The 57671-nt window shown below is 44.2% G+C and carries 56 protein-coding genes and 1 riboswitch (2 of these 57 cut by a window edge); of the genes, 44 read left to right on the top strand and 12 right to left on the bottom strand.

Annotated elements, in window-relative coordinates; all coding sequences use genetic code 11:
• Both NSQ66_RS29550 and NSQ66_RS29545 read left to right on the top strand, forming a co-directional pair.
• Positions 1-1233, top strand: the end of a protein-coding gene (locus NSQ66_RS29550; RefSeq protein WP_339279508.1) for an AAA family ATPase. The gene continues 3849 nt to the left of window position 1, outside the view; 1233 of the gene's 5082 nt are visible here — the last part of the coding sequence; its start codon lies beyond the left edge, outside the window; its stop codon occupies positions 1231-1233.
• Complete coding sequence (locus NSQ66_RS29545; protein WP_036682266.1) at positions 1230-1883, top strand: response regulator transcription factor; 654 nt, start codon at positions 1230-1232, stop codon at positions 1881-1883. The genes NSQ66_RS29550 and NSQ66_RS29545 overlap by 4 nt, the downstream gene beginning before the upstream one ends.
• 12 nt (positions 1884-1895) lie before the next feature.
• Here NSQ66_RS29545 and NSQ66_RS29540 read toward each other — a convergent pair whose 3' ends face one another.
• Both NSQ66_RS29540 and NSQ66_RS29535 read right to left on the bottom strand, forming a co-directional pair.
• A complete protein-coding gene (locus NSQ66_RS29540) occupies positions 1896-2306 on the bottom strand; it encodes a DUF2752 domain-containing protein (protein WP_036682265.1) in 411 nt (136 codons plus the stop codon).
• Positions 2287-2625, bottom strand: coding sequence for a DUF4234 domain-containing protein (locus tag NSQ66_RS29535; protein ID WP_051491231.1), 339 nt, complete (start codon positions 2623-2625; stop codon positions 2287-2289). The genes NSQ66_RS29540 and NSQ66_RS29535 overlap by 20 nt, the downstream gene beginning before the upstream one ends.
• Positions 2626-2846: 221 nt before the next feature.
• Here NSQ66_RS29535 and NSQ66_RS29530 point away from each other — a divergent pair, with 221 nt between their 5' ends.
• Positions 2847-3188, top strand: a complete 342-nt coding sequence (locus tag NSQ66_RS29530) for a zinc ribbon domain-containing protein YjdM (RefSeq protein ID WP_036682263.1) — start codon at positions 2847-2849, stop codon at positions 3186-3188.
• 55 nt (positions 3189-3243) lie between these two features.
• Here NSQ66_RS29530 and NSQ66_RS29525 read toward each other — a convergent pair whose 3' ends face one another.
• Positions 3244-4908, bottom strand: coding sequence for a diguanylate cyclase (locus NSQ66_RS29525; RefSeq protein WP_076140617.1), 1665 nt, complete (start codon positions 4906-4908; stop codon positions 3244-3246).
• 284 nt (positions 4909-5192) lie between these two features.
• On the opposite strand from NSQ66_RS29525, the gene NSQ66_RS29520 reads away from it, so the two are divergent.
• The 9 genes from NSQ66_RS29520 (at position 5193) to hmpA (ending at position 13354) form a co-directional block, all read left to right on the top strand.
• Positions 5193-6251 carry an LLM class flavin-dependent oxidoreductase gene (locus NSQ66_RS29520; RefSeq protein ID WP_076124143.1) on the top strand — a complete coding sequence of 353 codons (1059 nt, stop codon included), beginning with the start codon at positions 5193-5195 and terminating at the stop codon, positions 6249-6251.
• Positions 6252-6306: 55 nt separating this feature from the next.
• Entirely contained in the window at positions 6307-6771 is a 465-nt protein-coding gene (locus NSQ66_RS29515) for a RidA family protein (protein ID WP_076140618.1), read from the top strand.
• 176 nt (positions 6772-6947) lie between these two features.
• Entirely contained in the window at positions 6948-7982 is a 1035-nt protein-coding gene (locus NSQ66_RS29510; RefSeq protein ID WP_076140620.1) for a stalk domain-containing protein, read from the top strand.
• A gap of 386 nt (positions 7983-8368) precedes the next feature.
• Positions 8369-8773 carry a pentapeptide repeat-containing protein gene (locus NSQ66_RS29505; protein ID WP_141118434.1) on the top strand — a complete coding sequence of 135 codons (405 nt, stop codon included), beginning with the start codon at positions 8369-8371 and terminating at the stop codon, positions 8771-8773.
• A 112-nt stretch (positions 8774-8885) separates the two neighbouring features.
• Positions 8886-9584, top strand: coding sequence for a response regulator transcription factor (locus tag NSQ66_RS29500; protein WP_076140624.1), 699 nt, complete (start codon positions 8886-8888; stop codon positions 9582-9584).
• A gap of 108 nt (positions 9585-9692) precedes the next feature.
• A complete protein-coding gene (locus NSQ66_RS29495) occupies positions 9693-10544 on the top strand; it encodes a M15 family metallopeptidase (protein WP_076105096.1) in 852 nt (283 codons plus the stop codon).
• Positions 10544-11065: a VanZ family protein gene (locus NSQ66_RS29490; protein WP_076140625.1), complete on the top strand. Its 522-nt coding sequence runs from the start codon at positions 10544-10546 to the stop codon at positions 11063-11065. The genes NSQ66_RS29495 and NSQ66_RS29490 overlap by 1 nt, the downstream gene beginning before the upstream one ends.
• A 38-nt stretch (positions 11066-11103) precedes the next feature.
• Positions 11104-11940 carry a YitT family protein gene (locus NSQ66_RS29485; protein ID WP_036682251.1) on the top strand — a complete coding sequence of 279 codons (837 nt, stop codon included), beginning with the start codon at positions 11104-11106 and terminating at the stop codon, positions 11938-11940.
• 208 nt (positions 11941-12148) lie between these two features.
• Positions 12149-13354: an NO-inducible flavohemoprotein gene (gene hmpA / locus NSQ66_RS29480; RefSeq protein ID WP_076140627.1), complete on the top strand. Its 1206-nt coding sequence runs from the start codon at positions 12149-12151 to the stop codon at positions 13352-13354.
• Positions 13355-13417: 63 nt separating this feature from the next.
• On the opposite strand, the gene NSQ66_RS29475 is transcribed toward hmpA, so the two are convergent.
• Together NSQ66_RS29475 and NSQ66_RS29470 are read right to left on the bottom strand one after the other, a co-directional pair.
• Positions 13418-14524 (bottom strand): DUF4163 domain-containing protein, encoded by a 1107-nt coding sequence (locus NSQ66_RS29475; protein ID WP_076132759.1) that lies wholly within the window; start codon positions 14522-14524, stop codon positions 13418-13420.
• Between the two features lie 185 nt (positions 14525-14709).
• Entirely contained in the window at positions 14710-15558 is an 849-nt protein-coding gene (locus NSQ66_RS29470) for a metallophosphoesterase (RefSeq protein ID WP_036682246.1), read from the bottom strand.
• Positions 15559-15665: 107 nt separating this feature from the next.
• On the opposite strand from NSQ66_RS29470, the gene NSQ66_RS29465 reads away from it, so the two are divergent.
• From NSQ66_RS29465 to NSQ66_RS29455, 3 genes are all read left to right on the top strand, one after another.
• Entirely contained in the window at positions 15666-16487 is an 822-nt protein-coding gene (locus tag NSQ66_RS29465) for a methyl-accepting chemotaxis protein (RefSeq protein WP_036682244.1), read from the top strand.
• An 80-nt stretch (positions 16488-16567) separates the two neighbouring features.
• Positions 16568-16846 carry a hypothetical protein gene (locus NSQ66_RS29460; protein WP_076140629.1) on the top strand — a complete coding sequence of 93 codons (279 nt, stop codon included), beginning with the start codon at positions 16568-16570 and terminating at the stop codon, positions 16844-16846.
• Between the two features lie 139 nt (positions 16847-16985).
• Positions 16986-18107, top strand: coding sequence for a nitric oxide synthase oxygenase (locus tag NSQ66_RS29455; protein ID WP_076140631.1), 1122 nt, complete (start codon positions 16986-16988; stop codon positions 18105-18107).
• Between the two features lie 121 nt (positions 18108-18228).
• On the opposite strand, the gene NSQ66_RS29450 is transcribed toward NSQ66_RS29455, so the two are convergent.
• Positions 18229-18870 (bottom strand): helix-turn-helix domain-containing protein, encoded by a 642-nt coding sequence (locus NSQ66_RS29450; RefSeq protein ID WP_036682238.1) that lies wholly within the window; start codon positions 18868-18870, stop codon positions 18229-18231.
• A gap of 187 nt (positions 18871-19057) precedes the next feature.
• Between NSQ66_RS29450 and NSQ66_RS29445 the strand changes: the two genes are divergently transcribed.
• Positions 19058-19810 (top strand): SDR family NAD(P)-dependent oxidoreductase, encoded by a 753-nt coding sequence (locus NSQ66_RS29445; protein WP_038573803.1) that lies wholly within the window; start codon positions 19058-19060, stop codon positions 19808-19810.
• Positions 19811-19973: 163 nt separating this feature from the next.
• Complete coding sequence (locus NSQ66_RS29440; protein WP_038573800.1) at positions 19974-21389, top strand: hypothetical protein; 1416 nt, start codon at positions 19974-19976, stop codon at positions 21387-21389.
• A gap of 67 nt (positions 21390-21456) precedes the next feature.
• On the opposite strand, the gene NSQ66_RS29435 is transcribed toward NSQ66_RS29440, so the two are convergent.
• Positions 21457-22947 (bottom strand): peptide MFS transporter, encoded by a 1491-nt coding sequence (locus tag NSQ66_RS29435; protein WP_038573797.1) that lies wholly within the window; start codon positions 22945-22947, stop codon positions 21457-21459.
• Positions 22948-23202: 255 nt separating this feature from the next.
• Here NSQ66_RS29435 and NSQ66_RS29430 point away from each other — a divergent pair, with 255 nt between their 5' ends.
• From NSQ66_RS29430 to NSQ66_RS29415, 4 genes are all read left to right on the top strand, one after another.
• Positions 23203-23559, top strand: a complete 357-nt coding sequence (locus NSQ66_RS29430; RefSeq protein ID WP_036682230.1) for a nucleotide excision repair endonuclease — start codon at positions 23203-23205, stop codon at positions 23557-23559.
• A 134-nt stretch (positions 23560-23693) separates the two neighbouring features.
• On the top strand, positions 23694-24359 hold the full coding sequence (locus NSQ66_RS29425; RefSeq protein ID WP_170914151.1) for a glycosyltransferase: 666 nt from the start codon (positions 23694-23696) through the stop codon (positions 24357-24359).
• 175 nt (positions 24360-24534) lie between these two features.
• A complete protein-coding gene (locus NSQ66_RS29420) occupies positions 24535-25257 on the top strand; it encodes a hypothetical protein (RefSeq protein WP_036682228.1) in 723 nt (240 codons plus the stop codon).
• A 5-nt stretch (positions 25258-25262) separates the two neighbouring features.
• On the top strand, positions 25263-26516 hold the full coding sequence (locus tag NSQ66_RS29415; protein ID WP_076099743.1) for a polysaccharide deacetylase family protein: 1254 nt from the start codon (positions 25263-25265) through the stop codon (positions 26514-26516).
• Positions 26517-26532: 16 nt separating this feature from the next.
• On the opposite strand, the gene NSQ66_RS29410 is transcribed toward NSQ66_RS29415, so the two are convergent.
• The gene (locus tag NSQ66_RS29410) at positions 26533-27591 is read right to left on the bottom strand and encodes an endonuclease/exonuclease/phosphatase family protein (protein WP_076140633.1); all 1059 of its coding nucleotides are present in this window, start codon (positions 27589-27591) and stop codon (positions 26533-26535) included.
• A 155-nt stretch (positions 27592-27746) separates the two neighbouring features.
• On the opposite strand from NSQ66_RS29410, the gene rlmN reads away from it, so the two are divergent.
• The 4 genes from rlmN (at position 27747) to NSQ66_RS29390 (ending at position 30859) form a co-directional block, all read left to right on the top strand.
• Positions 27747-28817, top strand: coding sequence for a 23S rRNA (adenine(2503)-C(2))-methyltransferase RlmN (gene rlmN / locus NSQ66_RS29405; RefSeq protein WP_036682223.1), 1071 nt, complete (start codon positions 27747-27749; stop codon positions 28815-28817).
• A 79-nt stretch (positions 28818-28896) separates the two neighbouring features.
• On the top strand, positions 28897-29184 hold the full coding sequence (locus tag NSQ66_RS29400; protein WP_076140634.1) for a DUF6509 family protein: 288 nt from the start codon (positions 28897-28899) through the stop codon (positions 29182-29184).
• 109 nt (positions 29185-29293) lie between these two features.
• Positions 29294-29773 carry a transcription elongation factor GreA gene (gene greA, locus NSQ66_RS29395; protein ID WP_036682220.1) on the top strand — a complete coding sequence of 160 codons (480 nt, stop codon included), beginning with the start codon at positions 29294-29296 and terminating at the stop codon, positions 29771-29773.
• A 156-nt stretch (positions 29774-29929) separates the two neighbouring features.
• Positions 29930-30859 carry an AEC family transporter gene (locus tag NSQ66_RS29390; protein WP_076140636.1) on the top strand — a complete coding sequence of 310 codons (930 nt, stop codon included), beginning with the start codon at positions 29930-29932 and terminating at the stop codon, positions 30857-30859.
• 4 nt (positions 30860-30863) lie between these two features.
• Here NSQ66_RS29390 and NSQ66_RS29385 read toward each other — a convergent pair whose 3' ends face one another.
• From NSQ66_RS29385 to NSQ66_RS29370, 4 genes are all read right to left on the bottom strand, one after another.
• Positions 30864-31706 (bottom strand): aldo/keto reductase, encoded by an 843-nt coding sequence (locus NSQ66_RS29385; RefSeq protein WP_076105089.1) that lies wholly within the window; start codon positions 31704-31706, stop codon positions 30864-30866.
• 58 nt (positions 31707-31764) lie between these two features.
• Positions 31765-32973, bottom strand: coding sequence for an MFS transporter (locus tag NSQ66_RS29380; RefSeq protein ID WP_038573785.1), 1209 nt, complete (start codon positions 32971-32973; stop codon positions 31765-31767).
• Between the two features lie 210 nt (positions 32974-33183).
• Positions 33184-33696 carry a hypothetical protein gene (locus NSQ66_RS29375; protein ID WP_244886541.1) on the bottom strand — a complete coding sequence of 171 codons (513 nt, stop codon included), beginning with the start codon at positions 33694-33696 and terminating at the stop codon, positions 33184-33186.
• Between the two features lie 158 nt (positions 33697-33854).
• Positions 33855-34823, bottom strand: a complete 969-nt coding sequence (locus NSQ66_RS29370; RefSeq protein WP_076140638.1) for a Gfo/Idh/MocA family oxidoreductase — start codon at positions 34821-34823, stop codon at positions 33855-33857.
• Between the two features lie 199 nt (positions 34824-35022).
• Between NSQ66_RS29370 and NSQ66_RS29365 the strand changes: the two genes are divergently transcribed.
• The 19 genes from NSQ66_RS29365 to NSQ66_RS29275 form a co-directional block, all read left to right on the top strand.
• Entirely contained in the window at positions 35023-35970 is a 948-nt protein-coding gene (locus tag NSQ66_RS29365) for a sugar-binding transcriptional regulator (protein ID WP_036682209.1), read from the top strand.
• 160 nt (positions 35971-36130) lie between these two features.
• Positions 36131-36234, top strand: a riboswitch (purine riboswitch).
• Between the two features lie 168 nt (positions 36235-36402).
• The gene (locus tag NSQ66_RS29360; RefSeq protein WP_076140820.1) at positions 36403-37017 is read left to right on the top strand and encodes a xanthine phosphoribosyltransferase; all 615 of its coding nucleotides are present in this window, start codon (positions 36403-36405) and stop codon (positions 37015-37017) included.
• Positions 37011-38330: a nucleobase:cation symporter-2 family protein gene (locus tag NSQ66_RS29355; protein ID WP_076140640.1), complete on the top strand. Its 1320-nt coding sequence runs from the start codon at positions 37011-37013 to the stop codon at positions 38328-38330. The genes NSQ66_RS29360 and NSQ66_RS29355 overlap by 7 nt, the downstream gene beginning before the upstream one ends.
• 211 nt (positions 38331-38541) lie before the next feature.
• Complete coding sequence (locus tag NSQ66_RS29350; RefSeq protein ID WP_038573777.1) at positions 38542-39840, top strand: SLC13 family permease; 1299 nt, start codon at positions 38542-38544, stop codon at positions 39838-39840.
• A 33-nt stretch (positions 39841-39873) separates the two neighbouring features.
• The gene (locus NSQ66_RS29345) at positions 39874-41025 is read left to right on the top strand and encodes a glycerate kinase (protein ID WP_076140642.1); all 1152 of its coding nucleotides are present in this window, start codon (positions 39874-39876) and stop codon (positions 41023-41025) included.
• A 109-nt stretch (positions 41026-41134) separates the two neighbouring features.
• Positions 41135-42169, top strand: coding sequence for a sugar diacid recognition domain-containing protein (locus NSQ66_RS29340; RefSeq protein ID WP_076105081.1), 1035 nt, complete (start codon positions 41135-41137; stop codon positions 42167-42169).
• 92 nt (positions 42170-42261) lie between these two features.
• On the top strand, positions 42262-43617 hold the full coding sequence (locus NSQ66_RS29335) for an MFS transporter (protein WP_249267650.1): 1356 nt from the start codon (positions 42262-42264) through the stop codon (positions 43615-43617).
• A gap of 79 nt (positions 43618-43696) precedes the next feature.
• Positions 43697-43903 carry a hypothetical protein gene (locus NSQ66_RS29330; protein WP_232061479.1) on the top strand — a complete coding sequence of 69 codons (207 nt, stop codon included), beginning with the start codon at positions 43697-43699 and terminating at the stop codon, positions 43901-43903.
• Between the two features lie 28 nt (positions 43904-43931).
• The gene (locus tag NSQ66_RS29325) at positions 43932-44621 is read left to right on the top strand and encodes a hypothetical protein (RefSeq protein WP_036682194.1); all 690 of its coding nucleotides are present in this window, start codon (positions 43932-43934) and stop codon (positions 44619-44621) included.
• Positions 44618-45820 (top strand): glutathionylspermidine synthase family protein, encoded by a 1203-nt coding sequence (locus NSQ66_RS29320; RefSeq protein ID WP_036682191.1) that lies wholly within the window; start codon positions 44618-44620, stop codon positions 45818-45820. The genes NSQ66_RS29325 and NSQ66_RS29320 overlap by 4 nt, the downstream gene beginning before the upstream one ends.
• Before the next feature lie 69 nt (positions 45821-45889).
• The gene (locus NSQ66_RS29315) at positions 45890-46483 is read left to right on the top strand and encodes a hypothetical protein (RefSeq protein WP_232061559.1); all 594 of its coding nucleotides are present in this window, start codon (positions 45890-45892) and stop codon (positions 46481-46483) included.
• Positions 46480-46872, top strand: a complete 393-nt coding sequence (locus tag NSQ66_RS29310; protein ID WP_038573772.1) for a DUF350 domain-containing protein — start codon at positions 46480-46482, stop codon at positions 46870-46872. Before NSQ66_RS29315 ends, NSQ66_RS29310 begins: the two co-directional genes overlap by 4 nt.
• A gap of 117 nt (positions 46873-46989) precedes the next feature.
• Positions 46990-47973: an ion channel gene (locus NSQ66_RS29305; RefSeq protein ID WP_339192539.1), complete on the top strand. Its 984-nt coding sequence runs from the start codon at positions 46990-46992 to the stop codon at positions 47971-47973.
• 136 nt (positions 47974-48109) lie between these two features.
• Complete coding sequence (locus tag NSQ66_RS29300) at positions 48110-50155, top strand: catalase (RefSeq protein WP_036682183.1); 2046 nt, start codon at positions 48110-48112, stop codon at positions 50153-50155.
• A 169-nt stretch (positions 50156-50324) separates the two neighbouring features.
• Entirely contained in the window at positions 50325-51479 is a 1155-nt protein-coding gene (locus NSQ66_RS29295) for a glycosyl hydrolase family 8 (protein ID WP_249267651.1), read from the top strand.
• Positions 51480-51510: 31 nt separating this feature from the next.
• Positions 51511-53064, top strand: coding sequence for a hypothetical protein (locus NSQ66_RS29290; RefSeq protein ID WP_076140644.1), 1554 nt, complete (start codon positions 51511-51513; stop codon positions 53062-53064).
• Positions 53061-54611: a hypothetical protein gene (locus tag NSQ66_RS29285; RefSeq protein WP_076140646.1), complete on the top strand. Its 1551-nt coding sequence runs from the start codon at positions 53061-53063 to the stop codon at positions 54609-54611. The genes NSQ66_RS29290 and NSQ66_RS29285 overlap by 4 nt, the downstream gene beginning before the upstream one ends.
• Before the next feature lie 28 nt (positions 54612-54639).
• Positions 54640-55890, top strand: coding sequence for a glycosyltransferase family 2 protein (locus NSQ66_RS29280; protein ID WP_076140648.1), 1251 nt, complete (start codon positions 54640-54642; stop codon positions 55888-55890).
• A gap of 52 nt (positions 55891-55942) precedes the next feature.
• Positions 55943-57671, top strand: partial view of a cellulose biosynthesis cyclic di-GMP-binding regulatory protein BcsB gene (locus NSQ66_RS29275; RefSeq protein ID WP_081386819.1) — the 5' portion only. 368 nt of this gene lie beyond the right edge of the window; 1729 of the gene's 2097 nt are visible here — the first part of the coding sequence; it begins with the start codon at positions 55943-55945; the stop codon falls past the right edge of the window.

The raw sequence follows: 57671 nt of genomic DNA, 5'->3' as shown, positions 1-57671 counted from the left end.
GAGCCCGGGCTCGATCGTGTGGATTCCCTTTCTGTGGTAATGTCTGCCCAAGCATTATCGGGCGAGATGGAGATGAGCCGATTATTGGCCACGCTGATGCGAATCATGCTCCACAATGCTGGGGCAGAATATGGGGCTGTTATTTTTGATCATGACGGCAAATGGATGGTGGAAGCTTATGGGACCTCAGAAGCCCAGCATATCGAATCTGTTCCACTTGGGGAAGAATCGGGGTTGGTCCCGGCAGCGATTATAGCTTACGCGGCAAGAACACAAGAACAGGTTGTATTACATGATGCGCTCAGTGAAGGGATATTTACACGTAATACTTACGTTAGGAATAATAGACTGAAATCCGTTCTATGTCTCCCCATCATGAATCAGAATAAATTGGTTTGCCTGCTCTATTTGGAGAATAATCTATCGCCGGGTGTATTTACTCCAAGCAGACTCGATGTGCTCAAGCTGCTTGGTTCACAATGCGCAATCTCAATCGCTAATGCCAAGCTATATTCGGGAATCCAATATCTCAAAAAAAATCTGGAGGATCAAGTGGTAGAAAGAACTCGCAGCCTGGAGCGTTCGATGCGGGAAACATCTGCGGCTTTGGCCGAAGCTACTGTTTTTGAGGAACGCAATCGTATTGCCCAAGAGATTCATGATATTGTCGGGCATACCCTTACATCGACGATTCTGCAGATTGAAGCTGGCAAGCGGCTGCTTCAGAAGAAGGAGATAGACAGCGGCTTTCAGCGTCTGGCAGAAGCCCAGGATCTTGTGCGGCATAGCTTGAATGAAATCCGCGGCTCTGTCCATATGCTGAAAGAGGACAGGTATTCTGACCTAACCGTGATGCTGAGGCAGTTGATTAAAGATACAGAACGCAATGCAGGCGTTGTTGTTCATGCAGTTATTTATGATCTGCCGGAAGCCATGTCAACAGCCTATAAAAAGGCAATCTATCATGCTTTGCAGGAGGGCTTAACTAATGGGATCAGACATGGAAAGAGTGCCGAGTTCCATTTTAGTCTGGAGTCTGTTGGAGCGAACTTGCAGTTTAGACTCAAGGATTGTGGGCTAGGGATGAGTCCAATCGTGATGGGATTTGGACTTAGGACGATGAAGGAACGGGTTGAGCAACTGGGAGGCAGCTTATCCATCGATTCAGAAATGGATGAAGGCTGTTTACTGGAGATTGATCTGCCCATGCGAAGGGTTGTGGATAGAACATGAGTAAAATAAAAATTGTAATTGCCGATGATCAATTGTTGACGCGGGAAGGACTTCGCACCATTTTGGATCTGGAAGATGATATGGAAGTGGTCGGTGCTGCCAAGAATGGAGAAGAGGCTTGCGAGATGGTGGAGGCACTCCAGCCTGATCTGGTGCTGCTTGATATTCAAATGCCAGTTATGGATGGCCTTAGCGCCTTGAAACGAATAAAGCAGATTCGGCCGAACATCTTCATTCTGATCCTGACTACTTTTATAGAGACTGATTATATTGTAGAGGGAATGGCCTACGGAGCAAGCGGTTATATGCTGAAGGACATGGACGCAGATAAAATGATCGCTTCGATTCATGATACGTTATCCGGGCAATTTATTCTGCCAGCTCCGGTAGCAGCCAAACTGGCGTCGAGGATGAACAGGTTAACAGAGGACTATGAACATTGGCAAAGATCGGGTCTGGATCGTATCAGTCTGACAGAACGGGAAGAAGAGCTGGCACAGCTCATTATCCGGGGACTGAATAACCGTGAAATCGCCGATACATTACATATTGCAGAAGGTACGGCGCGCAATTATATTAGCAATCTTTATAGCAAATTAGAAGTGGTTGATCGGGCCCAAGCGATTGTGCGACTGCAAGCTATTTTGTAATAGTTGTTGCTGTTAACGAATTACTGTCGGGGCCAAATATTCAAACAGCGGGAGATTCCTCAGTATTCCAAATGTAACGGTCAGAATCAACATTATAGTCATAATTGCCTGGCTAAGAGGCCGGATTTGCTTCTTATTAGTAATCCAATACAACATATACAGAGGTGCTAAAATAAACAGCAACGGGTTAAATCTAAACGCTTGAATAACGTCGAACTTCAGCAAGGAAAGAATAACTCTTGTGACTCCACATCCGGGACAATACAATCCAGTCCATTCATGAAATGGACAAGGGATACTAATCTTGGTTAAGGGTATCCATGCTTTGAGATAAACTACGCCGACGAGACTTAAGGACACACCCCAAAATAGTTTAGGATGTGTCCTTTTATAAGTCGTAAACTTATACCAGTTTATTAACATCGGATTGTACCAAGGCATACGTGACAATACCCAGACCAAAGAGTGTCAGGATCACATAAAGCACTGAATTATCTGACGGGTATTGGCCGCGCTGTCTTTGAGCTTCAGCAATATGTTTACCTACCTGATAGGCCCAAATGAAGCTCCAGATCCCACACGTAACCAACGTTAAAAGAAAATGTTTTCCTCCTGTAAATGTATAGTCCCCACTCAGTTCGCCTACCTCATTGGTTAGAACAATAAACCAATATATTGTATAGAGCCCACATGTAATTAATGACAAAATAATGGCGAATGCAACACTTCTGCGACTAATCATTACTCACTCTCCTATGTATTTACATAAAAATTCGACATTTCCATCTTATTGAATTAGGAAAAAATATACAAGACAATATTTGAGAATTACTGTCCGCTGTCGAAATCTAGACAAACTTACTGCTGATATCTAGTGGAAACCTTACCAAATATGAAATATACTTTTGAGGCTATGCACTGGAACCACAACTAGATTTACATTAACGAATGGAGGACACTTTGATGTCTACTTTGCCAAATTGCCCGAAATGTAATTCAGAATACACTTATGAAGATGGTAGTTTGCTCGTCTGCCCGGAATGTGCGCATGAGTGGAGCCTCGACACAGAGGCTGAAAGCAGTGAAGAGAACAAGGTTGTCAGAGATGCCAACGGAAATATTTTAAATGATGGAGATGCTATAACTATTATTAAAGACCTTAAAGTAAAAGGAAGCTCATCCGTTCTGAAGATAGGAACAAAGGTGAAAAACATCCGTTTAGTGGACGGAGATCATGATATTGATTGCAAAATCGATGGTTTTGGAGCTATGAAATTAAAGTCCGAGTTTGTTAAAAAGATCTAAAAAATAAGAATCAGCTTAACTTCAACAGAAGTAGGCTGATTCTTTATTTTAAACGTTATCTATTAATCTCAACAATCTGATTTCGTCCGGCATTTTTTGCTTGATATAAGGCTTTGTCCACAGATTCGAATAAATCATTTAGTTGATTGGTCAGGCTTTCTGTATATTGAGCTGCAAAATTACTAATGGACAGCAGTCCCATACTAACAGTAATTGATAGGGCATGAGCAACATCCTCTACATGTACTTTATTAGCTTCTATTATAGATTTGATATGCTTTGCCAAGTGGTTTGCTTGTGTTTGATCTGTATTTGGCAAATAAATGATAAATTCTTCTCCGCCATAACGCGCCAGAATATCTGTCTCCCTCAGCGTTTTTTTAATTACCTCTACCGTGCTGCAAATAACTACATCGCCAATCAAATGGCCGTAATTGTCATTCACTGTTTTGAAAAAGTCGATATCCAGAAGAATGATAGCAAAAGGCTGCTTGAGTTTCATATTTTCTATGATTTCATGCTCTAAGTGTAACGTTAAGTAATGACGATTATAACAACCGGTTAAGCTGTCCGTTATGGCCATCTGCTTAAGTTTTTGGTTGGTCTGAGATAGTTCATTCTGGATTTCAGTTAATGCAGCATTACGCTCTTGCAGGGTCTCGTTCTGGTGATTGGTCTCGGCTATGAGGCGATGCAGCTCGCTTCTGTCCTGAAAAGTAAGAATGCGTCCAACCCTGATTCCACCTACCACAATCGGCGCGGCAGTAATGTTAATGTATGCATTGAGTGAGGTGTAGAATAGTTCAACCTCGGTTCTCTCCATGGGCTGGTTCAAGTATGTATGAAGGAATAAATCGAAAGCTCCGGAAGTTTGCTCCATGGGTGCGATGGTCGACACGTCAAAGCGAGCACCGGTTTGTAGATTGATTCTTGGGAAAAGCGAGCGATTGATTTCTACTACAGTCTCACTATCATCCAGTACAAGAATTCCTTCTGTAATGGTGTCAATGATATCCTGATGGGCGATGGTTACGAGATCAAATATTTTATCCCGATGAATAGCAATTACGAAAAAAATTGCCGAGATTAAGATCCCCAGAGAGGTCAGCCCCGGAATAACTGGATCAGATTTAAGCAACACCACATTAAGAAAAACATCCAATAATATAAATACCGTTAGCACCAGCACCCCTTTGAGCACATGAGCAACCTGTTTTTTGATCCGCTGTGTAGTGTTTGAGACTAGGGCTGAATAGATGATATACAGAGAAATCATTACGCTGGTGGTTAAGAAGATAATAAGCAGCCAAAAAATCGGACCATAATATCTTTCGATATATCCGCCGTTCATAGGGAGAACAAAATTTCCGTTTGGATTAGCGATCACTACTACTATGATCAATGCTGCGAGAATGTATAGGATCAGCGTGTTCTTTTTTCGAAGGAGATGTGAATTTCCAGTGAGAAGTATCGTAAAAAGAAGCCAGCCAATCGTTAACAGAACCGAGTCGATAAATGCGAGCTTCACATAAAACAATTGAAACCTGGGATTGTCGGTTGTTTTGATAGCAAATTGACAGAAGGGCCATAACATCATAGTAAAATGAAATACTAAGTATGCTTTATGTAGGTTAGTGATGGTTACAGACGCAAATATGTAGATGAACAAAGCGAACAAAACAAAAAATAATAATAAATCAATCCATGTCATGATATTCATTTCAGTGACACCTTCTCCCACCCGGTTAACAGTTCTTTCATGTTACCTTGAATTTTAATCGTTTGCCATATGATCATTTGTTCTATGAGAACGGCTATTTGTTTAAGAGTGTTTCAACATATTCCTTCAAAATCCTCTATTTGTAAGCGTGGTTTTGCAAATTTTAAGGATGAGTTTCTCGACAAACTGGGGTTGGACAGAATGATTAGCTTTTTTAACCTTAACTTGTGTTATAATCAAACAAACAATTTAAAGAGGAAATTATAGTTAAGGGGGATTTGTAAGTGGAAATAGGAATAAGCACGTTCGTAGAAACAACACCGGATGTCCAGACAGGTGAAGTGATAAGTCATGCGCAGCGTTTGCGCGAGGTCGTAGAGGAGATTGTGCTTGCAGATCAGGTGGGTTTAGATATATTTGGCGTGGGCGAACATCATCGTAAAGATTATGCGGCTTCTTCTCCAGCAGTTTTGCTGGCTGCGGCGGCCTCACAGACGACACGGATTCGGCTAACCAGTGCGGTTACAGTACTTTCCTCTGATGACCCAGTACGTGTGTTTCAGGATTTCGCTACCCTTGATGGAATCTCAAATGGACGCGCAGAGATCATGGCAGGCCGGGGTTCTTTTATCGAGTCGTTCCCGCTGTTTGGGTATGATTTGAATCATTATGATGAGCTGTTCGATGAGAAGCTGGACTTGCTGCTCAAAATACGGGAATCCGAAAAAATAACCTGGAGCGGCGTGCACCGTCCTGCCATTAATAATCTGGGGATTTATCCGCGTCCCGTGCAGAATCCTTTGCCAGTATGGATTGGCAGCGGAGGAAATACAGAATCCGTAATTCGTGCAGGTCTACTAGGATTACCGCTTGTGCTGGCTATCATTGGCGGCAGTCCGCTACAGTTTGCTCCGCTCGTGAAGCTCTATAAGAAGGCTGCGGCGCAAGCGGGACATGATGTGTCGAAGCTGCCCGTTGCTTCACACTCACACGGCTTCATTGCAGAGGATAATCAGCAGGCTGCGGATATGTTCTTCCCTTCTACGCAAGCTAGTATGAATGTTATTGGCCGGGAACGCGGATGGGGTCAATACACCCGTGCAAGCTATGATGCGGCACGTAGATTTGAAGGTGCCTTGTACGTAGGTGACCCAGAGACCGTTGCTGAGAAAATCATTCACCTGCGCAAGCAAGTAGGCATCACACGTTTTATGCTGCATGTGCCGCTTGGCACAATGCCTCATAAGGATGTAATGAGAGCCATTGAGCTATTGGGTACCCAAGTAGCACCCATTGTTCGCGCTGAGATATCGAGATGGGAAGCAGAGGTTGAAGCTAAGTAGTAACTATGATCTTACTTAATTATTGAAGCTGTTGATAATGGAGGGGGAGATGGATATGACAGAGCACACTATAGCGAGCAGACTCGAAGTATTAGGAGTTGTCCTGCCTGAGGCTAGTGAACCGGCGGCAAAATACGCTAACTACGTAATTGTTAATGGTTTATGTTTTGTGTCGGGAAAAGGACCAGCGGGCCATCCCAAAGGAAAGCTGGGACAAGACTACACTACCGAAGAAGGCTACCATTTTGCACGTTTAACGGGTATAGAGATCCTTGCCGTCCTTAAGACAGCTTTAGGTTCTTTGGACAAAGTGAAAAGAGTAGTCAAAATTCAAGGCTTCGTTAATGCAGATCCCCTTTTTGAAGAACATCATAAAGTGCTTAATGGTTGTTCAGATTTAATGCTTGAGGTGTTCGGAGACAAGGGTGTTCATGCTCGTTCTGTATTGGGTGCTGTTTCCGTAAGGGATAATCTACCGATCATTATTGATTCCATTTTTGAAGTTGAGGAACCTGTCTAGCCGGCTCCATGAGGCATATTTAAAAAGAGGACTATGATACCGAAAGGTGATCGTAGTCCTCTTTTTTTAGGTGCTTATGCCGTAGGTAGATGCTTACCCCAAAATTTGTAACAAAACTAATCACCCTTTTTTTAGTAACAATAGGTGTACATATCAATCAACGAGGTGATGACATCATGAAATTTCAAAAGAAAGCTATGTTACTTTTACTACTTACATCTATGCTCTATACTGCTCCGGCCTATGCGGCGACAACGCCTCAGACTCCGGTTACAGCCGTCTATCTGGATGATCAACAGCTACAATTAGAGGCTCAGCCCTTGCTCGTAAACGATACAGTACTAGTCCCTATGCGCAAGTTATTTGAAGCTCAAGGGGCAAAGATTACTTGGAATAATGATACCAAGACCGTTAAGGCAACCAAGGGAGACCTGGTGCTGACCTATCATATTGGCGATCAAGCAGCGAATAAAAATGGCCATTCCTTAAGCGTAGCCGTTCCCGGCCAGATTGCCGGCGGTTATACGATGATGCCACTGCGTTTTGTCAGCGAAGCTTTGGGCAGCACTGTGAAGTGGGATACTGCTACTCGTGCTGTTCGTATCTACTCGGCAGTGGATTACGATACGACAATTCTATATGGAGTTAATCTGCGAAGTTTGCCAGATTCGTCAGCCCAATCAACGGTTCAGCAAATGTTGTCGGCAGGAGATAAGGTACATGTGGTTAGAGAAGTAGATGCTTTATGGTTAGAAGTGCGAACGCAGGATAACAAGAGTGGATATATCTCTGCTAAACCCAAATATAGCAATTATACGAGTGCTGCTCTTGTAGAGCGGCAGGGAAACGAGCTGCTTGCTTACGGAGAAAAATATCTGGGAACGCCTTATGAATTTGGCGCTGCTACTGACCAGACGTCAACCTTTGACTGTTCTTCTTTTGTAGGACATGTATTTAAGGATATGTTGGCAATTGACCTGCCACGTGTCTCTTACAATCAGGCCAAAGAGGGCAAAGAGGTTGGAATTAACGAGCTGCGCAAGGGGGATCTGTTATTCTTCAGTGCACGTGGACTTGATATTGGACATGTGGCGATTTACGCGGGAAATAATCAGATCCTACATACGTACTCCAAGGAGCTTGGCGTTCATTATGAAGCCTTAAGTGACAAGTGGAAGAAACGTTTGGTGACAGCTCGCAGATTGTTTTAGCTAGGTAATAATTAGGCTATAATTATCACGGTGAAGAAGCATCCGAATACATTTGGGGGATGAAGCAGATTGGCTAAGACCATAGTAGAAAAGTTGAAATCCCCTCTCCATTAAAATTTATCAGGAAAGAACTCCAGCAAGATGTGTGGAAAGCCTTAAACACCCTATCAGAAGCTAATCGTATAGTCACAATTCTCTACTATATCGACAATTACAAGGTTAGGGAAATCGCCGATTTCCTTGATTTATCCAGCGAAGCTGTTGAGAGTAGACTCCGTAGATCAAGAGCGATCTTAAAAAGGGAGATGTTGAGTACAGTGAATAATAATCTTAGTGAAAACAAATTACAGGACGAATTTAAGAAGAGAGTCTTTCAGGATGAAAGAATGACTGAAACGAATTTTCGCCGTGTGGCTATGGGCCAGAGTGAATTTGATGATATTGATATGCATAAGACAAACTTCTCCAATGTAAATATGGAGGGGACCGGATTCGATAATATTAATATGAGCAGTACCACCTTTAATGACATCAATATGCATTCTGTTAAGTTTAATGAAGTGGGGCTGTGGGAAATAGAGGTTAGTAACAGTGAACTAGGAGAGGCTTATTTCCACGATATTCATTTGTACGGCAAAGGCAATAAGTTTGAGCGATGCCAGCTGAACGGGACATCCTTTGTAGATTGTGATCTTTCGAACGTGGATATAAGAGACTGCAATCTTTCAGGCGTCACAGTAAATGGTATTTCATTAGAGCTATTGTTAGACAGCTATAATAAAAGTAAATAAACTATATAAATCATAGATTTAATTGGAAACCACTTCTTTCTAGGAGTGGTTTTTGAGTTTAGGGTATAATGGATGAAGAGTGTACAGCACAACCTATAGGAGTGAAAAATAGATGAAGCGCATCACCATTTTAATTGCGGATGATGAGGCGGAAATTGCCGACTTGGTGGCCTTGCATTTGCAAAAAGAGGGGTATCATATCCTCAAAGTGTCCGATGGAAGGGCAGCGGTACAAGCCATTGAGTCGCAAACGATAGATTTGGCGATTCTGGATATTATGATGCCGGGGCTGGATGGTTACGAGGTAACCCGCCATATTCGGGAGCATCATCATCATCTGCCGATTATTTTTCTGAGTGCTAAAACTTCCGATCTTGATAAAATCACCGGACTGGTTATGGGCGCAGATGATTATATGACTAAACCGTTTAATCCAATGGAGCTGGTCGCCCGGGTTAATTCCCAGTTGCGGCGTTCCATACAATTCAGTCAGCCCGCAGCCATACCTAAATCGGTGCTAGAGGTTCGGGGATTGATGATTTCACCGGATGAGCATACGGTTACTCTTTATGGTGAGGTCATAGAGTTAACTCCAAAAGAGTTTGATATTTTGCATTTATTGGTTAGCCATCCCAAGCAGGTGTTTAGTGCGGAGAGCATTTTTCAACAGGTGTGGGGCGATGCTTATTATGAGAGTGGGAACACGGTCATGGTGCATATCCGTACCTTGCGCAAAAAGCTGGGCGAAGACATCAATAAGAATAAATTCATTAAGACGATCTGGGGCGTTGGATATACTTTTAATGGGTAAAGCCAGTGAAGTTTATATATTTTAAGAAAAACTTTATATTTGTCCCGCCTTTTCTTTAAAGTGTCTTCGTTATTCTATTCCTATCAAGGAAATGGGAGGACATTGCTGATGAAGAAGTGGGGCTTTTTGGCGTTGGTTGTGTTGTTGCTTGGGTATGCAGCGGCTCGTTATTTACCGAATACGGGCAATTTAGGATACGATGATAAGATCCGCAGAGGATCTATTACAAATAACAATAGTTTAGAGGTGGTAACACAAGATCAGGTGTATCAAGGGGATTTGTTGTTGGTGAATAGACAATACCCGGTACATGAGGATAGTGTGAAGCCTGATATCGTGACCTTATATGAGCAGGCGGATCTGGTGCAGGGTTATGGACTGCTGGATACCTCGATTCGTTTGTCTGAAAGTGTAGCGCATAAATTCAATAAGATGGTCAAAGCTGCCGAAAAAGAGGGTGTGAATCATTTTTTAATTAGCAGCGGGTACAGGGACTTTGAAGAGCAAGAGAAATTATATCAGGAAAAAGGCTCGGACTATGCTTTACCGGCGCAATATAGTGAACATAATTTAGGATTATCTCTGGATATCGGGTCGTCCCAAGCAGAAATGAGTAAAGCGCCTGAAGGAAAATGGCTGCAAAAAAATGCTTGGAAATACGGCTTTATTCTCCGCTATCCGAAAGACAAAACCGAGATTACGGGGATAAAATATGAACCCTGGCATTTCCGTTATGTAGGGTTGCCGCACAGCGCCATTATTCATGAGAAAGGGCTTGTGTTAGAGCAATATTTGGATTTCTTGAAGGAGAACAAAGAGATTTCGACAACAGTAGACGGTAAAGCTTATACAGTAAGTTATTTTCCGGTATCCAAATACACTACGATCAAAATTCCACAGGAAGGGCAATATATGACTTCAGGCGATAACATGGATGGCATAATTGTTACTACATATTAATGACTAAAGAGCCGAAAAAAAAGTCTGCTATAAACCTTTTGCTGGCAGCGATATTTATCGTCTATATGTATTTTTTAATCCGAATTATTTTATTTAAAGGTGCACCGGTTAACTTATTATCGCTTTTGGATCAAGCGGGACGTATGTTTGAACATCCAGACAGGATTTTTAATCGGCGTGGCAACTATATCCCTTTTAAGGAGATCTCACGGGGGATGGGCAATCTGTCACTTTCAGATCCTTTTTCATCTATTAATTTAGTAGGGAATCTGTTGGCCTTTATTCCATTTGGGATCTTGGTGCCTATGCTGTTATCGCAAAAAGTAAGGCTGTTTCAAAGAGTCTTCTTTCTCTCACTGGCGCTGAGCTTCTGTTTTGAATTCACGCAATTAGTATTGTATATCGGTACCTTTGATGTGGATGATCTTATTTTGAACACTAGCGGTGGGGTGGTTGGTTACTGTATCTATAGACTGTTGACTTCTTTCGGATGGATTGCATCTATATCAAAGCGGTGTTAGTATTTGTGGATATAGATCTAGGGTAGAAGGGGCATCGTATGAAAAAGCGTATTTCGGATATTGTTTCCATCATTGTAGGAGCTTTGTTATTCTCCTTGGCCGTTAATTTGTTTGTAATTCCAAACGAGTTCGGTGAAGGCGGGGTCACGGGACTGACTATGATTACTTACTATTTGTATCAGTGGTCACCCGGTATTGTTAGTTTGATTCTTAACGCTTTATTATTAATTGTGGGGTACAAATTTCTAGACAAAACTACGACGGTATACACGATTATTGCGGTGTTTTTCAATTCGTTATTCCTGATTCTTACGAAAAATTGGAATATTGGCAGTGATGAGTTGATAATTAATGCAATATTCGGGGGTATCTTCTCAGGTGTGGGTATCGGGCTGATTATACGAGTGGGTGGAACGACTGCAGGGTCAACCATCATCGCCAGAATCCTACATAAATATTTGGACTGGAACGTTAGTTACGCGCTACTGCTCGTCGATTTAATTGTGGTGTTCGCTTCGTATTTCATCATTGGAGTACAAAGTCTGATGTTTACGATCGTGATGCTCTATGTAGCCACTAAGATAATGGACTTCATTATTGAGGGAGTGAACCCTAAGAAGGCTGTTACGATTGTATCCCAAGAGCAGGACAAAATTGCTGAACAGGTTAATGGAATTATGGATAGAGGCGTCACAGTAATATATGGCCGTGGGTACTATACCAAGACACCTAAAGAGCTGCTGTATATTGTGATTAGCAAGCAGGAAGTGACTATGCTTAAGAAAATCGTCAAATCCATTGATAAAGAGGCATTTATTACCATACACGATGTAAGAGATGTATTCGGAGAAGGTTTTGTGGAGCTGTCAAAATAATAAGATAAAAAGCTATCCCGGAAGCTATAATGGCTGCTTGGATAGTTTTTTTGATTTTGGGTACGTTATTGTGATGGATATCATTGCAATTATTGGTTCGTTCACATTTTTTCAATTTCCCGTGTGATTGAACGCACACTATGGCATGCGAAGCTTCTATATGCTTTTTATAGAGGAATTAATTTATTGCAGGAAAGAGGGTATTTAGATGTTAGATCAACAAACAATTGAAATCATAAAATCAACGGTGCCTGTCTTGCAGGTTCATGGGAAGACCATCACAACTACTTTCTATCGCATGTTATTTGAAAATCATCCGCAGTTACTAAATATATTTAATCACGCCAACCAACGGGAAGGTAAACAGCAGACTGCACTTGCTAACGCCGTACTCGCGGCGGCAATGAATATTGATCAGCTAGGAAATATCTTGCCTGTGGTAAAACAGATTGCGGAGAAACATCGGGCATTGGGAGTATTACCTGAACATTATCCCATCGTAGGTGAGACTTTGTTAGCTGCTATTGGGCAAGTACTTGGCGATGCGGCGACGCCAGAAATTATTGATGCTTGGGCAAAGGCGTATGGCGTGATCGCAGATGCCTTTATTGGTGTCGAAGCAGAGAAGTATCGTGAGGCTGCCGAAATTCCCGGGGGTTGGAGTGGATTTAGAAACTTTGTGGTTACTAAGAAGGTTAAAGAAAGTGAACTTATTACTTCCTTCTACCTTTCTCCTGAGGACGGAGGGGCTATAGCTTCTTACTTGCCGGGTCAATACATCACGGTTCGTGTTCAGCCTGAGGACGAGGAATACACCCATGTTCGCCACTATAGTTTGTCCAGTGCGCCGGGACAGTCGTATTACCGCATCACAGTTAAACGGGAAGGTGAGGGGCCCGATAAACCGGCTGGTGTCGTATCTACTTTCCTTCATGATGTTGTTCAAGTGGGAGCTATATTGGAAGTGAGCTCGCCAGCGGGTGATTTCGTACTAAATAAAGATAGTGATCGTCCAGTGGTTCTTATCAGTGGTGGGGTTGGACTAACCCCTATGGTAAGTATGCTGGAGACGTTAATTGCTACGCAGCCAGAACGAGAGGTAACGTACATTCATGCAGCCATCAATGGAAGCTTGCATGCTATGAAAGAAATGGTGGCGGATTTAGAGCAGTCCCATCCTACCCTACGATCCTATGTATGTTATGAAACCCCAAGTGAAGGAGATACGTTCCATAAAACAGGTTATATTGATCTAGCTTGCCTGCAAGAAGTAACAGACGTAAACTCTGAATTCTATTTCTGCGGACCGACTCCTTTTATGAAGGCGATATATAAGGCTCTTAAGGAATGGAAGGTGGCTGAAGACAGAATTCATTATGAATTCTTCGGCCCGGCTGGAAGTTTGGAAGCATAAGCTGTAAAACCAAAAGAGCGTCCCAGTCCTAATGACTGTGACGCTCTTTTTTACAATAGAAGTTTATTTGAAGGCAGCGAATGGGTTAGTTCCCTTTGGTAATATTGAACTGAAATTAAAGGTGTACGTAGGAATTCCAGCCGCATAAGGGGCAATTTCATACTGTTGGTAGAAGATTGCAAGGCCACTCTCGGAAACGTAGAAGTTTGGTTTTTCTGTTAGTCCGCCAGGTGTATCTGGAAAAGCTAGCTCCTTGGTGCTTTCCTTCAACATTTTATCTAATTTTTGTTTGTAGTTTGGCTCTGCCTTCAGCAGGTCCTTAAGTTCTATTGGTTTGCCGTCTTTCAGCGAGAAGGTAAATCCTTCACGAAGGGCTCCACCATGAGCTCCACCTGTATAACCATACTGATCCGTCACTAAGCTTAGTACACCTTCACGGTTAAAGGAGACAACAAAAGTTTGAGAGAAGTCATATTTATTCTCTATAGTGCCATCTCTATGACTAGCCTGTTCTTCGCTCTCTGCGACGAATTGTTCAGCTTGCTTTTTGAAGATTGCATTAATCTTAGTTTGTACTTCATCTGTTAAGCCGCTGATTTTTGGATATTGCACTTTGATACTAGCATTTTTATTACTCTTATCTAAGGTTTCAGAGGTAATTTTGATGTCATTCATTACTTTTTTACTTAGATCAAGTGATTTCAATGAAGGATTATAAACGCCTTGCACTCCTAAATAGTCAGACAAGAGTTTGAATGGAACATAAATCCGGTCGTTGATGACCTTCACATCATGACTGCCGGTCATGCTATAAATGTAATAGCCATTCAGGGTTGTACTAACACCGTAATCTGAGACCTCCATGTCCAGCTTCATGGAATCGCTGCCCACACTATAAGTTTTAGTGCTTGCATTATAGTTAATGGAAAGGCCAAAAGCATCCCGTAGTACAGTTAAAGGGATCATGGTATTGCCGTTTACTATTTTCGCTTGCTGCGATAAGGTCTGGCCTTTATATTTAAGCACTACAGAGGGTTGCTGTGCGGCTTGTTTTACCGTATTTCCTCCGGTAGTTGCGGCTTGAACTGAAGTTCCTCCTACTAGTCCCGACCCTCCAAGCAATACTCCAGCAGCCAAGATGGCTGAGGTCCATTTCATACTTTTATTCATAACTTAATCTCTCCTTCCCAAGGATGGGCTTATGTAGTTGCAATATGATATTTTTTCCTCTATCACTCCTACAATTATACCTAGGTCCTAAATAGATTTGATTACAAAGGCGGTTACAGTGTTGTTGCATAGATATGCAAAAGGTATATACTTTTTAACCATTTTGTACGATTAAGACACTAGCATTAAGAATGTAAAGTAATTACGGTGAGCTCGGGGCGACAATTAAAACGAACAGGCATACGAGTTACTCCTATCCCGCGAGTGGTGTAGACCTGAAGTTGGCTGTTGGGCAGTTGATATAATCCACTTGAATATTTACTTCCGTGAGGCGGGGTATATAAAGCTCCGACAAAGGGAAGCCGCACTTGGCCTCCGTGGCTATGGCCAGACAATTGCAGATCTATAGGCAGCTTGCAAAAGTCATCGGCGAAATCAGGTTCATGGGCAAGGAGAATTGTGCAAGCCTCTTCCGGGATATGAAGCAGCGCTTGGGCAATGTCTGCTTTTCCGACCCAAGGATCATCTATTCCGGCAATATAGAGCTTGTCCGTACCTTGGGTTAAGACGATATGTTCATTATGGAGCACGTGGAAGCCCGATTGTGTTAGCCCTTTCGTTACAACCTTTCTGGTCCCAAAAGCATCATGATTGCCTAATACTGCATATTGTCCAAAAGGAGCCCGCAACTGAGAGCACAAGGCTACGGCTTCTGAAATATAATCGGCTGAATGATCTAATAAATCGCCGGTGAAACAGATCAGATCTGGATTTACATGTTGAATTTGCTGCGCTAACTCCGTTAAAGCTTGCGGCTTGGAATATACCCCCTGATGTAAATCACTAAAATGAACGATACGAAATCTATCGAAGGCTGGAGGAAGTCTAGGAAGTGTAATGTCTACATATTTGATTTCCAGCCAGTAGGGTTCGATCCAATGTGAATAGATGCCGGATGCACCGGCTGTCCCAAGAAGCCCTAGAGTTACTTGAGCGCTTTTCTGTAGAAATTGTCGTCTGCTAATAGTATTCATAAACAAATCATACGTGGGGATTGTTACTCTACTATGACAATATTCATTTAATAACCCATTGTGACGATAAAACTACATATACATTTTTTTATATGGGAGATGAAGAGATGAGTATTATCGATGCCTTAGTCCTCGCAGCACCTTATTTCAAAAAGATTCACTCGCAGGATATTATGATTGGAATCACGGACAGGGAGATCTTCCATTATTACGCACCAAGTAAAGTTATTGATCTCGGATTGGTTAAGGGTAACCCTATCCCTCCTGAAGATCTGTCGCTTTCAAATGGACTGAAAGGTATAGCAAGCTCTAACCGAATCCCAGCAGAAATTTATGGAGCTCCTGTAATCTCAACATGTGTACCTATCTACGGAACGGATGATGATGTAATCGGGGTTTTTGCCATTGCCTATACACTAGAGAACGAGAATAAGCTTGAAGGATTCACAGATGAGATTAATGAGATAAGCAGTCATCTAATGGAGATGGTGCAGAGCGTAGCTGCCCAATCTCAGGAATTATCAGCTACTTCGCAGCAAATATTAGATAATACGCGTAGAGCCGTAACGGAATCACAAGAAGTGAATAAGGTTGCCGGCTTCATTCGTGAGATTTCTGAGCAGACGAACCTGCTTGGGCTGAATGCGGCAATCGAAGCCGCGCGTGTAGGAGAGCAAGGGGCAGGTTTTGGGGTGGTTGCTACGGAAGTACGCAAACTATCCGTTAACACTAAAGAAGCAACCCATAATATTGAAAAATCACTGAGTGATGTTCAAAAGTCCATTAAGCAAATGGAGCAAGAAATTGAAGCGATCTCTGCTTCTTCACACTCACAAGCAGAATTGGTCACTGAATTCAGCGGTGTCATTGAGCGCCTGAATAAAGCGAGTAATGAAATGACGTCCTTTATGCAATCCATTATCCAGTAGATAGTGAATGCATAAGATTACTTCACCCAAACCATGCTAGAAGAGAACAGGCGCATTTCAGAAGGGAGCGTATTTCATTTATGAAACAACCCGATTCCAGTCTGCAAGCGAATGACAATGTAACTCAAGCCAAAAATTCTTTGGGCAAGCTTCATTTCTCTGTCTCTCAGGCACTTAGTCATCCAACAGAACAGACTTTGGCACAGGCTGAGAACCGCCTGGCACATACTGAGCAGGCGATTCAGCAAGCTCAGGACTGGCTAGGTCCTCAAGGTGTGGAGTTGGCTGAAGAACTGTTGGCCGAGGATAAGAGCAGACTTGCCTCATTGAATAAGCAAGGGAAACGTTCAGAGCGCTAAATGGTCCTGCCGCGACCTGTGAAGCTTCAAGCTTCACGGGTTGTTCTTATGCGCTGTTCCCTGAAAGATGTGGCATAGGAAGAGGGATGTTATACTGGATTGAGAGTTTAAGCAAGGGTTTAGATGGGGGATAAGGGATATGGATGGCAAGCACATCGAAGAATTAACCCGGCAGGCGGAAGTTTTCATTCGACAATGTTACGCTGAACTAGAAAAGTCTGAAGCCGAGACGGATCATCGCATCCTAGCCGTACATGAGGAAATTAACCAATCAGGCAGTTACACACATACAAAGGAAGAATTAGCGCATGGTGCAAGAATGGCCTGGCGCCACAATAGCCGCTGCATTGGGCGTCTTTTTTGGCAATCCATTGAGCTGATCGATGGACGCCAAGCAGAGACTGAGGAACAAGTTGCTGAAGCGTTGCTGCGACATCTGGAAAAGGCGAACAACGGAGGACGTATTCGTTCACTCATCACGGTCTTCCGCAGCGGGGAAGATCCGAATCGGCAGATTCGGATCTGGAACCACCAATTGATTCGTTATGCCGGGTACCCTGGCGATGGAGAACACGAACGCGCTGGCGATCCGGCATCGGATGAATTCACAAAAATATGCCAGCAACTAGGTTGGCAAGGAACGGGTGGCGATTATGATGTGTTGCCGTTAGTGATCAGTATTGGCAACGGGCATCCCTACGTTTTCCCCATTCCTGATCACTTAATTCAGGAGGTACCGTTAACACATCCTGAAATTGAACGTTTTGCTGAGCTTCAGCTTCGTTGGTATTCTGTACCCATTATCGCGGACATGCAGTTGGAAATTGGCGGTATTCTGTACACGGCTGCTCCTTTTAACGGTTGGTACATGGAGACTGAAATCGGCTCGCGTAACTTGGGGGATACCGGACGATACAACACTTTGCCAGCTATAGCTGATGTGATGGGGCTGGATCGCTCCAGCAATACAACGCTTTGGAAGGATAGGGCGCTTCTTGAGCTGAATCGCGCAGTGCTGCATTCCTTCAAGCAAGCAGGTGTCAGCATCGTGGATCACCATACAGCAGCTGATCAATTTGTTCGATTCCAGCAACAGGAGAACGAGCAGGGGCGCAAAGTCTCAGGGCGCTGGTCCTGGCTGATTCCGCCTATGTCACCTTCGTCTACACCGATTTGGCATGATCGTACGTTAAAAGAATATGATTTCAGCCCTCGTTTTCTTTATCAACAATCACCCGTGGCAACCTGCCCATTTCACTAGCAGACGAAGGCAGTATAGGTCGCAACTTGAATCTGGATAGAGGCATTTTCCTTGGAGATGTCTCTTTTTGTTTGACTATAGAAAAAGCGCCAAGTTCCCCTCCTAAGGAAACTGGCGCTTTTTAGGCTTTTAAATGATCCAGAAAAATTTGTTTAAGCAGCTCAAGCTGATCGTCGGAGTCTAGATCCGATTCCAGCAGGAGAATATTTTTTTTCATCGTTAGTTTTCTGGAAAAGAGGGCAAAGCTATTCATGAGCGTAATTAAGGTCTCTTTTACGGGGAGACCCGCACGAATAGAACCGTCTTCTACCCCATTTTGAATGATTCTGGAATATTCATGCCAAATTTTGCGGTTGAGTGCATTGAAACTCAGAACATCCTCAACAGGCTCACTTGAGTGTGAGGCGTAGCTTTCGAAATTGACCATAAAAATAATACTTAGATGATTTTGATCCTGAATAAAGAAATCAAATAATTTCTCGATTTGTTCAAGACAAGTAAGGGGCAAGTCCGCTACGTATTTAAAATGATCGAGCATAGGCTCCAGCATTCGGGTGGCTACAGCCACTATGAGCTTTTCTTTTCTGGGAAAATAGCGAAATAACGTCGCAATCCCGATGTTGGCTTCGCTTGCGACATCTTGCATCGTCGACTTTTCGATTCCTTTTTGTGAAAATACTCGTTCTGCGGATTCGAGGATCGTAATTAATCGTTGCTGCTTACCTTCGGATCGTTCTTTTTCATATCGTGTTTTAGGATTCATGAGGGCTAGACCCTTCCATTTTTTGATTGGGATTTTCAATTATTAGTATTATATCCACCGTTTATTGGATTAAGCAAGGAGTAGTTGTAGTTCTTTTACAAAAATGATATGATGTATATCACAGTGATAGTGTGACTATCATCACTCAAATATTATATCACAATACGATTATAGAGGAGACCTAATTATGAATCGTCTAACTAATAAAGTAGCAATTATTACAGGTGCAGGCAGTGGCATGGGCCGTGAAGAAGCCCTTTTATTGTCCAAAGAGGGCGCTACAGTTGTGGCAACTGATATTAACGAGGCTGCCGTACAAGCAGTTGTGAAGGAAATTGAAGCAAATGGTGGACAAGCAGCAGCTTATGCACATAATGTGGCTTCCGAAGAAGACTGGATCAAGGTTGTAGAAGATGTGATTAGCAAGTTCGGGAAAATCGACATTTTGGTAAACAATGCAGGGATCTCATTCCCGGTTCAATTGCTCGAATCCACTGTTGATCAATGGAACAAAGTAATGAACATCAACGTGAGCAGCGTATTCCTTGGCATGAAGCATGTTGTTCCTCAAATGAAGAATAATAAAGGTGGTTCTATCGTTAATATTTCATCCATCGCAGGTTTGACTGGCAGCAGCGGTGCTGGTGCTTATACAGCTTCTAAAGGTGCAGTTCGTATGCTAAGTAAAGCAGCAGCTGTAGACTTTGGTAAAGATAACATTCGTGTGAACTCTGTTCACCCAGGATTTATCGAAACCCCAATGAGTGCTGAATTTGTAAATAACGAAAAAATGCATAGCTTCTTTATGTCTCAGACTGCGCTGCCACGTGTTGGTCGTGCTTCTGAAGTAGCTGAAGCTGTATTGTTCTTGGCTTCTGATGAAGCTTCTTACATTACAGGTGTTGAGCTGCCGGTTGATGGCGGAGTCGTAGCTAAATAATAATCTTTAATTAAGAAACACTAAGAAGCCGTCCCATACGTAGATTTTCTCTACGCGCGGGACGGCTTCTTTTGCTGGTTTAGGCCCATTTCTACCGAACATTAGCCTACACCCCTGCATACCATATAGCACTCGGATAGTAGGAGAAGGGTGTGGTGCAGAGATGGGCATCCAGTTAACAGCGCTCCATTATGTATATCTGGCATTTATCATATTTATAATGGCACTTCTGATCAAGAGACGGGACACAACGATGATCTGTATTGCGGGCATCTTTGTACTTGGGTGGTTAGCCACGGAAACCGTCAGTGGTTCAGTCACAGGTGTATTCAACTCTTTTGTATATGCTACCAAGGAGCTAATGGGTACGATCATGATTATTTCGATCATAGTAGCCATGAGCCGGGTATTAACACGCACGGGGATTAACGAGATCATGGTTGCTCCACTTACCCGCTTTTTGCGCACACCGTTCATAGCCTTTTGGGGGATCGGTCTGATTATGATGGTCACCTCATGGTTCTTCTGGCCTTCACCCGCAGTGGCCTTGATCGGGGTTGTGCTGCTGCCGGTTGCCATTCGAGTGGGACTGCCTGCTCTTGGAGCGGCGATGGCAATGAATTTATTTGGCCACGGGATTGCACTCTCAGGTGATTATATTATTCAAGGTGCGCCTAAATTAACAGCAGATGCGGCAGGACTTCCAGTGACCAGTGTCATGGAGGCGAGTGTTCCGCTTGTAATTGTTATGGGCGTGGTGACTACGATAACGGCGTATTGGATGATGCGCAGAGATCAGAAGAAGGGAACTTGGCGAGACGGGCTTATTGCCGGGAAAAGTGCCGGGAGTGCGTTATCTGCAGAGAATGATACGGCAGAGGATCCAGCGGTGATTCATCCAGCATTGAAAAAATGGCTGGCCATCGCCATTCCCATCCTGTTTTTAGCCGATGTAGCAGGCATGTTCCTGCTCGATTTGCAGGGTGGAGACGCAACTGCCTTAGTTGGTGGTACTGCGGTATTCATTCTGGTTGTAGTCACCTTGTTGGCACATCGTAATAAAGGATTGGAGCAAGTAACCTCTTATCTGATTGATGGACTTACGTTTGGCTTCAAAGTATTTGGTCCTGTGATACCGATTGCCGCTTTTTTCTATCTGGGGGATTCGGCGTTTGCTGAATTATTCGGCAAAGTGCTGCCCGCCGCATCTCAGGGGATTGTAAATGATCTAGGGGTCGCTCTAGCTCATAACGTCCCTCTGAACGGCGCTGTGGGTGCAGTAACCGCGACCATAACCGGAGCCATTACAGGCCTAGATGGTTCAGGGTTCTCGGGCATTTCACTTGCCGGGTCCATTGGGAAATTGTTTGCGGTGGCCACACATTCCGATGCGGCGACTTTAACTGCGCTGGGTCAGGTAGCTGCAATTTGGGTAGGTGGAGGCACGCTGATTCCGTGGGCATTGATTCCGGCCGCCGCTATTTGCGGAGTAAGCCCCTTTGAGCTGGCGAGACGGAATGTTAAGCCTGTATTGATTGGGCTGGTAGTCACGACGATTGTCGCCATGTTTCTGGTGTAGAGGTTGGATAACTATAGGAAACCAAAAAAAGGCTGCCGAGAGAATCTCGGGCAGCCTTTGGGTGTGTTTAATGTATCCCTTTCATGAAATTCTGAATTTTGGAAGAGAATAGGAAGAGGACAAGCGCAAGGAGAAGGGCCACTCCGCCAATTACTCCAAAATACATCATTTCGGTATCCGGGGTATAGAACTTCACAATCTGAGCATTAATTGCTTGGGCAGCGGCATTCGATAAGAACCACATACTCATCATTTGAGCGGTAAAAGCCGCCGGTGCCAGTTTGGTCGTTGCTGATAAACCCACAGGGGACAAGCATAACTCCCCGATTACGATGATAAAATAGCTGAGTACCAGCCATAATGGATTCACAAGTGAATTAGCTCCACCGAAATAAGCAGGTACTAGAATCACCAGGAAGGATAAACCGGCAAACAATAAACCAAGCGAGAACTTTTGCGGAATCGAGGGTTGACGGTTACCGAGCTTTAACCACAACCAGGCAAATATAGGTGCAAGAGTGATAATAAACAGCGGGTTAAGCGATTGGAACCAAGCAGGAGAAATGTGTAAGCCTGCAAAATCCAATTGGGTCCGTTTATCAGCGAAACTAGCTAGAACTGTGGAAGTCTGCTCTTGAATCGCCCAGAACATAATCGATGCGATAAATAAAGGAATGTATGCGAGAATTCTTGACCGTTCAACGGCTGTTGTTTTGGGACTGCGGTACATCATAATGAAATACATCGTAGGAATAAGTAAGCCTAATACCCCTACTATTTTTATTAATGTTTCAAAGGTAAGCACTCCGGTAAGAATGCCGATCGTAATCAAAATCGCAAGTACAACTAATCCTACACCAATCCAAGTAAAGATTTTTTTCTTCTGATCTGCAGGAATAGGGTTGTGTACAATCGTACCGGCCAGACCCAGATTTTTTGTGCGAGTCATAATATAAACGACTAGTCCAATAAACATTCCGACTGCGGCAATCGAGAAACCTAGATGGAAATTATTCATGCCTACTGCACCAACAATTAGTGGGGAGAGAAATCCTCCCAGGTTGATGCCCATATAAAAAATGCTGAAGGCAGCGTCACGGCGGTTATCCTGCTCGCTATAAATTTCGCCGACAATACTTGAAACGTTGGGTTTCAGTAGACCCGTTCCGAGTACGATTAAAACCATCGAAGCAAAAAATAATGTGGTATTGCCTGGAATAGCCAGTAGTATATGCCCGAACATGATTAAAACGCCGCCGTAGAAAACAGCCCTCGAAGTTCCGAGAAGCCGATCTGCAAGCCAGCCTCCGATGATCCCTGACATATATACAAGCGATCCATAGATAGACATAATAGAAAGTGCCATATCTTCAGGTAATCCGAGGCCGCCTTGGCTTACTTCATAATACATGTAGTAGACAAGGATAGCTCGCATGCCATAATAAGAGAAACGCTCCCAAAATTCTGTGAAGAAAAGGGTGAAAAGTCCCTTAGGATGTCCGAAGAAACCCTTTTGAGGGACACTATCTACTATTTTTTGCCGGTCTGTTACTGCCATGAATCAAATCCTCCTAGATGACAAATATCTATATATCATGATGCAGACGCCTCTATTTTATTTATAATCCTCTCCTGTCTAAGACCGCAACCCTTGGGCAGGAAGGTTTTGAATAATGCCATATTTTTTAGTGATATTTCCATTAGATCAATCGAACTTGCTTTTATTGTATTTATTTGACTGCGCCAGATTGAATGGTCTTACTTAGCGATTTATGATACTATTTACTCCTATATAGAAAGAGGACGTGAGCTAATGATCAACATAACGATTCCAAAAGCGGATGTTAGTATTACTAAACAAATTAACCCGCAGTTAAGCAATATTTACGGATTTACGGACTTTCACCTGATTCCGAGAGATTACGGCGGTATCTTTATGTTCTACAATGATCAGGATGAGTTGTTGTTTGTAGGTAAAGCGAGAAAGCTAAGACCAAGAATTAAAAAACATTTTGAAGACACCGTATCTGACATCAAGCAACATCGGGACGAGGTCACCAGAATTGATGTGTGTTTGATCGAAAGTCCAGTTCATAGAGAGATCTACGAAACCTATATCATTAATGAACTGAAATCTAAATACAACGTAGATAAAGTGATGTTTAGATAAAAGTAAGACCCAGGCACCGTCCACGTGATGGTGCTTTTTTGTGTTCTGAGAATAGTTGCGAATGAAATGGAAGTAAAGGTGCACAATATACAAGATATTCAAATCCATCACTGTTCACAAGGAGATAGGTCATATTGAAAAATAAGTATTTGATGTTGAAGCTAACCTTATTGTGTATGTTTCTGGTTGTAAGTGTTACACCTACAATTGCTGATGCTGCAGCGGCTAAAGAGAAAAAGAGCTCCCACAAGCAATGCTTAACCCCTTCCGTAATTGAGCTTAAGGATAATCTTAGGAAGTTATGGATCGATCATGTGGTATGGACAAAAAACTACATTGTTAGCGCCTTTGCAGATTCCGAGGATAAGGAGAAGGTACTGGCAAGGCTGTTACAGAATCAGCAGGACATAGGGGATGCCTTTAAACCGTATTACGGTGAGGCAGTTGGAGATAAGGTAGCTCAATTATTGCGGGAGCATATTCTTATTGCCGGAAAAGTCCTAGATGCTGCGAAGGCTGGAAATCAGGCCGATGTGGAAAAATACAATAAAGAGTGGTATACCAACGCCGATGACATTGCCAAGTTCCTTAGTAGTCAGAATCCCAAATATTCTTATGAACAATTAAAGGAAATGCTTCATGAACATCTGGAATTGATTACTGATGACGTGACGGCTAGAGTTAAAAAGGATTGGGATGCCGAAATTGTCGCATTTGATAAAGGGCTGGAGCATATGATCATGTTCGCAGATATCTTAACCGAGGGATTGATCAAACAATTTCCCGATAAATTCAATTGAAATCAAAGCACCCGAAGGGGTGCTTTTTTTATTTTGCAGAAGAAAATAGGTCTTTAGGTGCATTTCAGAAAGTTAGATATAAAGGCTCACTTACATACAAGATAAGTAAACTATAATAGACTCGTGGGCACTCGACATTTTTTGACATTTTTTTATAATTGAGGTGATAAAATCGATGATTTCCCCCTTTTTTAAAAAGAAAGATTCAGTGGATAAGCAATCCAAGTCGGATATGGTTCAAAAGGTACAGTTATTAGATGATCAGGTCGAAGAAATAGAAGAAAAGACCTCGGACGAGACTTTAGCTGGATTGGTTACGACAGGCAAAGCTCAGCTTGATAAAAAATCACTCGATTTGATCTTCTCCGTGGAGCAGATTATTCAGGCCAGACAACATGCGGAGACCAATATTAATGAGCTTCAGGATCGGTTGACCCATTCCAGCAGTCATGTGGAGCGATTAAACCGGGATATGAAAAACCTTAATAAGGTCATTGAGGAAAGAGAAAAGAATGTCCGCGAGCTTGAGCATAAGTTGATTGAGAGAAATTTGAAGGTCGATCAAGTGCTGGAGGATTACCGCGAGCTTCAAACTGCGCTCACAGCTGAGATCGAGGAATTAAAGAGTACCATTGAGCTGGAGCAGCAAAAATATGTAAATCTGATTCAAAAACATAACGAAGCCCATGCAGAGAAACTTAAAAAGATGAATGATCTGGAAGAGAAAATCGGACGGGTTGAGATTGAGAATGCACATTTAAAACAGAAGTACGATACGATTCGCCAAGAAAAGGCGTATCTCTCGGGTATGATCAGCGATTTCACCAATCGGATGACGGTTCCTTTTGGGAGTGGCAGTAGTCTGACGGATCGAAATGATGGAAACGGAGATACATAGGATTCATGGCATCTAAGGAACCGGACACCATTCTAATGATTGAGTTACTGTCGCTTGAGCATGAACAGGCCGGTTATCAGATTGAGGTAGGTCTAACCCGTAATGTTGGGTACGCAAGAAGCAAGCTCACCATAGATGAATTTACATACGAACAATTGAAGGCGCTAGGTCCCTTTTCCGGAGGGAGAATGAGATTGTCGCTGTATCCGAAGTGGGATCCTTTTCGGAATAGTTACTACAGCACACTGATTATAATGAACAGAGCATACAGCGAAACATTGTATTTTGCCTGTTCTGAATATTATGTAACCCAACTTCTTCAATTAAAGCAGCAGGACTATCCTCAAGCAGAAGAGGAGAGGGTAGTTCAGACCATGCTTCCCTCTACAGAACCAGGGCATAGGATAAGCAGAAAGAAGACCAAACGAATTGGACTGGTTGCACTGCTGTGTCTCATGTTCGCTTGTTTGATATTTGTGTTACCTCTGCGAATGGATGGACAACTCGTAGATAGTGCTGAAGCGCTGGAGGAACCCGTATTAGGGGCCGACTCTGAGCCATTACTTTCGGTGCCGTTCGTTACCCTTGCGCAGACGATATCGGTTCATAACCAGCAAGCCGAGCCTACACCAGAACCTTCGGCCCCTCCTCAGGAACAGACATTGCCGTACGAAAAGTATGAATTACCCGAGAATGAATTTTTGTATAGCTTGCCAAAGGGTTACGTTGCCTTGTCATTTGATGATGGACCGTCAAAGTATACGAAAGAGATCGTAGATATTCTAGTAGAACATAAGGTGGCTGCCACCTTTTTATTCATTGGGAATAAAGTAGCTCATAATGCGGAAGCCGTTAGGTATGCTGATGAGCATAAGATGTCGGTTGGGAGTCATTCGTGGGATCATAGCAAAATGACTGCTAATAGCGTTGAGGAGAACCGGAATAACTTGGCGAAGACTAATCAGGCGCTGGAGCAAATTACACAATCGCCGATTACTATTTTTCGGCCGCCATATGGGGCGATCAATGACAAGTTAACCGCCAAGGTGACGGAACAGCAGATGAAGGTATTATTGTGGAATCGTGATCCCGAGGATTGGAACGTCAAGAACCCAGAGGATATTCTTCAATATGTTCATCATGCCGATCCGTCCGGCGGAGTCTATCTATTTCACGAAAAGAAGATTACTGTAGAAGCTTTGCCTGCTATCATTAAGTATTTTCAAGAGAAAAACCTGAAATTTGTTGTGTTTAAATAGAATCAGAGAATCCATGTTATTGCAGAATAAAAGTGGCTGTTACAGGGTTATGATCACTGTGTTCGAAGGATAACTCATGACCCTGTACGCCGCTTATGCTGACGTTTGGTGAGACTAGAAAGCCATCAATCACTGCGCGGAAATTCACACCTTCTGTATAGGCAACATCGAGCGTCCGGACGGAGGGTACCTTGGCATCTACAGCCCACTGAAAGCCCTGTTGAAAATGTTCAGGGAATTCTTGCAGCCATTGCGGCCAATCCTGCGTTGTCTCGAAAGCATCAGGAGCTGTACCCGGAAGGGAATGGTTCCAATCTCCCCCTAAGATGAGGTAATTCCCTTTGTCATTCTCCTTCTTGATATAAGCCGATAAATACTCCAATTGCTGTTTGCGAATCGTTCCGCCTTGGTCAAAAGCTGATAAATGAAGATTGACTAGAATCAGTTCTTTTCCATTATCAACGGGGAATCTGCTCTCCACAAAAGCACGGTCGAGATCAAATTGTTGGCGAGGCCAGGTTTCTTTGCCCGGGAGATCATATCTAATATTACTTGTGCTGTTAAAACGGGATAAAGTTAATAAACCGCTGTTCACCGAGCCCATCGGATCAAGAACTGGAAGCGGTACCCAAGGTACCTTGTAGTTGGTCGCGAAAACATTGCTGTAATCAGCGAACTTATTCGACAAGAAAGAGACTTCATCTATACCGTTGCTACGGGAAGAATCGACGTCGACCTCCTGCAACATGAACAGGTCCGAGTCTGTAGTTGTCATAAGGGACGCTACGGCCTCAAGGTTTGTCTTCGTTTGTTCCCTACTGCTTGAGCGTGACTTTGTTCCGCCATCCATAAAGAAATCTTGGCCTTTATCCAACCCGGCGTAGCCAATATTAAAGGTGGTTACCGAGAAGGACTCTCCCTGCTTCAGTACTTGCTGCGGATTATTGTTTACAGTAAGGGTAGTAATCTCCTGTGGTTTATAGTCAGTGAGAGTAATATACACTAAAAAACCGCCAAGGATTAGAACGGCAGCTAGAAGAGTGAGGCTGATTGCTTTTATTCTTGTTGAACCCATATGATTCCATCGCTCCTTAGATACATGTTCATAGAACAGACTTTAATGGTGTAAACTTCGACACAACCCAATAACTCCCCTTGTTTTAATAAAAAAAATTTGAGACAATGAGTAGTGATGGTCTGAACTTTAACGTTTTGAAAAGAGGATAACGAATGAACATAGAATCCATTTATGGATTAACTTTTGATCAACTGGCGGCATGGCTGTTAGAACGTGGACATAAAAAGTTTCGGGCTACGCAGGTCTGGGATTGGCTTTATCGGAAGCGGATTACAGACTTTTCGGAAATGCTCGATGTAAATAAAGATTGTGTAGAATTATTAGAGCAGAATTTTGTCATTCATACCTTGGAAGAACATGTGAAGCAGGAATCTGCGGATGGAACGATTAAGTTCCTGTTCCGCCTAAAGGATGGCAACCTGATCGAGACAGTGCTTATGAGACAGAAATACGGCTTGTCTGTATGTGTAACCACGCAAGTGGGCTGCAATATCGGCTGCAGCTTCTGTGCAAGTGGGCTATTGGCGAAGAGCCGGGATCTCTCCAGCGGAGAGATTGTGGAGCAGATTATGAAGGTCCAGCAGCATCTGGATGCGGCGAACCTGGATCAAAAGGTCAGTCACGTCGTAGTGATGGGCATTGGCGAGCCATTCGATAACTTCAAGAACCTTCTCGATTTCCTGGCGATTGTCAAAGATCACAAGGGACTAGCAATTGCGGGTAGAGGGATTACCGTATCAACGAGCGGATTGGCTAACAAAATCGTTGAATTTGCGGATGCGAATACGCAGGTGAACCTGGCGGTTTCTTTGCATGCCCCTAATAATGAACTGCGGACGCAGATCATGAAGATTAACAAGGCCATTCCAATAGAGAAGCTAATGGAGTCTATAGATTATTATTTGGAGAAAACCAAGCGGAGAATTACGCTGGAATACATTCTGATGAAGGATGTAAACGACGGCAGAGAGCATGCGCTTGAACTGGCCGAGCTGATTGGCGATCGACGCCCGCTCGTCAATGTGAATTTGATTCCTTATAACCCGGTGGATGAACACAGCCAATATCAAAGAAGCGAGCGGGAGACGGTGCGGGCCTTTTTTGATACCTTGAAGAAGCAGGGTGTCAGCGTAAGCACTCGTCTGGAGCATGGTGTGGATATTGATGCTGCCTGCGGACAGCTGCGAAGCAAACAAATCAAGAAATCCAAAGCCATGGCTTGATGGACTACCTCGACAACAATATGTTACTTTTTGTGATACAATGACGTGGCAGGTATTAGGAAAAGAGGTTGATTGAGTTATGTTGACATTTACGGGCTACAATGTGGAGAATGTAAAAGATCCTTTCGGTATACTAACCGGTAAACGGTATGAATTTGTCGTTCAACTGGACGTTCCAGAGGATGATGAGCTGTATGTAGAGAACGGAGTATCCGCTAGAGCGATTATTAAGGTGGATGAAGATCAAGTCAGCATCGTAAGTTATGATCTACAGGAGACAACTTCAGGTCAACTGCTCGATTTCGATATGGAAGAGGACGAGGAAGAAGCGTTACTCCTTTTTTGTAAAGAGCATTTGCCAGATTAATTAAGCAGCATTGACCTCCTTGCCCAATGTTCAATTGTGGCAGGGATTTTTTTAAAATATAAGCATTTATATGTTCAAGCTGTAAATTATCTAAATAGGAGTTGTATACATGTCTAATGAAGAAGTGTTCTTGACCAAAGAAGGGTTGGCTCAATTAGAGGAAGAGCTGAAGGAATTGAAAGGCGCAGGGCGTAAGGAATTGGCGGCACGGCTTAAATTGGCGATCAGCTATGGAGACTTGAAGGAAAATAGTGAGTACCATTCGGCCAAGGACGATCAATCGTTCATGGAGACTCGTATTATGATTCTGGAGAAAATGTTGACCAAAGCCAAGATCGTGGATGAGAGCCAAATGGATCTGTCAAAGGTTAGTATGGGTTGTATTGTTATTCTGAATGACATCGAATATTCGGAGAAGATCGAATATAGAATTGTTGGAGCTGCTGAGGCAGATGTTCTTAATAACAAGATTTCCTATGAAAGCCCGCTAGGCAAGGAATTGCTGGGTAAAAAGGTCGGCGATATTGTTAGTGTAAATGCACCGATGGGCATCATTAAATATGAGTTGCTTGAGATCAAAATGATGTAACAATATACCGAAAAGCTCTCAACCCTTTGTAAGGGTTGAGAGCTTTTTTGTTGGCATGATAGGTTTTGGCTATGAGGTATATTGATTTCATATCTTAGACGTTCTGCGCTGTTACGCTTATAGTTTGAAGTAACCTACAGCAGAGGAGTTCTATTCATGATCCAAAGTGTGTTATCGACGTTATACCAAGTCATCGTGCCTTTGTCCATTCCTGTGATCGTGGGTGCGCTGCTTGGGCGGTTTAAGAATCTGGATACGAAGCCGTTATTGACGCTTTATCTATACTTTTTAACGCCGGCAATTATTTTAAATACATTGGCTACTGCCGAGATATCCATGAATGATATTTATAGGACGCTCGCCTTTTCGCTTCTAAATCTAATCTTCTTATGGGCGATTGCGAATATAGTCGGAAAATTATTGAAGCTAGATCCATCCGAAGTATCCGGTCTGACCTTGATTTCAACGTTTACGAATAGCGTGAATTATGGACTTCCGCTGGTGTTGCTAGCTTTCGGACAGCTTGGTCTCGATAAGGCCTCTGTATATGTGATCGGACAGATGATTATCGTGAATACGATAGGCGTTTATTTTGCAGCAAGATCTCAGTTCTCGGTAAAAAATGCAGTAAAATCGGTCTTTTCACTTCCTGCCATTTACGCAGCTCTGTTGGCCCTTCTTCTCCGTATCTTTGGCCTGCATTTGCCGGCAGAGGTGGCTACAGGGGTTGCCTTGGTAGCTGGAGGATATTCGCCGGTGGTACTGGCGATCCTTGGCGCACAGATGGTTAAAGTGAGAACCATGCCATCCGCACGCAAGGGCCAGTCTACTTTTTGGACAGGGATGTCGATTCGATTAATCTTAGCGCCGCTAGTGGCTTACCTCGGATTATCGATCCTGCAAATTACCGGGACCTTGTTCTCTGTGCTGCTAATTTTGGCTTCTATGCCAGTTGCCGTCAACGCCGTAGTGTTAGCCGAGCGCTTTAATGCCTCACCGGAGCTGGTATCCAAATGTATTTTGTGGACGACGCTTGCTTCGTTTCTCGTGTTGCCGGTGCTTATAGTGTTAGTGCAAGGTGCGTAAGCCCTTAGAAATCAAAATGATCTGGGTCTGGACCTACCCGTTGATCTTGGTTGAGAGAGTTAATTAGAGTCATATCCTCGTCAGATAAATTGAAATCAAACACGTCTACATTTTCGATGATCCGGTGTTCTTTAGTAGACTTAGGAATAGTGATAATCCCACGTTGCAGGTCCCAACGGACAATAACTTGAGCGACGGATTTGCCATGTTTGGCGGCAATTTTTTTCAGTACAGGCTGATCGAACAATTGACCTTGCATTAATGGAGACCAAGCTTCTAATTGGATTCCTTGCTCTTTGCAGAAGTCTAGCAGCGCTTGCTGATTCAAATAAGGATGTAATTCAACTTGATTGACCATAGGCTTAATCTCAGCATCCTTCAGTACATCTTCAAGATGGTGAATCTGGAAGTTGCTGACCCCAATGGCTTTTACCCGGCCCTCTTTATACAATGTTTCAAGCGCTCTCCAAGACTCTTTATATTTTCCTTTTACAGGCCAGTGGATAAGGTACAAATCCAGGTATTCAAGTCCGAGTTTAGCTAAGCTAGTCTCGTAGGCGGCGATGGTCTCTTCGTAGCCCATATCTGCGGTCCAGACCTTTGAGGTTACGAAAAGCTCTTCTCTGGACAAGTTGTTCTCTTGTAGAGCCTCTTGGATGGCTTGTCCCACGCCTGTTTCATTCTCATAAATTGCGGCAGTGTCAATGCTGCGGTAACCGTGTTTAATAGCGGACTTGATCGCTTGTATCAGTTCTGCGCCTTCTTCTACTTTAAATACGCCAAGCCCTAGCCAAGGCATATTTACACCGTTGTGTAATGTAGTTGTATCCTGTAGATGTTGAGCCATAATAAAGTAACCTCCTAAGATATTTAAAAGTTTGTTTGGGTTGTTAATGGACTGCTGTTTAAGCAGCTTTAGTCTGGAGAGGAGCCTCATCTTTCTTCTCCAGAGCACGGCTCCATGCCGTCAGTAATACTGCGGACAGAACCATGATTGCACCTACCCAAGTGGTATGAATCAGTCCCATATGATCTGTGACGATGCCGCCAAGGTACGCACCAATGGCAATACCAGCGTTAAAAGCAGCAATATTTAATGCAGAAGCTACATCTCGTGCACTTGGCGCATATCGATCTGCAAGCGTAACAACATGTACTTGCAAGCCGGGCACGTTCATGAAAGCTAACAGTCCCATAAAGAAGATCGTAATCAGTGCGGCAACCTTATAAGGTGCGGTAAAAGCTAAGACAAATAAGACGACAGCTTGGACTGCAAACATATAGAATAGAGCATTCATCGGTTTGCGGTTGGCGGCTTTACCTCCAATCACGTTCCCGATGGCAATCGCAATGCCGTATACAAGCAAGATTACGGCGACTGTATTCTCTTTGAAGCCGCTGATCTCATGCAGAAGGGGCGATAAATAAGTAAAGACTACAAATGTGCCCCCATAGCCCAAAGCTGTAATCGCGAAGGCAAGCAGTAAACGCCCATTGGTGACCAGCTTAACTTGCTCACGAAGGGGTGTGTGGGTACCTTTGCGCAGCCCGGATGAAGGAACAAGGATCAGATTGCCGATGAGTGCTATAAGCCCGATAGCAATAATAGCAACAAATGCAGCACGCCAGCCGAGTTGTTGGCCAAGGAACGTACCTAGCGGAACGCCAGTAACAGTAGCTACTGTAAGTCCTGTGAACATGATGGCAATGGCACTGGCCTTACGATCCTCAGGCACGAGGTCGGCGGCAATGGTCGAAGCAATCGACATGAACAAGCCATGGGCCAGTGCGGAAATTACTCTCGCGATTAACAGCAATGTAATCCCGTCCGCAGCCGCCGCAAGACTATTGCCGATAATAAAGACGATCATAATGCTTAGCAGTAAGGTTTTGCGCGATATCGACGTGGTTAGCGACGTTAAGATGGGTGCGCCAAAAGTTACTCCTAAAGCGTATAAAGTAACGGTCAACCCGGCTGTGGTTACCGGTATATGCAGATCCGTGGCGATTAGAGGCAGCAGCCCCACACTGATAAACTCAGTGGTACCAATGGCAAAGGCACTAATGGCTAGAGCTAAGAGCGCCAAGGTGCTTCTTCTTTTATCTAAGGACATTTCTTTCACTCCTACGCTGTGTTAATCACCGGCCGGTAAGTGCTATTATGAAGAGATATGTCCATTAAGTATAGTACGTACTTTAAAGTGCTATAGGTACTAAAAAGTACCTGTAACGCAACTCACCAAACCCAAAAAAAGCATGGGCGCCCTGATCTCGTCGGGTTTGCCCATGCTTTTTGTTATACTTGTTATATAGTCCCGAAAGGGTTAACGAGACCGTTGTTTGAGGTGGCGCCGTTTAGTTGTGCCTTTGTTAGTGGCGTGCCCACCCGATCCTCCACCAACCGCCTGTTGCTGTCTTGTTCCTGGACTTTCAATAGCGGAGTTTGTTCCACCGGTGCTGAACGTTCCGCCTCCGCTTGCTACCTGAGTTGCGGAGGCATTCTGGCTCCGTTTAGGCAGTTTAACCGTCTGGGTATTGATAACGACCACAACTTCTTTGCGATACGGATATAATAAGAGGGGCTTAGCTTTGCCGCGTTTGTTGCCCCCACTGCCTAGGTTAGTCGCATCACCGCCTGCGCCGACACTTTGTTGTTGGCGTGTATAGGGAGAAGCAATGGCGGCATTATTGCCGCTTGCGCTGCTGCGTCCTGCACCGCTTGCAATTTGTGTAGTGTTGGGGGCGTTCGTATATTGATTGTTGATGACAAAGATTAATCTGTCCACTCCGTGGAGTGGGGTCCTTGTAATTATGCGCCGTTTTCCTTTTTGAATAATGACAACGATCCGGTCTCTTTTATAGGCCACCCATATTCACTCTCCCATACTTTGACTTCATTAACATTAATGCAGATGGGGGGATTAAGTGATGAATACGGGTGGACCACCTCGAAAAACAATCATTTGCCTAAGTTGCTGCCTAATAATCGGTTTATTTATTCAAAGCTATATTTGATCCCCCATTGCTCCCGGACATTGCTCATAATGTCCATGACATCCAAGGAGAGGTCGAGGGTCTCTTTATGGCTTTTATCTGCAATATACCGCCGCATATCTTCAATCTCGTATTGTAAAGCCTTGGCTGTATCTCCAGCCTCAATCGTCTCTACTGTGCCATCCAAATATTGAATGGTGGCTTTGCTGGCCCGCGGGAAATTGTCTACGGTAATAAATCCGAGTTCTCCTGCAACCACGCCTCGTTTAGGCATTTTGGAGCGCATTGTAAGGGAGATTACCGCCATTTCATCTGCAGCATTGTTAAGAATAATGCCGGATTGCTCGTCCACTCCTGTCTCGAATCGTTTTACCGTAGTAAGAATCTCATGGGGCTGTTTGGACAGGAAGAATCTTGTGAAGGACAACGCATACGTCCCAATATCCAGCAGTGCTCCGCCCGCCAGATCTTTGCTGAAGAAACGGTTGTTCACATCATATTCTTTATGGCTGCCAAAGGAGACCTGCACCATTTTGGGGCGCCCAATGATGCCGTCATCAATGAGCTGCCGCAGTTTCTTATACAGTGGCATATGGTAGATGGTCATAGCTTCGGCCACAACCAGATCCTTTTCAGCGGCAAGTCGGGTGACCTCTTGAAGTTGTGTGCTGTTCACTGTGATTGCTTTTTCGCAGAGAACATGTTTGTTATTCTGTAAGCTTTCAATGATGTATTCATAATGATTGCTATGTGGCGTAGAGATGTACACTACATCAATTGCGGGATCCTGCAGCATTTCACTGTAACTGCCATAAGCTTTCGTGGCTCCATATTGATTAGCGAATTGTTGTGCTTTCTCTAAGCTCCGCGATCCAACCGCATACAATGTTTCCCCCGTTTCATTCAGCGCAGCCGCAAATTCGGCAGCTATACTTCCCGGACCTACAATTGCCCACTTTAAGGGATTCATTTCCAGCACCTCACCTGTTTGGATTGTTTGTTTTTATTTAGAGATAACCTTGATTCCATCTGAACCATTCATCTCCATAAAAGTTTTGATATTAAGCACATTTGTGCAATATAATGATAAATGTGCAAAACAATCGTCTACAGTATAGCGGGGGGTTCTAAATCCGTCAAACTGTTGAATATAGCGGGGGCGTTGTAACATGGATCGAAAAGAAGATAAGAAGCTGCTCATTAAAATAGCACAAATGTATTATGAACAGAATTTAACGCAGAGTGAAATCTCTAGCAAACTTGGTATATATCGTACCACCATCAGCAGGATGCTAAAGAGGGTACGTGAAGAAGGTATCGTTACAATAACTATTAATTACGATACTGGCGATCATTTTACATTGGAGCAGGAGCTGAAGGAGCGGTTCGGGCTACGGGAAGCCATTGTTGTGGAGGTAGATCCTGCACAGTCCAGTACGATTAAACGCAAAGCTATAGGACAAGCCTGTGCGAGATGGCTCGAGCAAGTGCTTAAGCCGAAAGATACGATTGGGTTTTCTTGGGGAAGCAGCTTAGCTAGCGTTGTAGAAAGCCTAACACAAGCCCAGAGACCTTTTGTAACCTGTGTACCTACGGTTGGCGGCCCATCAGGAAAGATGGAGAGCGGGTACCATGTAAATAACATCTGCTATCAAGCTGCCCTGAAATGGGGTGCGCGCTCGTTAATGATTGATGTTCCAGCGATCACGGAGCAAAAGGAAACTAGAGATCAACTGATGAATTCGCAGTATTATCAGACCATTGCGAAGGCGTGGGACCATCTGGATATCGCTGTGTTCGGCATCGGATCACCGGAAATGAAAGGGGAGGAGGCGTGGCGCGGATTTTATGGTGATGCAGTGATTGCTGAGCTGGAGAATGGAAAGGTTGCTGGTGATATCTGTTCACGATTCTATGATGGCAACGGGATTCCCGTGCATACCGGAATATCGGATAGAACGCTGACTATTGAGCTGGAGCAGATCAAGCAAGCTCGGTATTCGATTGGTGTAGCGGAGTCACTTGAGAAGGTTACAGGGATCCGTGGTGCGCTAAATGGGGGTTATATGAATGTGCTTGTAACGACCCAAGAAACAGCGCAGAAGATATTGGAGTAGCAACTACTAAATGTAAACAATTGAATTTCGTGAAAATAACCTGAAAATGGCATGCAAATCGCTTAAAATTTTGCTTGTAAGCACCAGACAGAGCGTGTAAGATATACAAGGTATTCATATCGAACATTTATAAAAATATAAGTTTCACATTATACATTATCCTTATATTTGCTTATCAACTCATATAATCTTGGGAATATGGCCCATAAGTTTCTACCGGATAACCACTGTAATTATCCGACTATGAGTGAAATAGCGCATCTAGGGTTCCGCTTCCTGACTATGGAAGGACTGGACCGAGCGATGCGGACACTATGCAGTGTTACACCACTAAGGGACAAAAACCCAGAAGGACAAATTCACTTGAGAGAAACGACTCAAGGGATTTGTCCTTTTTTTGTTTTTAATTCAGAAGGAGAGATCAAGTTTACTATGAAGGTACTTCAAGAGCGCATCAGACAAGAGGGTCTTATTTTATCAGATACGGTACTAAAGGTAGATTCATTTCTGAATCATCAGGTGGATACGGAGCTTGCCTTACAAATTGGACAGGAGTTCAAGCGGTTGTTTGGACATTTGCCTATCACTAAGATCATCACTATTGAAGCGAGTGGCATTCAATTTGCCATGGCTACGGCCATCGCCTTAGGCGTACCGTTTGTATATGCGAAGAAAAAGAAAGCAGTGACCTTATCTGAAGCGGCCTATTCCGCGCCGGTACATTCTTTTACACGCAAAGAGGATTATATGGTTAGTGTCTCGCAAAAATATATCGGACCAAGCGATAAGGTGCTTATTGTAGATGACTTTTTGGCTACTGGTGCTGCTCTTGTTGGACTGGTTGATATCGTGCAAGAGGCTGGCGCTGAGCTCCTTGGCGTTGGTTGTGTGATTGAAAAATGCTTCCAAGAAGGCCGGAGTCTACTCGAGGATAGAGGGATAGAAGTCCATGCTTTAGCCCGGATCACATCTATGTCACCAGGTGAAATTCACTTCATTGATAATGAAAGTTCAAAAGAGCCAATCAAGGAGAGTGCGAGATGTTAAGCAAGAAAAAAGTATTTGCGTTAGGATTTCAGCATGTACTGGCGATGTATGCCGGAGCAGTTGTTGTACCGCTGATCGTAGGGAACGCGCTGAACCTGAATGCCACCCAAATGGCCTATCTTATCGCAGCTGATTTGTTTACTTGCGGATTAGCTACTTTGCTGCAGATTATGGGCACTAAGTATTTTGGCAGCAGGCTGCCGGTTATTCTTGGATGTACCTTTACGGCAGTAGGGCCGATTATCGCTATCGGCAGTGCCAACAATTTGGCGACGGTGTATGGAGCAATTATTTTATCTGGTTTATTCGTGGTACTGGCGGCCCCCCTTTACGGGAAGCTGCTGAGGTTTTTCCCAACGATAGTAACGGGCTCAGTCGTGACCATTATTGGGTTATCTCTTATTCCTGTAGCTATGAATAGCGTAGCTGGCGGAGAAGGCAGCGCTGATTTTGGGAATCCCCGCAATTTGTTGCTTGCACTGATCACGCTGCTGGTCATTTTAGCGGTTAACCGTTTTACTACAGGATTTCTTCGCTCGGTCTCTGTCTTGATAGGTCTTTTAGTGGGTACAATTATTGCTTATGGAATGGGCATTGTTAGTTTCTCTACAGTAGGTGAAGCCTCTTGGGTAAGTGTTGCACAGCCTTTCTACTTCGGATGGCCTCAGTTCAATCTTACGGCTATTTTCACTATGATCATTGTTAATATTGTTAGTATGGTGGAGTCCACAGGTGTTTACTTTGCGATTGGTAAAGTAACGGATCAGAAAGTGGAACAAAGGCAGATCGTAAACGGGCTGCGTTCGGAAGGTTTGGCGATTATGCTGGGCGGGATCTTTAATGCATTTCCGTACACAGCATTTTCGCAAAATGTAGGATTGGTCTCGCTAACTCGGGTCAAAACTCGTAATGTTATTTTTGCAGCAGGCGGGATTATGGTTGTGCTTGGATTACTGCCTAAATTGGCGGCTCTGACAACGGTTATTCCCAATGCCGTACTGGGTGGAGCGATGATCGTGATGTTCGGATCGGTTGCTGTTTCCGGGATGTCGATTCTGTCAGAGGTAGATCTGCGTAAGGATGGTAATCTGCTGATTGCCGCTTGTAGTATCGCTGTTGGTTTGGGTTCGGCAACTGTACCTGCGATGTTCGATCAATTGCCTGAATTCGCCCGGATGCTGCTGCAAAACGGTATCGTATCCGGTTCCCTTACAGCGATTGTGCTGAATATCTTCCTCTCGAAGACAAAGGATAATGTTCTGGCAGAAGATCCTGCTGCCCCTGTTCTAACGAAAGAAACACAAGTCTCATAATACGTTTAATTCATGTTAAAAGACCAAGCTCTGGTGTGATGAAACCTAAGCTTGGTCTTTTTCTCATGCTCAGTGCTTGTGCATATGCACAAAAAAATAGGTTGTCCCGTCAATATTATTGGGTTTGTAAGCGCAGTATACTCAGTTTAGAAAGCGTTATCAAATTACACACTGTATAGTGTCAAATTCTTATACTAGGGGGCAACTAGAGATGGAAGGCACAGTAATTAACTGGATGGGCGCAATTGCGGGATTGATTCTGGCCGTCGTATTGATTTTCAAAAAGGTTAACCCGGTCTACGCACTCTTTTTAGGCGCGATTGCTGGAGGAATATTAGGCGGGGCATCCATTGCAGAGACAGTACAATATATCATCGACGGAACGAATAGCGTTATGGGTGCAGTTGTACGTGTACTCGCGGCAGGTGTGCTGGCGGGGGTATTGATTGAATCTGGGGCAGCCGAACGAATGGCCGAGACCATAGTAGATAAGCTTGGTGAAAAGAAAGCGTTATTATCTATAGCGCTGGCTACTATGATAATTACAGCAGTGGGCGTATTCATCACAGTCGCTATCATTATTGTCGCTCCAATCGCTTTGTCCGTAGGTAAGAAGATCGGCATTTCCAAAACCGCTTTGCTGCTCGCACTGGTCGGTGGCGGTAAAGCCGGTAACATTATTTCACCGAACCCGAACACCATTGCCGTAGCTAAAGGCTTTGATGTAGATTTGGCTCAGGTCATGATTCATGGATTCATCCCAGCCGTTGCGGGTCTGATTGTCACTGTTATTATTGCTAATCTGTTAGTCAACAAAGGTGTAAAAATTGCAGAGGGCGACGTTGTAACTAAAGAGGAAGACAGCACTAAGGTTAAACCTAGCTTTGGCCGTGCTATCGTCGCTCCAGTTGTCGCTATTTTGCTTCTAGCCATTAACCCAATCGGAAATATTCTAAATATCGAATTACTGAAATCATTTAAAGTCGATTCTATGATCATCTTGCCTCTTGCCGGCATTATTGGATTGATTGCTATGAAACAAACGAAGAACATCATTTCTTTTACAACCTCAGGGTTAAATAAAATGACAGGTACAGCCATTATCCTGATTGGTGCTGGTGCTATCGCTGGTATTATCTCGAAATCGGATCTGAGCGCTACTGTTGTAGATGCAATAACGGCTATGGGGATTTCCGGAACGTTCCTTGCTCCAATTGCAGGGATCCTGATGGCGGCTGCTACAGCATCAACCTCTACGGCTTCTATCGTGGCTGCCGGATCATTTGGTCCCGCTATTCTTTCGATGGGCACAGCGCCGCTAAATGCAGCAATTATGGTGCACACCGGGGCTACAGTTATTGACCATCTGCCACACGGTAACTTCTTCCACGTGACCGCAGATTCCGTTAAGATGAACATCAAGGACCGGATGTCACTGATTCCTTATGAAAGTCTCGTGGGTCTGACGATGGCTATCGTCGCCACTATATTATACGGCTTCATCCTATAATTTATATTTGCAACTAGAAGGGACGGATATTCTATGAATAAAGACTTTGTCATCGTATTGGCACCGGATTCTTTCAAGGAAAGCATGACAGCCAAAGAAGCTTGTGAAGCCATGGAAAAAGGCATTCATAAAGTAAATTCTAATATTACTTGTATTCATGTACCCATGGCAGATGGCGGCGAAGGAACGATGCAGTCCTTGGTCGATGCAACGGAAGGTACAGTATATATAACAAAAGTTAAAGGGCCACTGGGCAATGAAGTTAGCGCATCCTACGGAATCACAGGAGACGGGCTGACAGGGGTGCTGGAAATGGCTAGTGCGAGTGGCATTCAGCTGGTATCCCCTGAGACACGTAACCCATTGATTACAACCACCTACGGGACAGGACAATTAATCAAAGCATGTCTGGATCGTGGGGTCAGCAAGCTGCTGATTGGCATCGGTGGCAGTGCCACCAATGACGGAGGCGCCGGGATGGTGCAGGCATTAGGCGGCAGGCTGCTGGATGCCGAAGGCAATGAGCTGTTATTTGGTGGTGGTGAGCTTGGCAAATTAGCCCGTGTTGATCTGAGTGGATTTGACCCTCGCCTGAAGGATGTACAGGTTGAAGTGGCCTGCGACGTTACGAATCCATTATGTGGTCCGACCGGGGCTTCTAATGTATTTGGTCCGCAAAAAGGGGCTACTTCAGATATGATCAAACAGCTGGACAGTAATCTGCATCATTATGCGAGTGTCATCAAAGAGCAATTGGGTTTCGATATTATAGATATGCCTGGAGCTGGTGCAGCGGGTGGACTTGGGGCAGGACTGGTAGTGTTCTTAAACGGAATATTAAAAAAGGGCATTGAGCTTGTGATCGACTATACTGGACTTGAAGAAAAGGTGCAGCAGGCGGACATGGTGTGGACCGGGGAAGGAAGCATCGATTTCCAGACCCAATATGGCAAGACCCCGCTTGGCGTTGCTGAGGTAGCTAAGAAATATAATAAACCCGTACTGGCCTTCGCGGGACGGATCGGCGATCAGACGGAAGTGCTGTATGATAAAGGGATCGATGCTATTTTTGGCATTATGCCAGGCGCAGCTTCATTGGAGGATGCTTTGAATAAAGGGCAAGAGAACCTGGAAAGAACGGCTGAGAATGTAGCTAGGTTAGCCATGCTGAACCAAGGAAGCTGATTGAATTATAGAAGGTGATAGAGGGGCTGACTGAACGGAGTCAGCCCCTTTTTTCTTTTTTAAGGTAGAAGCTTTCTGAGTAGAATATAAAGGAACAGGAGGTACAGTCATGAAGATATCGAAATCACTCGCAGGACAAATAGCACAAGAAATGATGAGCGTAGTTCCTTATAACATTAATGTTATGGATGAGAGCGGCTTTATTGTAGGGAGCGGAGATCTAAAACGGGTCGGAACTTTACATGAGGGAGCGAGAATAGCCATTCAAAGTGGGCAGGTCTTTGAAGTGTACGAGGATGGCAGCGGCATGAAGCCGGGGGTGAATGAACCCATTATTATAGATCATAAAGTTTTGGGTGTGGTAGGTATTACGGGACATCCAGATGAGGTTAGGCCGTTTAGTAAGCTGGTCAGAGTCACTACTATATTACTTATTGAGCAGGAAGCAAGGAACAAGCTGGAACAGGATGAGCGAGTAAAACGTGTGAAATTTTATCATGAATTGTCTTATCGTAAAGAAGCATATGATCTTGAGTTTCTGGAACGGGCGGGCAGCTATGGGCTTGACCTTAAGAAAAAATGCTGGGCGATCCTTGTGGAAGGTGATGTGAACGGAAAAGAATTCAAAAATGTATTTAGGTCTTATCCACATTATTGGAATTTGGAGAATGATAAGGCGGTTTTTTTCATAACGGATGCTTTTCTTTATAAAGAGCTTATAGGAAAACTAAATTCATGTACGAATGTGGGGCGAATAGGTTCTGGCGAAGCGGCGGAGTTAGCTGCTTATTCACTTGAACAGGCCCAGGCGGCGATTAGTGTTGGCAGCAGAGTCGACCCGCTCAAGAAACTGTACACTTATGAGGAACTAAAATTCTTGATTCATCTCTCTTATGACGGTGCTGAACGGCCCGGAACGATTTATGCTCTGCTGGATCAGTCGGGCGATAAGACAGGCCTGATTGAAACGCTGCAAGTATTTATTGCTGAGAATGGGGACCATAATCGTACTGTACAGAAGCTGAATATTCACCGAAATACACTGAACTACCGGCTTAATCGCATTCATACATTGACGGGCAAAAATCCACGCAACTACATGGAGTTGTTTGAATTGTTGTGCGGATTGATGTGGCGGAAGTAATTTAAATCCCCCTATTCCAATTGCCATCCTGATTTTATAGGCATAAACTTAGATAAGCTTGTATAGATAAATTAGGACAGGGATGGATAGGAATGAATGATAAAGTAGTAATGAATGATAAAGTAGTCATGCCATTATGGACCATGTGCCTTTTTATCGTAGTGATGAACACAACGATGTTTAATGTATCACTTCCAACCATTATTCAGGATCTCCAAATTTCTGCTGATCTAGGTTCATGGGTAATTTCGAGCTATTCGATTGGATATGCTTTATCGACGGTTATTTATAGCCGCTTATCAGACGTGGTGCCGATTCGGAGACTTTTGACCGTTGGCTTAATTACTCTTGGGTTAGCCTCAGTGTTTGGATTATTTGCGCATGACTTTAATACATTATTGATAACGAGAATAGTACAATCTGCCGGCGCGGGTGCGATGGCTGGATTGGGTCTCGTACTGGCCAGCCGTTATGTACCTATTGAAAGACGTGGTGCGGCTATCGCCATGATCTCCGCAGGGAGTGCAATGGCCTTTGGGTTGGGCCCTATTTTCGGTGGCGTCATCAGTCAGTATTTTGGCTGGAATGGGTTATTCGGAATTACTTGCCTTGTGCTTGTTGTATTGCCAGTGCTGCTGCGGTTATTACCTAAGGAACAGCCTCAGCCTGCAAGCTTTGATGTTATTGGGGCGGCGTTGACCGTTGTAAATGCGGCAAGTCTGCTGGTAGCCGTAACTACCCAATCTCTGGTATGGTTAGCAGTGGGCATAGTATCTATTATCGTGCACGCTTGGTATTTGAAGAAGGCGAAGGAATCCTTTATTAACCCGCAGCTGCTAAAAATGCCGGGATACTTGAAGCTAGTTACCATAGGCTTTTGTATTCTGGTGCTGAACTTGGGGAATTTGTTCCTGATGCCGCTTGTGCTCGCTAATCTGTTTGGTAAATCCGCGTTGATGATTGGTTTGTTTATCGCACCTGGTGCGTTATTATCCGCATTTCTTACCCGTTTTGTTGGACGTTTTATTGACCGGTATGGCAACTTGCGCTTCTTAATCATAGGACATTGTATCCTTGCCGCTGTTATGGCTGCATTTGCGCTGAACCTTTCTGTATCTCCTGTAGTTCTTCTGCTTGGTTATCTTTGCTTCTCTCCTGCCTTCTCGGCGACAATGGCATCCTTAAATAATGAAGCTTCTCGGGTTCTTCCGCGAACTTGGATTGGTTCAGGTATGGGGCTTTTACAACTGATTCAGTTCTTTGGAGGTTCTGTATCTGTTGCGGTCTGTGGGCTGTTGCTGCATGCTCAGCGTGATCTTGCGCCGGCAAAAGCATATGAGCATGTATACGGACTGTTGCTTCTTGTCAGCTTGTGTTCGTTAGGAGTTCTCCTTTTATACAGACGTTCTTATTCCAAAAGTAATACTGGGCAATCTATACAAGCTTAGAACTGAAACGAAAAGGTGATAAAAACGTATCAGATGCTATAGCAGATATAAGGAAGGAATGGTAATAATGGATAACGGGATGAGTGTAGTTTTAATCGAAAAAATGCCAGAGGGTGATCTGCGAGTAATTGAAGAGCGTACGTGGAGCATGAATATGATAACTGCACTTGAACATGTCAATTATATAGTGGTGGGCAGTAAGGAATATGAAGCGGTTGAAGGACGGCTGAATGTGGATGAAGGCAAGCTGGAGCTTTTGCTTGTTCCGATGCACACTGAGGGATAGAAGATCATCAGGGAAGGAGAACCTTACGATGGCTAAAGAAGAAAGGGATAAGGAATTGCCTGCATCAAAATTATTTACCGCCGATGGCAAACCCATCCGTGTATTATCAACATCGCTAGGCATAGCCTTATTAGCGAATGCTATGTTTATTCCTGGCGGAGCGGGGGCTAGCGCGAATACTTCTGCGGGCGAACCACAGCTAGTCTCTTGGTCTAATGAAGAGGTTAAAGCTTATTTTGATAAAAATGTGGATTGGAATATTCCCTACCCCGAAGAAGGTACGAAAGAGGTAGAGGAGCAAGGCCAAGGCGTAGTAACTTCAAACGGGACAACTGTAGTGAATAACTATGGCGGTTATCATTCAGGTTTTGGCTGGACGGATTTGCTTCTGTATCATATGTTGTTTAACAGCGGTGCCAATTACTCCTCCAGAGGATGGGCTAAGGACCGTCCTACCTATTATGGAGGCACGAGAACCACTTATAAACCACCTACTTATAGCAGCGAAAAGTTTCAGAATAAAAAGGTGCCCGGTTCTGTAGTGAAACCTAAAACCTCAACCTCATCCACGGGTTCCATCACGAGAAGGGGTTCCTCTTCGAAGACCGGAATCGGGGGCACTTCCAGTGGCTTAAACTCTTCGAAGAACTCTAAATCAAGCTCAGGCTCGAAATCTTCATCGAGATCAGGTTCAAGCAAGAGTGGTTTCGGCGGATGAGTGATCAGCAGAGCGTGTTTGAGATCCTGGATTTGTCTGATCTGGAGCGGGGCCCACGGGTACAAGCGCTGTATGAGCTTGGGTTCACTTGGGCAGATCTAGAGGAAGAAGAGTATTGGATGGATGCAATAGCTGTGATGCGCAGCGACATTTACAAGGAGCTTGAGGAAGCCTCCGCAAAGCTTTGGGCTATCCTCGATAAGGCGGTTCGGTATATACATCTAAAACGCGATTTGTATGAGCTACTGGGCATTCCCCCTGTTCTTTGGGAGATGCTTGATGGGTCTCCTATTCCGGAAGAAGGCTTAATCAGCCGGTATGCAAGGTTTGATTTTGCGATAGCTCATGATGGAACCATCAAGCTTCTGGAACTGAATGCCGATACACCTACAGGTTATGTGGAGGCTTCCATAGCAACACCTTGGATCTGTGAACAGGCGGGTGTGGCTAGTCCAAATCATGCGATGAAGGAACAACTTGCCGCAGCATGGCAGATAGAACGTCCAGATACCGCAGCTTGTGTTGCTTATGGGTCCCATCTTGAAGATTCAGGTACGATTGAAGCCTTGGTCAGACATAGCGGACTTACTATTCAGTGTGTGGATTGCCTCGACCTGTGGGTCGATGAGGGCATTCTGAAGGATGGGGAGGACCGGGTGATACAGCGGATGTTTGCTCTATATCCTAAAGAGTGGATGGCCGTCGATGAAGGTGGAGATGCACTTGCCTATGCCGTTGAGCAGGGAAATCTTCAGCTTTTTAATGGACCTCACAGTATCCTGTTGCAGTCTAAGGGATTGATTGCAGCTGTGTGGGGAATGTATGAGCTTGGCTTATTATTTGACAATGAAGAGCGTGAGGCGATCTCACGTTATATTTTGCCGACTTATAATAAGCCTGTGTTCTCTGGCAGCTTTGTGTCCAAATCTGTATTTGGCCGCGAAGGCGGTTCTGTACGTCTCTTTGACGATAGTGGAACTCTGGAAATTGAGGACGAAGAGGGTTATGATAGCAGTCAGCTTTTTCCCTCTGTATATCAAAAAAGAGCTGAACTAGCCCGAATACACACCGCCGAAGGTGAATTCCACCTACTGACAGGCATGTTCGTCATTAATGGGAAGCCGTGTGGGCTGCTCGGCCGGGCTGGCGGACTGATTACGGGCAATGCCAGTCATTTTATCGCGTTGGGAGTGAGATAGTTGGATAAAAGTAAGGCTATAAACAAGTCGTCTACTAGATTAGTAAAGGCCCGGATCGGCGCTTTATGTATGATGCTTCTAACGGTGCTGCTGCTTAGTGCATGTTCCAGTAATCAGGGGAGTGTGTTTGATTCAGGCACTGCCGAAACTTCTGACAGTGTTGCACGGGTACCTTGGGATTACCGGGTTGTGGAGAGTACTGTAGGTGATCTAATTGGCAGCGATATGACGGTGTTGCCGGATAATGAGCTGCTGCCGAATGATGAGAATTATGCTACTGGCGATAAAATATGGACATTGCAGTTCATGGACGCTGAGCTGATCACAGATGCTGACCAGCGCAATGAAGTCCGCCTATCTTCCTGGACGACCATTAAATCGTATCCCGATGAAAAAACAGCAGTAGAGGACCTTACCAACCTTAAGGTATCGGTAACTACGGATGTTGATCTTGTAGGAGTATACAAGACAAAATATAATGAGAAGACAAGAAACTTTGCCGTCCTTGAGCTGCCTTCCGGCAACCGGATCAAGCAGCCGATAGACGATGAGCGTTATGCAGCATTAGAGAAAGAAAAGACCGCTTCCGTAGTCCTTGAGGAAGTACATGATTTCGCCGATTATGACTCGGCATATGCGAAATTTCGGGGGTGGGCAAAGTGACGATTGTTGTTAATTTGATAGTCAGTATATTTGTGATTATTCTTCTGCAATTGTTGGGTATGGTTATCTTTGGCTTGATGACCCCGTTCAAGGATATGGAAGAGCTGAAAAAAGGGAATGTGGCTGTAGCTCTAGCGCTTGGCGGCAAATTTCTCGCCACAGCAATTATCATTGGAGTAGCGGCGTATACGAATACCTCTATTCTGCATATGATCATTTGGTTTGCTGTCGGTTATGTGTGCCTCATCGCTGCTTACTGGATTTTTGAATTGGCGACACCAAGCTTTAAAATTTCAGAACATCTGGAAAAAGGCAATGTGGCAGTAGGCACTATGCTCTGCTTGGTGTTTATCGGCACAGCGTTTGCAGTCAGCAGTTTGATTGTTTAGTTCAAAAATCGCAGATGGACATGGATAAGGCTGCCCTCAGTAATAACCTCGAGAGGCAGCTTTATTAATGTGAGGAAGGGATGGCAGATGCATTTTTTTCTGAGAATATCCACCAGGATGATGCGTTTACGCAAACGGTCGATCGGTTTGATTATTTTGATCTTTATAATTCTTAGCGCATCGATAGCTTACCTGCTTGAACCGAGTACATTCCACAACTGGTTTAATGCCTTCTATTGGGTCATGACAACGATGGCAACCGTTGGGTATGGGGATTATTTTACAGAGACTGTAGTGGGTAAGCTATTCACCATGTTTCTGTATATTTTTGGGATTGGTCTTCTGAGCTTGGTTATTGGCAAGGTCATTGACTCTATTGCAGAAGTGCAGAGAAGGAGAGGAGCAGGAACATTGAGCTTCCGGGGAAAGGATCATGTGATATTAATCAATTGGAGTAAGAAAGCGCAAGCTGCGGTAGATGAGGTGTTATGCTATTCACCTAAATGTCATATCGTCATCATTGATGAGATAGGACGGCATCCGCTGGAGCATATGGAACAGGTCCACTTTGTAAGCGGTGATGCTTCCAGCGATGAGATTCTCCTTAAAGCTAACATACACGAAGCCCGGGCAGCCATTGTGTTCGGAGACACACGGATTGATGAAGCATCGCTAATTGACGGGAAGTCTCTGCTTATCGCCTCCAGCATTGAGCGCATAGCGCCACAAGTACATACTACCGTAGAAATTATGCAGGAGAAGAATATACAGAATTTCAGGCATGTTCAGGTCAATGAATTCGTTCTGTCGCATGATGCCATTTCTAGATTGGCTGTCCGATCCGCTCTACAAGAGGGGAATTCAGAGGTGATTACGCAGCTGCTGAGCCGCCAGTATGGGGATGATATTTATGAGATTCCAGTGAATAGTGCATGGAAGACCTATGGGCAGGCGTTTCAGGAATTGCTCCTTCAAGGTGCAACTTTACTCTCGGATCGTAGTGACCTTAGCATCAATCGCAAGCTGGGCCAGCCTATTCCTAAAGAGGCTAGATTATATATTGTTTCGGATGAAGAGACGTACCGGAGAATTAAAGGTTAGGCCAGAGATAAGCGAGTAAGCGGATTTTCGGGAGAAGGGCTTCTCGGAATTCCGCTTCTTTTTGTTTGCCGTTCCTTCCTTAAGGGTAAGAGATGAATATTATCGTTACTCTACCTTTCGGAAGGAGCCATTGTTAATGAGTGAACAGCAAAAAGTGAACGGAAATAGCAAAAATGAGCAACTGGAACAGTTTCGCAGTAAGGACGAAGGTCACGCTTTAACAACCAATCAGGGATTGAAAGTGTCCGAGGATGAGTTCTCCCTAAAAGCCGGTGACCGGGGGCCAACCTTGCTGGAGGATTTTCATTTTCGGGAAAAAATGACCCATTTCGATCACGAGCGGATTCCTGAGCGGATCGTGCATGCACGCGGATTTGCCGCCCACGGGGAGTTTGAAGTATATAAATCGTTGAAAGAATATACGAAGGCGAAATTCCTTCAAGATCCGTCCGTAAAGACCCCGGTGTTTGTCCGGTTCTCAACGGTAGCAGGATCACGGGGTTCAGCCGAAACTGTGCGGGATGCCCGGGGCTTCTCGACCAAATTTTATACCGAAGAAGGCAATTATGATTTGGTAGGCAATAATATGCCGGTCTTTTTTATACAGGATGCGATTAAGTTCCCTGATCTAGTGCATGCGCTTAAGCCGGAGCCACATAATGAAATGCCTCAGGCGGCATCAGCCCATGATACCTTCTGGGATTTCATCGCCAATAACCAGGAATCGGCCCATATGGCGATGTGGCTGATGTCTGACCGCGCCATTCCGCGAAGCTTCCGGATGATGGAAGGGTTTGGGGTTCATACCTTCCGTCTGATCAATGAGCAGGGGAAAGCACATTTTGTTAAATTCCATTGGAAACCAGTGCTTGGTGTACACTCTTTGGTGTGGGACGAAGCACAGAAAATATCAGGAGCGGACCCTGACTTTCACCGACGTGATTTATGGGAATCGATTGAAGCTGGCAACTTTCCGGAATACGAGCTGGGCATTCAGCTTCTTAGTGAAGAAGATGAATTCAAGTTTGATTTCGACGTGTTGGACCCTACAAAGCTATGGCCAGAGGAAGACGTGCCCGTGCAGATCGTTGGGAAAATGACCTTGAACCGCAACGTGGATAATGTTTTTGCCGAAACGGAGCAGGTGGCTTTCCACCCTGGACATGTAGTGCCAGGTATTGATTTCACCAATGACCCGCTACTTCAGGGCAGACTATTCTCTTATACGGATACCCAGCTGATTCGGCTTGGGGGTCCTAACTTTCATGAATTGCCGATTAATAGACCGGTGTGTCCTTTTCATAACAACCAGCGTGACGGATATGGGCGGCAGACGATTAATCAGGGCAGTGTGAGTTATCATAATAATTCGCTGGCCCAAAATACACCGAGACCTGTCCCAGAGGCTGAAGGCGGTTATGTGCATTATCAAGAAAAGGTTGAGGGCCGTAAGGTACGGAGCCGGAGTAAAAGCTTTGAGGATCATTTTTCACAAGCCAAGTTATTCTGGAATAGTATGAGCCCTCCGGAACAATTGCATATTATCGAAGCTTATTCTTTCGAGCTTGGGAAGGTTAAGAGTAAGTCGGTCCGACAGCAGGTCGTAAATATGCTCGCTAACATTACCTCTGAGCTTGCTGTACCTGTGGCAGAAGCCATTGGAGTAGCGGCTCCAGAAGTTGGCGGTTCTGAGGTCACTCAAGCTTCCCCAGCCTTAAGTCAAGCTAATACGAAAAAACATCCCAACACGCGGAAAGTAGGCGTGATTATCGGGGATGGTTTTGATGAAGCTGCGGTAATGCCTGTATTGGACACGCTTATGGGAGCTGGGATTCAACCGGAGCTAATCAGTGATAAGCTTGGATTTATTAAAGGCTCAAACGGCACAGAGCTTGAAGTCATCCACACCTTATCCACTACAGATTCGGTGCTCTTCGATGCGATTTATGCGGCTGGTGGAAATGCAGAGCGCAAGAAATTCCATAAAGATGCAGCGCTATTCCTCAACCAAGCATATGCACATTTTAAACCCATCGCGATGACCACAACACTTGCTGAGCTGCTTGCAACAGATGAACACAGAAGCAGTCCGGGCGTCGTAATAGGCGATGGTGGGGAAGTTTTTGCGGCTAGCTTCGTTGCGGCCATTTCTGCCCATCGTTTTTGGGAACGTATGGAATAAAGTAAATAGATGATAGAAAAAGAGGGGTCTGCTCGTCAGAAGGCGTGTGGATGCCTCTTTTTTTCATCTAATGGTTTCATAAATTTAACATTTGGATTAAGTATGTGATGTATATTACCGTTATAGATAATACTAGGCAATATAAGCAGATGCTTAGGGAGGTGATTTTTTGAGGAAAGAGATAGCTGTTGCTGTAGTGGTACTTATAGGTTTTACAGCATTAACAGCATGCGAGCAAACAGCAACGCCGGCATCAACACCCTCGCCCTCCGCGAATGTTCATACAACAGAGCCACCGAATCCTACGGGTTCGGCTAATAATGATGTGGGGGACCATTCACAGGAATTGGATGCTTTAGAGCAATTTATTGTTACGAAGCTTACCGGCTCGTCCGGTGTTTATACGAATTTAATTGAAACAGAGCAATCCGGGGAAGCGGCAAGCGGCCATGAGATTCTAAGTGAGTCTGCCTCTCTGAGGATGCTGGCAGCCGTACGGAGTGGTGAGAAAGAGCGATTTGCAGAAGAATGGGCGCTGGCTAAGCAAACCTTTGATATGAAGGGCGGTTTTAGCTACCGATATAGCCCTAAACAGCAGAAATTATATCCTGTGAATGCTGCCGTTGATGACTTACGTATCATTCGTGCGCTTTATGAAGCGGGGGATACGTTTAGGGATAAACACTATACAGAGGAAGCGGATAAGTATGGTGAAAGATTTTATAACTATAATGTAAAAAATGGATATATGTATGACTTCTATGATGAAAATTACAAAAAAACCAACACATTCGTTACTTTATGTTATATTGATTTAGGTACAATGCGAAAATTGTCGGTTTCTGGAGAATCTCGTGAATTTTTGTTGAATAATATGAGCGTTATACTGAAAGATGGATATTTATCAGATGAGTTTCCCTTCTATGAAACAAGGTTTAATTATGAGAGTGGAACCTATACTTCGGAGAATATCAATACAGTAGAATCGCTACTGTCTATTCTGGCTTTGGCAGAGGTAGACCAGCAGAAATCCCCCAGCATTGATTATATCAAGCAGCAGGTCGAAGCTGGCACATTATATGGACAATATTCGCGTGAGGGAAAGCCGCTTAACGATATTCGCTCAACAGCCATTTACGCTATTACGGCTATGATTGGTGCCGAGATCGGAGACGATGCACTCTATCGCAAAAGCATTGAAAGAATGAACGAGTTCAGAATAACCGATGCCGGCAGCTCACTGTATGGAGGCTTCGGCGATGTAGCTAGTGGCCAAGCCTATTCCTTTGACAATCTGATGGCATCATTGGCCTATGTCTATTAATTTAAACCTATAGTAACGAAGGTGAATCTGCATGATAAACAACACGGTGAAATCACCTCTGAGGCAGGGGATGACACTCGCTAACCTACCTTTGCCATTGTCCCCGGCTTTTATCACTGCTGTTGGAGTGTTGCTTATAACCATCATAGCCTTATTTACCGCCCCGTATGTCGGAATGGCGGATAATGGTGATTTTTTTCGCAGCATCTATAGTAACGGAATTTATTTCAATCTGCCGGATTATGACGAGCAATACTTTGGTTATTTTGTAAAGCAATATGGAATCTTTCAATATTTTAATGAGAATGGCGCGACATTATTTTCTTCGCAGTCCCTATTTATCAAGCTGGCCATTGGACTTAATAAGCTGTTTTTTAGCAGCGAGGTTTTCGATATCCGGTTTCAAGCAGTCATTTATACGATTTTATATGTTGCGGCGATCTACTTATTAATAGAGGCTGTTACATGGGGGATGACCCGCAAGCAGGGATGGGTCACTGCAGGTATTGCTATTTTTATATTTGGAGATACCGGGTATACCGCTTATTTCAACTCCTTTTACGGCGAGAGCGTCGTGATGATCACGATGATTACTATGTTCGCAGCTTGGTTGTTGTTATATCAAAAAAGATACAATGACTATGTGCTGCTGGCCCTGTTCTTGATCAGTACGATCATCCTGACTACTTCCAAGCAGCAAAATGCGCCAGTGGGTATAATCATTGCGGTTCTGGGGTGTTCGCTCCTTTGGATTCGCAGGGATAAAATATTTCGCATTCTGACAATGGTTTCCCTTGCTTTGATCCTGTTCGCGGGTGTGTTCACCTATTTGAATATCTCGGATGAGTTCGTGAATATTAACCAGTTCCATGCCATGACCCGCGGGGTGCTGAAGGATTCCTCCGATCCGGAGAAGGCACTGAAGTCATTCGATATTGATGAACAATATGCCATCTTGAAGAATAGCATTTATTACGAGAAGTACGGAACTATTGATGTGAATTCACCAATCCTCCAAGAGAACTTTTACAGTCGTTACGGATTTGTTTCGATCCTTAAATACTATATATCGAATCCGGATCAGCTTAACTCGATTCTTAATGTTGCTGCTCAAAGTGCATTCTCGATTAAACCAGCGGCGATGGGCAATTATGAGCAATCCGTTGGGAAGGAATTTCGAGCACAAAGTCACTTTTTTACTGGATATAGTCAGCTGAAAAAGGCTTTGGCACCACGAACGATAGGTTTTATCTTCCTTTGGACAGTGCTTGTCATTGGTCTGTATATGCCTTCCCTCGTAACAGCCATCAAGGCACGCAATTTTAGAGGATTGCAGCGGATGGTATTGATTGTCGCTACGATAGGCATTGGTCTTTCAGGCATTTTTGTATCGATTATTGGTGCCGGTGATGCCGACATTTCCAAGCATGAATTCTTGTTCACTTTATCTTTTGATTTGGTGACCTTTCTGACAGTATCTAGTGTGATCGGACGCAGATTCTCGAAAAATCGCAAAAAGCCGGTTAACGAAAGTCCCACCACTTCTAGTCCATATACAAAGCCTCAAAAGGATGTGAGTGTTTGAAGCGCAGAGGGATCTTATACTGTATATTGCTGCTGACCCTGAGCTTAACCATCCTATTGCTTCCCGCCACTCCTGTTCAATCTGCTGCATCACCACAACAAGTCTTACTGCTCTATGACAGCCTTGCCAAGGGGACCGCTAAGGATGGAAATGTGACTGAACTTCAACGTCTGCTGGCGGCTTACTCGACAAGGGTTACACTTCGAAGCCTAGATCAATACGAGCAGGGGATGCTGAAAAATTACTCCAGAGTGATCATGGTCCGTAACGAAGCGGATATTTCGATCACGAATAAATCCTATATAGAGGATTGGGAGCATTATCAGGGGCAGTACTTGCATATTGGGTACAACCCACCCGCTAGTCTAACGAAGGCGTTACAGCTAACCACTGATGTGATCTATGACGGGAGTGCTGAGCTCGAAATTGGACAGTTCTCCGGAATTCAAGCTAAGGTGCAGGATATGCCTTATATTGTAGCGAGTCAGGCGGTCAAATCCTTCGGGCAACTCTCTTTTGCGGAGGAGGGTCTGCAAGCACCGTACGCTGTGAGTAAGGGGAATGATACATATGCCCCATATTTTGAACAAGGGAATGTCAGTACGCTGGGGATGGCGTATGTTCTGAAGGATTGGCTCCATATCACTGCTGCTCCTAAAATGTACCTTGCGATCAAAGAAATCTATCCTTTCTCTGATCTGCGATTGCTGGCAGAAACGGGTGAGCGGCTATATCAACTGGGGATTCCGTTTCTTGCAAGTGTGCGGCCTGTGTTCAGCAATACCGATTATCCGGCCATGCAGCGCTATTTAGTGGCCATGAAAAGTGTGCAATCCAGCAATGGAAGCATTCTGGTCAATGCCCCAGTGGTGATGCCAACGATAAGCTCCAGTGACCATACGCTTAAAGGAAAGATGAATGATTTCATCAATCTGTTGGCCGAAAACGGGCTTGGGCCACTTGGAGCCGGAGCGGAGATGCATTGGTCGTATGACAAAGAGTATTCAGAAGCGGGGATGAGCTTTTTTGATTCCGTGGTGTTATATCCGGATGAACAGATTGATTATATGGAGCAGAGCGACACCTCTAAATCCTTTCCATCCTCTTTATATAGCGTTCCGCTGGAATTTCTTCAGGCTTTGCATACATCCAATAAAGTGATCCCGCAATTGCCGCTGGATACTGTAATCACCGTCGACATGCCCGAGGATGAGCGTCAGCTTGAAGAAATGCTGCAAAGTCTGGAGCGGAATTGGGTTTCTTTTGCCGATTATAAGCAAGAAGAGCATCAGGTGGTTACTGATCAGAACACAATCTCCTCATTAGATGGAATGATTTCTATTAATGGACAACCTCTAAGCCTGGACTATACACCGGAAACAGTAGATAGCGATTATCGCTACACAGAGGAGCAGCAAAAGAGCTTCACCCGACTTTTTAATATTCAGAATCAATTTTTTATTGTTGTGATCATGATTTCTCTGCTGCTGTTTGGCGGATTGTTGATGATCGGATACCGGTTATATCGCAGAAAGTTTTTGAAATGAGACAACTAATCGTGATTTGGAGGACCCTATGACGATTTCAGACGTGCTGATGGTGATTGCGGTGATCTGTATTTGGTCTCTGCTGCTGGTGAATGTGACCCTCATTATCGCGGGCTATCTATATTACATTAAATCCGAAAATGAGGACATACCAGAGATAGAGGGTGAATATCCTTTTGTTTCAATTATGGTTCCCGCTCACAATGAGGGGGTAGTGATTTGTAAGACGGTTGAATCTCTGCTGGCGCTGGATTATCCGCAAGATCGGTATGAGATTATTGTGATTAATGATAATTCCTCTGATAACAGTGCTGAGCTGCTTGCGGGCGTACAATCCCGAAATCCGGGGCGTCAGCTGGTAGTCATTAATACGGATGCAGTTACAGGAGGCAAAGGCAAATCCAATGCCTTGAATATAGGCTTTACCAGCTGTAAAGGGGAGCTAATCGCCATTTATGATGCCGACAATACTCCGGAGAAAACAGCTTTGCGTTATCTGGTTGCTGAGATCATGCATGATTCCAGCCTCGGTGCGGTGATTGGGAAGTTCCGGACCCGTAATCGTGATGCAAGTTTACTGACCCGGTTCATTAATATTGAGACCTTATCCTTTCAATGGATGGCTCAAGCGGGGCGCTGGAAGCTGTTCAAGCTTTGCACTATTCCGGGAACAAATTTCATTATGCGCAGGTCTATTGTGGAAAGCATCGGTGGCTGGGATGTCAAAGCGATAGCCGAGGATACAGAAATCAGCTTCCGGATTTATATGATGGGTTACCAAATCAAGTTCCAGCCCAAATCCGTCACGTGGGAGCAGGAACCACAGACCCTGAAGGTCTGGTTCAAGCAGCGAACCCGCTGGGCGAAGGGCAATATTTATGTCATTGTCAAAAATATCCCGCTGCTGTTCAATAAATCGGCCGCAAAGGTGCGGTTCGATATTCTTTATTTTCTATCCATTTACTTCTTGTTGCTGCTGTCGTTAATCACCTCGGATGTGCTGCTGATCCTGCATGCTTTGGGTTATGTGCATACTACTATTGCAGGTCTTAGTAATTTCTTATGGCTGCTCGCTATTATTTTATTCGTTGTGGGGACCTTCATTACGCTAACAACAGAAAAGGGCGAGATGAGCTTGTCCAATCTAGGGATTGTAATGTTGATGTATGTGTCTTATTGCCAGCTGTGGATGGTTGTCGCGGCTAACGGATTATATCTATACCTGAAAGACCTCATCTTCAAAAGAGAAGCCAAATGGTATAAGACGGAGCGCTACTAACGAGGCACCAAAAAGTCATATGAGAAAAATGTAATCACAGGAGAAACAGAACATGAAGATAAAAAAACAGCTGGTTATACTGTTAATCTGCCTCTCCCTTTTCTTAATTCCAATCCATCCTGCTGCCGCAGAGACGTTGCCACAGGATCATAAGTCTACTTATACAACCTCATTCACGGGAACAGACTCGTCCTTAACAGGTTCGAGTGCCCAGCAGCAATATTTTGAGGTTCTGGATTATTGGAATGTGGATCAAGTAAAGATCAAACTGCATTTTCAAATTTCACAAATTACCGAAGAGCAGATTTCTAGTGTTACCTTAACGCTAAACGGCAGCCCGTTCTATACGTTTCGTCCGTCACTACAAGACAACGGCGAACAGCTGTTGACCCTTGCGGCGCCCAAGGGGTTTCTGAAAAAAGGGACGAATACGCTGGGCATTCAGGGCTATTTAAAGACAGATCGTAAAGATGACCTCTTTTGTTCGGTCGATGAAACGTCGGATAATTGGCTGCATCTGTTCAATACGTCCAGTGTTAACGTGATTTATACCGCAAAGCCCTTGAGTGGAGGGATCAGTGACTTCAGCGAGCGATTCGCCGGGATAGATACCTTAACGAAGAGTCAGAGTATTCTGACTGTACCGGACAAAAGCACAGCGGCAGAAATGGAAGCAGCCACTTATGCGCTCTCCGGGTTTGTTAAGGGGATTACGTTAAATGATAAGACTATTCCCCTACTTCCCTACTGGGCAGACACTGTGCAGAATAAGGCCGCAGTTGTACTGGTAGCTATGTATGACAGAGTACCAAGCGAACTGAAAGCTAAGCTAAGCTCCACTGAAGATTTGGGTACGCACGCGCTGCTCCAGCTAGTGAATAAGGATACCCAGCCCACCTTGGTTGTAACCTCGAAGGATGAGAACTTGCTGATTAAAGCGGGTCGTTTGATTGCTAATCCAGAGCTGATCGGGCAGATCACTAGTGATCTGAAAACAGTAACGGATGCTACAGAAGTGTCAGCACCTGCGCTTTCGATTAGCTCTAACATCACGTTCACTGAGACAGGTGATAAACTGACCGGGGCACATCATCAGGAGCAGACGTATTTTATTTCATTGCCAGCGAACCGCTCGATTGCCGATTCCGGTAAAATCAGCCTGGATTTCCGTTATGCACAGAATTTGGATTTTACTCGTTCATTGGTTACCGTGAGCATCAACAATACTCCGATTGGCAGTAAGAAGCTGACTAAGGAACTGGCGAATGGCGATATTCTTAATCTCTCGGTGCCTCAGAACTTGAATATCTCCGGAAATTTCTCGGTGACAGTGGCTTTTGATTTGGAGATCGAAGGAGCCAGATGTATTATCGATCGGGATCAAATGCCATGGGCTTATATCAGTAAAGATTCTGTAATGCAGCTGAATACGAAGGATCGCACGGATCTCTTATTTAATAACTATCCATATCCGTTCATCCGCGATGGGATCTATAATCATGTAGCGGTTGTACTGCCCGAACAAATGGATGATTACGCCTATTTAAGTGTATCGAATATCTTTAATCTGCTTGGTAAATATGCCAGCGGAAATATAGGGAATATCCAGTTCTATACCGATACTGTCAGCGCCGATCATTTGAAAAATAATAATATCATCGCTATTGGTGCTTATAAGAATAATAAGGTGATCCGTGATCAGAATGCTAAGCTTTATTTTCAATATAACGGAGATGGAACCACAATTCGCTCCAATGAGAAAATGAGTATTGAAGAGCAAT

It is taken from the genome of Paenibacillus sp. FSL H3-0329, assembly GCF_037963285.1.
GTDB lineage: Bacteria > Bacillota > Bacilli > Paenibacillales > Paenibacillaceae > Paenibacillus_AQ > Paenibacillus_AQ odorifer.
This window is presented reverse-complemented; position numbering and strand designations above follow the sequence as displayed.

Bases quoted from the DNA above. Each gene is read 5' to 3' on its own strand.
- NSQ66_RS29510 (WP_076140620.1), top strand. From the start codon at position 6,948: ATGAAATTTCAAAAGAAAGCTATGTTACTTTTACTACTTACATCTATG.
- NSQ66_RS29440 (WP_038573800.1), top strand. From the start codon at position 19,974: ATGGGCATCCAGTTAACAGCGCTCCATTATGTATATCTGGCATTTATC.
- NSQ66_RS29445 (WP_038573803.1), top strand. From the start codon at position 19,058: ATGAATCGTCTAACTAATAAAGTAGCAATTATTACAGGTGCAGGCAGT.
- NSQ66_RS29435 (WP_038573797.1), bottom strand. From the start codon at position 22,947: ATGGCAGTAACAGACCGGCAAAAAATAGTAGATAGTGTCCCTCAAAAG.
- NSQ66_RS29465 (WP_036682244.1), top strand. From the start codon at position 15,666: ATGAGTATTATCGATGCCTTAGTCCTCGCAGCACCTTATTTCAAAAAG.
- NSQ66_RS29320 (WP_036682191.1), top strand. From the start codon at position 44,618: ATGAGTGATCAGCAGAGCGTGTTTGAGATCCTGGATTTGTCTGATCTG.
- NSQ66_RS29455 (WP_076140631.1), top strand. From the start codon at position 16,986: ATGGATGGCAAGCACATCGAAGAATTAACCCGGCAGGCGGAAGTTTTC.
- NSQ66_RS29340 (WP_076105081.1), top strand. From the start codon at position 41,135: ATGAAGATATCGAAATCACTCGCAGGACAAATAGCACAAGAAATGATG.
- NSQ66_RS29410 (WP_076140633.1), bottom strand. From the start codon at position 27,591: ATGGGTTCAACAAGAATAAAAGCAATCAGCCTCACTCTTCTAGCTGCC.
- NSQ66_RS29315 (WP_232061559.1), top strand. From the start codon at position 45,890: ATGATGCTTCTAACGGTGCTGCTGCTTAGTGCATGTTCCAGTAATCAG.
- NSQ66_RS29280 (WP_076140648.1), top strand. From the start codon at position 54,640: ATGACGATTTCAGACGTGCTGATGGTGATTGCGGTGATCTGTATTTGG.
- NSQ66_RS29525 (WP_076140617.1), bottom strand. From the start codon at position 4,908: ATGAATATCATGACATGGATTGATTTATTATTATTTTTTGTTTTGTTC.
- NSQ66_RS29350 (WP_038573777.1), top strand. From the start codon at position 38,542: ATGGAAGGCACAGTAATTAACTGGATGGGCGCAATTGCGGGATTGATT.
- NSQ66_RS29390 (WP_076140636.1), top strand. From the start codon at position 29,930: ATGATCCAAAGTGTGTTATCGACGTTATACCAAGTCATCGTGCCTTTG.
- NSQ66_RS29500 (WP_076140624.1), top strand. From the start codon at position 8,886: ATGAAGCGCATCACCATTTTAATTGCGGATGATGAGGCGGAAATTGCC.
- NSQ66_RS29420 (WP_036682228.1), top strand. From the start codon at position 24,535: ATGATTTCCCCCTTTTTTAAAAAGAAAGATTCAGTGGATAAGCAATCC.
- NSQ66_RS29380 (WP_038573785.1), bottom strand. From the start codon at position 32,973: ATGTCCTTAGATAAAAGAAGAAGCACCTTGGCGCTCTTAGCTCTAGCC.
- NSQ66_RS29540 (WP_036682265.1), bottom strand. From the start codon at position 2,306: ATGTTAATAAACTGGTATAAGTTTACGACTTATAAAAGGACACATCCT.
- NSQ66_RS29345 (WP_076140642.1), top strand. From the start codon at position 39,874: ATGAATAAAGACTTTGTCATCGTATTGGCACCGGATTCTTTCAAGGAA.
- NSQ66_RS29485 (WP_036682251.1), top strand. From the start codon at position 11,104: ATGAAAAAGCGTATTTCGGATATTGTTTCCATCATTGTAGGAGCTTTG.
- NSQ66_RS29365 (WP_036682209.1), top strand. From the start codon at position 35,023: ATGGATCGAAAAGAAGATAAGAAGCTGCTCATTAAAATAGCACAAATG.
- hmpA (WP_076140627.1), top strand. From the start codon at position 12,149: ATGTTAGATCAACAAACAATTGAAATCATAAAATCAACGGTGCCTGTC.
- NSQ66_RS29475 (WP_076132759.1), bottom strand. From the start codon at position 14,524: ATGAATAAAAGTATGAAATGGACCTCAGCCATCTTGGCTGCTGGAGTA.
- NSQ66_RS29535 (WP_051491231.1), bottom strand. From the start codon at position 2,625: ATGATTAGTCGCAGAAGTGTTGCATTCGCCATTATTTTGTCATTAATT.
- NSQ66_RS29490 (WP_076140625.1), top strand. From the start codon at position 10,544: ATGACTAAAGAGCCGAAAAAAAAGTCTGCTATAAACCTTTTGCTGGCA.
- greA (WP_036682220.1), top strand. From the start codon at position 29,294: ATGTCTAATGAAGAAGTGTTCTTGACCAAAGAAGGGTTGGCTCAATTA.
- NSQ66_RS29355 (WP_076140640.1), top strand. From the start codon at position 37,011: ATGTTAAGCAAGAAAAAAGTATTTGCGTTAGGATTTCAGCATGTACTG.
- NSQ66_RS29505 (WP_141118434.1), top strand. From the start codon at position 8,369: ATGACTGAAACGAATTTTCGCCGTGTGGCTATGGGCCAGAGTGAATTT.
- NSQ66_RS29450 (WP_036682238.1), bottom strand. From the start codon at position 18,870: ATGAATCCTAAAACACGATATGAAAAAGAACGATCCGAAGGTAAGCAG.
- NSQ66_RS29460 (WP_076140629.1), top strand. From the start codon at position 16,568: ATGAAACAACCCGATTCCAGTCTGCAAGCGAATGACAATGTAACTCAA.
- NSQ66_RS29370 (WP_076140638.1), bottom strand. From the start codon at position 34,823: ATGAATCCCTTAAAGTGGGCAATTGTAGGTCCGGGAAGTATAGCTGCC.
- NSQ66_RS29360 (WP_076140820.1), top strand. From the start codon at position 36,403: ATGAAGGTACTTCAAGAGCGCATCAGACAAGAGGGTCTTATTTTATCA.
- NSQ66_RS29325 (WP_036682194.1), top strand. From the start codon at position 43,932: ATGGCTAAAGAAGAAAGGGATAAGGAATTGCCTGCATCAAAATTATTT.
- NSQ66_RS29530 (WP_036682263.1), top strand. From the start codon at position 2,847: ATGTCTACTTTGCCAAATTGCCCGAAATGTAATTCAGAATACACTTAT.
- NSQ66_RS29305 (WP_339192539.1), top strand. From the start codon at position 46,990: ATGATGCGTTTACGCAAACGGTCGATCGGTTTGATTATTTTGATCTTT.
- NSQ66_RS29385 (WP_076105089.1), bottom strand. From the start codon at position 31,706: ATGGCTCAACATCTACAGGATACAACTACATTACACAACGGTGTAAAT.
- NSQ66_RS29290 (WP_076140644.1), top strand. From the start codon at position 51,511: ATGATAAACAACACGGTGAAATCACCTCTGAGGCAGGGGATGACACTC.
- NSQ66_RS29470 (WP_036682246.1), bottom strand. From the start codon at position 15,558: ATGAATACTATTAGCAGACGACAATTTCTACAGAAAAGCGCTCAAGTA.
- NSQ66_RS29300 (WP_036682183.1), top strand. From the start codon at position 48,110: ATGAGTGAACAGCAAAAAGTGAACGGAAATAGCAAAAATGAGCAACTG.
- NSQ66_RS29330 (WP_232061479.1), top strand. From the start codon at position 43,697: ATGAGTGTAGTTTTAATCGAAAAAATGCCAGAGGGTGATCTGCGAGTA.
- NSQ66_RS29415 (WP_076099743.1), top strand. From the start codon at position 25,263: ATGGCATCTAAGGAACCGGACACCATTCTAATGATTGAGTTACTGTCG.
- NSQ66_RS29400 (WP_076140634.1), top strand. From the start codon at position 28,897: ATGTTGACATTTACGGGCTACAATGTGGAGAATGTAAAAGATCCTTTC.
- NSQ66_RS29495 (WP_076105096.1), top strand. From the start codon at position 9,693: ATGAAGAAGTGGGGCTTTTTGGCGTTGGTTGTGTTGTTGCTTGGGTAT.
- NSQ66_RS29545 (WP_036682266.1), top strand. From the start codon at position 1,230: ATGAGTAAAATAAAAATTGTAATTGCCGATGATCAATTGTTGACGCGG.
- NSQ66_RS29515 (WP_076140618.1), top strand. From the start codon at position 6,307: ATGACAGAGCACACTATAGCGAGCAGACTCGAAGTATTAGGAGTTGTC.
- rlmN (WP_036682223.1), top strand. From the start codon at position 27,747: ATGAACATAGAATCCATTTATGGATTAACTTTTGATCAACTGGCGGCA.
- NSQ66_RS29335 (WP_249267650.1), top strand. From the start codon at position 42,262: ATGAATGATAAAGTAGTAATGAATGATAAAGTAGTCATGCCATTATGG.
- NSQ66_RS29430 (WP_036682230.1), top strand. From the start codon at position 23,203: ATGATCAACATAACGATTCCAAAAGCGGATGTTAGTATTACTAAACAA.